This window comes from Halobaculum rarum, assembly GCF_040025155.1.
GTDB lineage: Archaea > Halobacteriota > Halobacteria > Halobacteriales > Haloferacaceae > Halobaculum > Halobaculum rarum.
On the sequence record NZ_CP157275.1, the window covers coordinates 890,482 to 945,340 of the forward strand.

Sequence of the window (54,859 nt, forward strand, 5' to 3'; positions counted from 1 at the left end):
CCTCCTCGAGGACCTCGGCGACGACCGCCTCGGGCCCGACGCCGTCGACCCGAGCGTCGGGCGTGAGGACGATCCGGTGGGACAGGACGGCGAGGGCCGTCGCCTTCACGTCGTCCGGCGTCGCGTATTCCCGTCCCCGGAGGACCGCGTGCGCCCGGACGGCCTCGAAGAACTTCTGGACGCCCCGCGGCGACACGCCGGTTCGGACGCGCTCGTCCCCCCGTGTCGCGCGAGCGACGTCGACGAGATACTCGCGGACGGTCCCCTCCACGCGGACCGACTCCGGCGCCTCGCGGAGGCCGTCGAGCGTCTCCGGGTCACAGACTCGCTCGACCGACGGCGACGCGGAGCGCCGGGAGGCCCGGCGGTCGATCAGTTCGAGTTCGCCCGAGCGGTCGGGGTACCCCAGGCTGGTCCGGATCATGAAGCGGTCGCGCTGGGCGACCGGGAGCTCGAAGGTCCCGTCCATCTCGACGGGGTTCTGCGTGGCGATGACGACGAAGGGGTCGGGCAGCGGGTGCGACTCCCCGTCGACGGTGACCTGTCCCTCCTCCATCGCCTCCAACAGGGCCGACTGTGTCTTCGGCGGCGCCCGGTTGATCTCGTCGGCGAGCATCACGTTCGCGAAGACGGGGCCGGGCTGGAACTCGAACGTCCGGGTCGACTCGTCGAAGACGTTCGAGCCGATCACGTCCGACGGGAGCAGATCGGGGGTGAACTGGACACGCGAGAACGACACGCCGAGCGCGTCGGCGAACGACCGCGCGGTCAGCGTCTTCCCGGTCCCCGGCACGTCCTCCAGGAGGACGTGACCGTCCGAGAGAATCCCCACGAGGATCGTCTCCAGCGTCGCCCGTTCGGTCACGACCGCTCCCGCGATCTGGTCGAGGATCTCGCCGCTCCGCGCCCGGACTGCCTCTGGGTTCATGACGGCCCGTGGTCGCTCGGCCGGATTGTTATGGCCGGAATACGCGCCGCCGCCCGGTCCGCTGGCGGTCGCGCCCGGCCGAGGGAGAGCGAAGGGCGGTCCGCCGCGATATCGGCCGTCGCGTGGTCGCTCGCCAGCTTACGACTCCTCCCACCCGAAGGGGCCGGCGAGCGGGTCGGTGCCCCGCCAGCCCGGTTCCCCCTCGAAGTCGGCCGTCGCCTCCGCGAGCAGTTCGAGGAACGGGGGGACCGACGCCCGGCCGTCGAGGCGGTAGGCGGCGACCGTTTCGACCGTCGCTCCCTCGTGGGCGACGTGAACGCCCGCGCCCTCGGGCTGGATCGTGGCGAAGGCGTCCTCGTCGGTCACGTCGTCGCCCACGTACATCGCCGGCCGGTCGTCGTGGACGACCGACGCGATCGATCGCATCGCCTCGCCCTTGTCCCATGCGACCGCCGGGCGGATCTCGCGGATGCAATCGCCCTCCGTGACCCGCACTCCCTCCGTATCGGCGACGGCCCGTTCGACGGCGTCGACGACAGTCGGGACGGCCTCCTCGGGGACGGTCCGAAAGTGGACGGTCGCGGTGACGCCCTTGTTCTCGATGCGACAGCCCGGCACGTCCGCGAGGCGGTCGGCCAGGTCCACACACAGGCGGTCGATCTCCTCTTGACGGTCGAGGGTGGCGGGGTGGACGGCCCGCTCGCCGCCGTAGCCGAGTTCGAGCCCGTGGTTGCCCGCGTAGACGACGCCGTCGATCCCGACCCGGTCTCTCAGGTCCGAGAGCGCCCGCCCGCTCACGACCGCGAGCGCGACGCCGGGTTGTGTCGCCAGCCGCTCCACCGTCGGGCGGACCTCCGGCGCGAGCGTCGCCGCCCCGGGATCGTCGACGATGGGCGCGAGCGTCCCGTCGAAGTCGAGCCCCAACAGCAGTCCCTCGGCGCCCGCGAGCAGGTCGCGGATACCCTCCGGCAGGGAGTCGGGCGAGGATAGCCGCCGGTCGGGGGCCGTCATCGACCGTCGTGCCCCTCCTCGCGCAGGCGCGCGACGCTGCCGAGCACGTCCTCGATCCACACCTCGGTGTCGAACGACCGGCAGGTCTCGACGAGCTCCGCCATGCGCTCGCGGCGCTGTTCCTCCGGCATCGTGAGCGCCTCGTGAAGGGCCTCGGCGAACTCGTCGGAGTCCTGGGGGGTGATCGACACCGCTTTCTCGCCGATCAGGTCGTGTGCGCCCGCCTGCCGGCTCAACACGAGGACCCCGTCGCCGTCGGCCTGGGCGGCGACGTACTCCAGTGCGACGAGGTTCATCCCGTCGCGGATCGGGCTGACGACGCCGACGTCGGCGTTGCGATACAGGGTGTACAGCTCCTGGTCGGAGAGACGATCGGTCGTGTACACGATCGGGCGCCAGTCGTCGGTGCGGAACCGCGCGTTGACGCGGTTGACCCCCTCGACGACCTCCGTCTGTACCTCGCGGTACGCCGGGATCCGCGAGCGCGACTCCGATCCGATCTGCATGAGGGTGAACGCCCCCCGCCACTCCGGGTGGTGCTCGAGCAGGCGCTCGACGGCGTCGATCCGCTGGGGGATCCCCTTGGTGTAGTCGAGGCGGTCGACCCCGACGGCGACCCGGACGTCCTCGCCGACGCCGTACTGCGAGCGGAGCCGACGCCAGCGCTCGTCGGCGTCGTCGTCGGTCGCGAGTTCGAGGATCCGCTCGGTGTCGACGCCGAGCGGGTACGCCTCGACGGTCGTGACGCCGTCCTCATGGAACACTCGGCCGGTAGCGCGGTCGACGACCGCGTCCGGGATCGCCGCCTCGACGCAGTTTAGGAAGTTCTGACGGTAGCGCTCGGTGTGCACGACGAAGAGGTCGTTGCCCAGGAGTCCCCGGATGATCTCCGGCCCGTGGGGGCACGCGCGGAACGTGTCCCAACCCGGCCACGGGATGTGCCAGAAGTGGGTGACGAGGACGTCCTCGGGGACGCGCGAGCGGAGCATCTGCGGGAGGAGTCCGAAGTGGTAGTCCTGGAGCCACACCACGTCGCCGCGGTCCACCCGCTCGCCGACGGCGTCGGCGAACCGTTCGTTCACCGCCAGATAGGCGTCCCAGTACTCTCCCTCGCTCCGGACGCGCGTCAACGCGCCGTGACAGATCGGCCACAGCACCCGGTTGCTGAAGCCGTAGTAGTAGCCGTCCACCTGGTCGTCGGTGAGCCACACGCGCCGGAGGGGGTAGCCGTCCTCGGCGTCCGGCGGGACCGACACGCGGTCGTGCTCGTCGACGACCTCGGCGTCGGCGTCGCCGTCGCCCCACGCGATCCAGGTGCCGTCGATCCGGCGGACGACGGCGTCGAGTCCCGCGGTCAGCCCGCCGGTCGGCCTGTCGACTTCGATCCCGTCGTCGCTCCACTGGTGCCGGTACGGCTGCCGGTTCGAGACGACGACAATCTCGACGTCCTCCCCGATCGACGGCCGCTCGGTTTCCCCCCCGCGTTGGTCGTGCTCGGCGGCCACTCCGCGGCCGCCTGCTGACTCCGCCATGCGGGATCACTGTCGGGTGTCACTTGTGAGCGTGCGCCTTTCGCCTCCATGGTACTTATCCGTGATCGCCGGACTGCGGCGCCGTCGAGATCCAACCCGGGGAGGGAGGTCGCGACCCCCGACCCGTCCCTCGATTTCACTTTCGCTCCGCATGGCTCGCGTACAAGTGGGGCCGGGTGGACGTAGGAGGTATGAGCACGACGCCGGTCGTCGCCATGCCGGAGCGCGTCGAGGTGGAGACGAGAACGCGCGCCAGGATCGACGTGACAGAGACGAGCGTTCGGGAGGTGGAGTCGTTCCTCCGCCGAAACGACTGCACGGTACACTTCGAGCGTCGCGGCGGGACCACGGACCTGGTCGTCCTCGCGGGGGAGTGAGTCGAGCGAGTCGGAAAGGAGATCGCGTTGGCCCCTACTCGTCCGCGAGTTCTTCGTAGATCTGGCGATACGCGTCTCGTTCGTTCCCGGCTGCACGTCGGAGGACAGCGCGACGAGCGACCTCAAGGAACTCTCCGGGCGGGTCTTCGACGTGTTCCTCGCGGTACTCCTCACGAACCCGCCGGAGAATCAACTCCATCACGTCTCGCGTGGGCCCCTCACCGGCATCGGAGGACATAATCCGAATACGGCACACCCGTGAATAATAATTCGAGTCCGCTCCTTGCGATGTTCCTCGAACAGTTCGAAGGCCCCTTCGCCGATAGCGCCGTTGAAACAATACTCGCCAGGTGAACCGCCTCGGGATCAAACCCCGGGTACTCGGCCTGTTTCGCCTGGAGATCCTAGTGTGAAACCGCCGATCGATGAAGACTGCAAACTGACTAGCAATCCTAGCCAAGAGTGAAATCGATCCTCGGTGCCCCCGCTAACGAGACGTTACATACATCAATATTCTTCATTCAGAAGACCGGGTCACTTCCGGCAACTACATTACATAAATATTTTGATGGGCCCTAATATTCAGACGGCAAGATAATCGGCAACCCGGTCTTCCTCCATGAGATCAGTTTTGCTTAGCTCAGCCTCCATTCGGCCGTTGTCGATAACGTAACACCGCTCGGATAACTCTCTGATAACCTGCAAATTCTGTTCAACGAATAGAACAGTCACCCCCAGATCTTCGTTCATTCGGCTAATGTCGTCTGTTATTTGCTGAACGATAGACGGTTGAACTCCCTCCGAAGGCTCATCCAGAAGTAGCAGATCCGGATTACCGGCGAGAGCGCGGCCGATCGCCAACATTTGCTGCTCACCCCCGCTCATAGTCCCTGCCTCCTGATCACGACGTTCGGCCAAGCGAGGGAAGTATTCGTATACTTGATCGACGAGATCCTCCGATTTGTGTTCACTTATTGATAAACCCATATTGATATTCTGCTCGACTGTGAGATCAGGAAATACATCGCGGCCTTGTGGGATATATCCCATTCCAAGCCGAGCTCGTTTGTCGGCTGAGAGCGCCGTGATATCCTCTCCGTTATACGAAATAGAACCGTCATCCGTCGCGAGGAGACCAATAATGGTTTTCATCAGCGTCGTCTTGCCAACTCCGTTTCGACCCATAACACCAACTCGTTCGCCTTTCTCAAGAGCGAGGCTGATATCACGAAGGATTGGGGTTTTCCCATACGAGGTGTGAACGTTTTCGAGCGAGAGAAGGAATTCACTCATTAGCGATCCTCCCCGAGGTAAATACGACGAACGTCTTCATTGGCTTGGATCTCATCGATAGTTCCCTCGGCGAATACCTCACCCTGATGCAACACTGTCACCGATTCTGAGACTTCACGAACGAAGTCCATGTCATGTTCAACTACAAGGAGAGTCATTTCCCGACTTTCATTCAGCCGATGAATGATATCTGCAGTTCGTTGCGCTTCGTTGACCGACATTCCAGCTGCAGGCTCATCGAGAAGTAACAGGTCGGGTTCCAGGGCAGCTGCCATCGCGATCTCGAGCCACTGCTGTTGGCCATGAGAGAGTTCGTCTGCAGTTGTTTGAGCCTCCTTGAGGAGATCGAACTCCTCCAGAGTCCGATCAATTGCTGTATCGATATCGGGGCGATTGACCATTCGTTGTGTAGGAATGTGCATATTCTGATGCACACTGAGGTCGTCGTAAACGGCCGGAACCTGGAACTTCATACTGAGTCCCCGTCTAGCGCGTTCGTGTTGGGAGAGCTCCGTGATATTTTCTCCCTGATAGAATATTTGTCCGGTAGTTGGGACATGTTGACCGACAATGAGCTTCAAGAGAGTACTCTTACCGGCGCCGTTGGGTCCGATGAGACATCTGATCTCTCCTTTTTCGATGGTGAAATCTACGTCATTGACCGCTATGAGCCCGCCGAATTTTTTGGTTAAACCCTTGGTTTCGAACAGGGAATCCGTTTCATCGTTCGTCCCACTACCTTGCGTTTTGTGTGTACTCATGATGACTCACCTCGGGATCGAATCCACTCGCGAACGAGTGGTAGACGAGCGTATATCTGGGGGACGAACCCCTCCGGAAGTGCAAGAATCACGATAACCAGGATACTGCCAAGGATAATAAATGAATATTGCCCTCCGATAAGAGACAGACGCTGTGAGATGGACGTGATCACGAAGGTACCGATGATCGCACCGCTGAGCCATTTCCGACCCCCGGCTGCAACCCAGATGATCGGCAGTGCGGCGAAGGTCAGGCCAAATACACTCGGATCAATATACCCACCCCACGTCGTATAGAGAACGCCGCCGAACCCGGCGAGTCCTCCACTTAGTGTAAACACGCCCAGCTTGAACCGTTGAGTATCGTACCCAAACAGTTCAGTTCGCTCTTCGTTTTCGCGAATACCGACCATGACGTATCCAGGATTACTGTTAACGAGGATTCGCAATCCCAGATAGGTTATAACCAGCGAGAGGACAACGAAGTAGTAGAAGGCGAGCCCGGATATTTCAATGGCCAACCCCTCGACGCCAATGGCAAGATTGGGGATCCCCGTCATTCCGTTGAACCCCCCAAGTGGTGCTTGGCCGATAGCCCACTCCTCACCAGCCGTTTGTCCCATGAATGTATTTAATACAAGTGTGACTGCGAGCGTGATGATTGCGACGTACACGTCGCTCACACCACCATAGAACATGAAGTAACCCACTACGAATGCGAACCCCGCAGCGATTGCTACTCCGGCTATTAATCCAGCTAGGGATCCGGCTGGACCAGTGATATTGATGCTGACTACTCCGAATGTATAGCCGGCTATCCCGTAAAAGGCGACTTGGCCGAAGCTAAATATTCCAGTGTACCCCCACACCAGACAAAGGCTAAGCCCGAGAAATGCGGAGACGAGGAGGTACGCCGTATTCGAAATGTAATATGAGGATCGGAGCAGTGGATACACCATTAGCAGACCGAACAGGACTCCGAATACGATCCAAAAGGATCGACCCTCTCCAAGGGTGTTCGGCCCTTCGAGTGCATCTTTCAGTCGCGTGATAGTTCCCTGTTGATTCGGGTTCTCAACAGTGGTGGAAGTTTCTCCAGCCATCTCAACTCACCCTCTTTAGACTTTCAATGAAGCCTGTAATCCCCTGAGGCAGGAGGCGAATGACCAGAATCGTGGTCAGAAGTAACGCCATCCGCCCAGCGAATGTGCCGAAGAGGTTCGAGAAGATAGCGTTGATGGCTCCAAGTACGAGTCCAGCCCCGGTCGTCCCGATGAGGACCGAGGTACCACCTACGACTACCGTGACGAACGCTTCAACTAAGAACGTTGAACCCATCCCCGGAACAATTGTCATTGTAGGCGCGTATAGTGCCCCAGTCAGGCCGGCAAGTGCCGATCCGATCCCGAACGTCAGGAGGTACATTCGATTCGTGTTCACCCCCAGTGCCCGACTCATCTCTTCGTTCTGGATCGTCGCACGGGCGTGAGTCCCGAACTTCGTTTTCGTGAACATCCAGTACAACACTGCCAGCAACAACAAGCTAACCCCCGCAAGCAGTAGTCGATATGACGAATATGAGTAGCCGGCGTATTGGATACTTCCTAGCGGTGTTCCAATACTTGGAAGCGAGGATCCGAATATGACTCGAAGCCCCTGGATGATGATGAGGCTAATTCCCCACGTAGCTACCATCGAATCGAGGAGCCGACCATAGAGTCTACGTATAATCGTGAACTCCAGGATCAGACCGAACACCGTCGTCACGGCCACACCAATAGCCATTGCGACCGGAAGGGGGACTCCAGCATTATAGCTCAACGCTGTGCCATACGCGCCGACTGTGATGAACTCACCGTGGGCTAGATTGATAACTCCCATCATGCCGAAAATAACGGCGAGTCCGATCGCTGCGAGGATTAAGAATCCGAAGCTATCCAGAAACTGCAGGAGGAGGTTGGTAACTTGGGGTATCAAAAGAACCATAGAGCTGATCTTACACGCCCTTGGGCTCGTATTGCGTTGTCGGCTCGTCCTCGCTCGCGCCTATCGTACTGGTCAGATCACAACCGGGGAACGGAGTTTGACGAAGCCAATACGGTTCGACTTCCTGTTGGTTACTGAATTCGATCGAGTGGTTCTCATCCGCCCGGGCTAATCGAATCTGGTGAGTCACGTGGTGTGTCTCTGGGTCGGTTGTCACCTTTCCTTCGGGAGCTTGAACTGAAATAGGCTCTTCATCGAGTACTTTGAGGACCTCGTCTTGATCTTTGGTTCCTGCCTTCTCAACAGCCTGCTTGTACAGATACGTTGTGAAGTACGCATTCTGAGCCATTTGGCCGACGTATTCGGCATCTGGCCACCTCTCGTAGAACCGATCGACGAAGTCCTGATTCTGCTGTGTCGGTATCTCCTCCATGTAGTTCACCCCAACGTGCATGTTTGCCAGCGCCGGCGGGTCGAATCGCTTGTGTTCGTAGCCCTGTGCCATATTTACCGTCGTGGACATTGGCACATCTAGACCAGCCGCATTCTTTTGATTGTAGAATGAGGCGTGGTTAGACCCGACAAGCAGCGTGACCAAGATATCAGGATCTGCCTCCTGAATCCGATTGATCGTTGACCCAAACTGGGAGACGTCAAGCGGGATGAACTCTTCTTCCATTATGTTCGCCCCCACCTCCTCTGCGATTTTCCGATACCATGCAGCAGTGATTTGTCCGAAGTTGTAATCAGCTGCGATAGTGTAGATGTTCTCCCCGAATTCGTTAACGAGGAAATCTAACGTCGTAGAGATTTGCTGTTCCGGTACTGCTCCTGTACACCATGTATATGTATCACAAACTCCGCCTTCGTACTGGTTAGTGTAGAAGTAGAGTTGTTGGTGTTCGTCGACGATCGGACGGATTGCCTCACGAGAACTGCTTGCAAACCCACCGAACAGGACGTCTACGTTGTCGCGCTCGATAAGTCGCCGAGCGAGTTCCTGGTACCGGGTGTTGTCCGACTGAGGGTCAGGATCAATAAGTTCTATCTCTTGACCATTTATTCCGCCTTCCTCATTGATCTCCTCCACCGCAAGTTTCTGTGCATGCCACTTTTGAATTCCCGTCAAGGAGAAGTTTCCTGACTGATCTTCCAGTAATCCCATTTTGAGGGTGTTCGATCCCCCACCAACGCCTCCGGTACACCCGGCAGTGAGCCCAGCTACGCCCGCAGCTCCAGACGCTTTGAGAAAACCCCTCCGAGCCAGCTTTGACGAACGATCGTTCATACCCAGGGACTGATTCTTGCTACCTTGTGTCATGGTGGCAGCTGCCAAATGAGAGTGCCACCATTTATAATTTGTTATGATACTGTTTCTTTCCGGGTTCACCCGTGTTGAGCCCCGCAAAAATATCCAGTAAAGTATTTTACACCAAACCTATAATTACTATAAATATAGTAACTGATTCCGTTCTATATCGTCGATAGTTTTAATTAGATCGTATGGTCTCCTGTTACCGTTACTCATGGCAACTCACAAACTGACCGAAGAAGACCAAGATGGATTTCACTACACGGTCGGACCGTATTTCGATCCGGTCCTAGAGATCGAACCCGGTGACACTGTTGAGGTCGAAACCGAGGACGCATTCGAGGGTGTGATCGAATCTGAAAACGATAAACCAAGCGAGGTATTGGGAGATAACCTCAATCCACAGAACGGCCCAATCTACGTTGAGGGGGCCGAGGAGGGAGACGCGTTGGCCGTTTCGATTGAAAGCATTGAACCGCGCGGACCCCAGCCTCGTGGGACTACCTGTATGATCGCAGAGTTCGGTGGCCTCACTGCGACGGACAGAACGGCGATGCTCAATGAGCCACTTCCAGAGAAAGTGAAGAAACTGGATGTAACGACTGATGGGACCATCTGGAACGACGATATCACAATTCCATACGAACCGTTCATCGGTACTATCAGTACTTCGCCCAAGATCGACTCCGTCAACGCACTCACCCCGTTCAAACACGGCGGGAATATGGATCTCCCAAATGTCCGTCCAGGGAATACAATTTACCTGCCGGTCAATATTGAGGGAGGATACGTGTATCTCGGTGACTGCCATGCAGCACAGGGTGACGGGGAACTACACGGCGTAGCGATCGAACACCCCACAAACACAACTATTACCGTTGATCTGATCAAAGACTGGGAGATTGAATGGCCACGACTGGAAGCAGATGATTACATCATGAGTATCGGGAGTGTCCGGCCCATGGAAGATTGCGCTCGTATCGCGTATAAAGATCTCATTGAATGGATGGTCGATGATTACGGGTACGACAAGTGGGAAGCTTATATGCTCCTCACGCAGGTCGGAAACGTCCGACTCGGCAATATGGTTGATCCGAACTACACGATCGGTGCCAGTATCGACAAAGAGTATCTTTGAGACTGACGGAGCAAGCGAAGAGTATCTCATACAGGTTACTCAATTTCTGTTATCCGATCGGTTCCATCACCACTAATTTTATTTCATATCTATCTTATATGTATGTAGTAGAAATATTACTAGAGTGGCCTTGTTGAAACTCTTGCTGACAAAACATGACTGGTGAGTACCTGGAGGAAGATGGATGCCCTCCCGAAGTCACGACTCCTTCGATTCGTTGAACGGGCTATGACGCTGGCTCGCCGTGCTGTAGCACGATTCTCGACACGCTATTCACGGAAGCGGTTCACGCTCCGCCAGCACGTTGTCTTGCTCTGTCTCAAAGTGAAAAAGACGACAACATACCGTGACCTCGTTGACGAACTTATCGAGATGCCTCGCATTCGCGATGCCCTCAATCTCGATTCGATCCCCGCACCCTCGACACTCTGCAAGGCGTTCGACCGCTTGGAGATGGCCGTCTGGCGAGTTGTACTGAATGTCTCGCTCGCGGACTTGCCACTGAACGGTGTCACCGGCATCGATGCGTCCGGGTTCGAGCGGGCGCATGCCTCAACTCACTACACGAAGCGAACGAACCTCACCATCCAGCAGCTGAAGACAACGCTGTTGGTCGATACAGCGACCAACGCCGTTCTCGATATTCACGTGACCACAACGCGGAAGCACGATACGCAGATCGCGCCACAGCTAGTGAAACGGAACGGACAGTCCATCGGGGTGTTGACCGGTGACAAGGGGTACGACGACCAAAAACTCCGGCGGCTCGCCCGCGACCACGGTATTCGGCCACTTATCAAGCACCGTGAGTTCACACCCCTCCACAAGGCGTGGAATGCACGGTTGGACAGCGATCTCTACCACAGGCGGAACATGAACGAGACAGTCAACGCGGCAATCAAACAGAAATTCGGTGCATTCGTCCGGTCACGTTTCTGGTGGAAGCAGTTCCGCGAACTCGTTATCAAGTGCATCGTTCACAATCTGGAGCGAAGCCTCGCTATTTCACACGAGGAGAGCGACTGTCCGTGATTTAGAGAGGAAGGGACTGTTGAATACAGAGAATGTATGCAGCAAAGCCATTTGCAAGGATCGGGACAAAAACCGTTCGCCTCGATTGTAGATTATTGGGGGACCCGGAGTGGTAGCTATTTAAGTGAGTTATTAATACGGTAGCAGAGGCACTGGATACGGATCCGTTAGAACTACCACCTTTGCGGAAGGTCGCCCCCTAGTTCATTCAATGAATTTTGCGGCAGGTCGTCCCCTAGTTCATCCAATAAAACAAACGCACGTTGGCGGCCGTCAGGAAGCACAATCCAGAGAAATAACATGTCTCCGTCATCAGTTTGGGCCCAGTACAGTCCGGCATCACCGGCCGCCTCGACAGCGATAAAGGGGAACTGTTCGCCGTTCGCCAGGGTCACGGCACCGAGGAACTCTCCACCAACCAATGCCAGCTTGACCTCACTATCCTCGTTGGCAGACAGTATATTGTCGGTAAGCGTTACACCGCCGTCGTCGTACTCACCGGTCATGTAAAAGCCGATCTCGGCGAAGGCGCCGACCTCACCGTCACACAAATACACCACCATCTCCGAGTGTTGCTCGGCTCCATTGCCCGGGAGTGACACGCCGATGAACAGGTCCCCGCTCCGACGACCGTTGACTTGTCCGACGTAGCTGGTACTTTCCGACCGCCAGTCCTCGTATGATTCTGCCTGCAGCGTCTCTCCCTGGACCTCCGCCTCCAAGGTATCGAGGTGAAGCTGCGGTATTCTGATGGATTCATCACCCTCGATCTGAGCAGATTCGTCGTTTTCCCGGGTTTCGTCGTCTCCCTGTGCCACGCCGGCGCTCAAGCAGCCACTGATAGCAAGGGTGACCCCTGTGACCCCGCCGGCTTTCAGAAGCGTTCTGCGTGAAAGAACGGAAATCGATTCGGTGATGGCCGCCGTCCCGCCACGCTGTTTTACGTCCTCATGCATGGATCTGTGTTCCAATGGTGATTTTTCTAATCGGACCTTACGCGAAGTATCAATATAAAATCATAGGCTCCACGGCTACAACGAATGATCATTGAGCAAGCGATGCGAAACGATCGCGTATGTAGGTAACAGCAATTTCCGCCTGACTTCCCGTGCAATACTCGCGCGTTGTATTCAGCTGGATTGTTGAAACCTATCACTGATTGAGGGTTTCAAGAAGGCCACTAGAGTCGTTATCACTAACCAGTAAGTTCAACGCGTCCGGATCGAATCAGCAAGAGATGGGTCTTCTGTCGGTTTGACCCCTTCTTCGCGCTGATCTCTCCTGGTTTGGATTCTAAATGCCCGGCGTGCTTTCTCGATCCTCCGAGACGGTGTCGTCAACGATCGGATACCAGAACTCGGCGTCGTCAGCGCGGGGCCTCTCAGGTAACACCGAGCCACCCCACAGTCCGTCCGGCCGGATCGTCATCCGATCCGACAAGGCCTCGTGTCACGCTTCTACTCGGGGACGGTATCTGGACGGTCGTACTGCGCGTCTTCGGGGTCGTCCATCACCTCGACGCCGCGGTTGTTCACCGCGTAGGAGTCGAGGCCGACCTCCTGCATGAACTGTTTGTACAGCCGTTCGGCGGTCTCGCCGTCTTTCTGCTTGTCGGAGGCGCTGTCGCACAGCTCGAGGAGGTTCTCGGGGACGTCGTTCTCGTGAACGATCCAGTGGTTGATCAGGTCCGAGAGCCGGCGGATCGGGCTCGTGAAGTGTCCGTAGATGTCGAAGTTGAGCGCGTGGTGGCCGCCGAAGGGGTCGTTCATGTACTTCGCGCGGGGCATCACCTTCAGCACGGCACGTTGGATCTTGTTGAGCTGGCGGTCGGGCGCCTCCTCCAGCGCGGCGTTGACGGCCATTCGGGGGTCGCCGCCCCACGCGTCGCCGGGGATCGAAACCCCGTCGAGTTCCTGGATCTCCTTGAGCGCCTCGTTCCACTGTTCGGGCGTCGGCTGCGGGTGAACGCGGTACATCGCCTCGACGCCGCGGTTCCACATCAGCTCGTGGGTGACCGCCTTGTTCGCCTTCAGCATGCACTCCTCGATGATGGTGTGCGCGCGGTCGCGGCTCGGGTTGAGCACGAGCGAGCCGTCCGCCTTGCGCTGCTCGTGGAGCTGGTCGGCCACATCGTACGCGAGCGTGCACTTCTCGTGCAGCGGGGCGTCGGGGTCCTCGAGGCGCTGCTCGCACTGTTTGTAAGTGAGGCGCTCGTCGGAGTTGATGACCGACTTGTAGATGTCCAGTTCCTCGAACGAGAGCGTCTCCTTGTCGAGGCGCATCTCGACGGTGTGTGCGAGTCGGTCCTCGTTGGGGACCAGCGAGCACACTGTCTCCGCCAGGATCGGCGGGAGCATGTGGATGGTGTAGCCGGGGAGATAGACGGTGTTGCCGCGCTCGACGGCCTCCTCCCACATGGCGGAGTCCGGGTGGACGTAGTGGCTCACGTCGGCGATGTGGACCCACAGGTGGTACTCGTCGGCCTCCTCCTCGATGGAGATGGCGTCGTCGAAGTCCTGCGCGTCGGCGGGGTCGGTCGTCCACGTGGTCAGCTCGCGGAGGTCGCGTCGCTCGTCCACCTCGTCCTGGATCTCCTGTTGGACGCCCTCGGTGCGGTCCTTCGCCTCCCGCTTCACCTTCGGCGGGAACTCGTCGCGGATCTCGAACTCCGCGAACAGCGACTCGCGTTTCTCGGCGAGCGCGTCCGCGAGGCCCTGCGTGATGGTGACCGGGCCCTGGTCCTCGGCGGTCCCCTGGGCCGGCTCCTCTTCCGACTGTGCGTCACTCATGGCGCGGGATACGGTAGTGTGGTACGTGAGGGTTTCGGGGAGTGCGTGGTCGACGGAGCGAACGAAGTGAGCGACCGAGACCACGTCAGTTCGGCGGCGCGCTCTCGGGGCGCGCCACCCACGAAGAGTGCGCGGTTCGAGGAGCGAACGAAGTGAGCGACGAGAACCGCGTGAGGACGGCGGAGCGGTCCGTGTGCCGCTCCGCCCACGGAACGTGCGTCGGCGAGCGAACGAAGTGAGCGACGAGAACCGCGTGAGGGCGGCGGCGACAGCAGTATCTTAGTCCCTGTGTTCCTCGGTATCCTCGGCGTCGGCTTTCGTCTCCCCGTAGCGACGAGTGACCTCGCGCTGGTACGCCTCGACGTACGCCTCCTGTGAGTCGCCGCCGGCGGCCGCCTCGACGTCGACGAGCAGCGCCTCCAGGTCGTCGCGCGGCTGATGGGAGAGGTCGCGGAAGCACTCCTTACAGAGGTACTCGAACTCCTTGTCGCGGCGGTCCCAGCGATTCCCCTGCTTGTCGTACTCGCGAGCGTCCTCGCGGGAGCGCGACTCGCCGCAGGCGATACAGACGACGGCGGACCGGTCCCGGTCCCGCCGGGATCCCCACATGAACCGTACTCCGGCGTCGGTCAACTTAGCGTTTATCGTGCGAACGGCACCCACGCCGCGGGTACTCGAAGCGACGAACCGGATCCTACCGCCGAGCGGGCGATTTATGCGCCGACGCGCGGAGGGACGAACATGGACATCAAGTCACGTCACCACCTCCGGAGCGACGCCGTCTCGGAGATCCGCGATGCGCTCGCCGATCGCCTCGGCGTCGACCTTGACGGCGAGTCCTTCGAGCTGGTCGAGCTGACCGACTCCCCGTTCGATCTGGTGCTCGTCGACGGCGACCCGGACGTGCTGTACTACGAGAGCGACGGCGACCGCGAGCCGTTCCTCACGGTCCGCGGCGCCAACGACCACCCGCCCGAACGCGGCGTCGTCACCGTCGATGCCGGCGCGGTGTCGTTCGTCTCCGACGGCGCGGACGTGATGCGCCCAGGCATCACCGAGGCCGACGACTCGATCGCCGATGGCGACCTCGTCGCGGTCGCCGAGGAGACCCACGGGAAGGTGCTCGGCGTCGGCCGCGCGCTCGTCGACGGGGCGGAGATGGCCGGCGATTCGGGCAAGGTCGTGAAGTCGCTGCACCACGTCGGCGACGACCTCTACGAGTTCTCGGTGTAGCGGGCGGCGACGGCACCGTCCTCGACCAGTCAGAGGCCAAACTCGACGACCGCGATGGCGACGGGGCTACACACCAACAGGCCGATCCCGTAGAAGAACAGCCGGACGTCCGAGGGAAGCGACTCGGGCACGTTGTCGGCGGCATCGCTAATGCTTCCGACGACGCCCATCGAATCCGCGTTGGAGATCGCCGTCGTCGTGCGGACGTTCCCGCTGCCCCCGGCCGCCCACAGCAGCGTCACGAGGCCGGCGATGAACGTCACGACCGCCGCGGCGGTGCCCGCGAACGCGACGAGGACGGCGACGGTCCCGCCGGCGGCAAGGAGGCTGTAGCGGAGCAGTCCGCGACGGAGGAGGGCCCAGTCCATGCGCCGACGTGACCGCGTGTCGGCAAAACTGGTTCGGCCGGGACGATCGCCGCCCGCGACCCCGGCGATCGGGCTCGCAGTCCTCGTAGATCACTCGGCAGTGGCCTCGGCGTCGCCGTTCGGTTCGCCGTCAGCGTCCTCGTCCGGTTCCTCCTCGTCGTCCTCCTCGAGTTCGTCGGCGTACTCCTCCATGAGGATCTCCCGGCCGCGCCGGGCCTCCTCGAACGTCTCCCGGAGATCGGCGATGGGCGTCTCCGTGGCGTCGACGCGCAGGTCGTCGTAGTAGGTGCCGACCTCGCGCTCCTCGGTCGTCTCCACCTTCAGCGCGGCCGACTGCACCGGGAGGTGCTCGCGCTTGTCGCCGCCCTCCGCGTGGCCGGCCTCCAGCGCGTCGATGAGGCGCTCCGCGAGGGGGGCGTCGCCGAAGGCGTCCGACTCGTAGGCGGTGGCGACCGCCTCGATCACCGCCTCGCCCGCGAGGAGGTTGCCGGCGACGGTGTAGTTCTCGCCGCCGGTGTGGCCGTACCAGTCGTTACACTCCTCGCCGGAGAACGTGAACGTCCCGTCGGCGTCGACGCCGTGGAGTTGGCGCTGTGGGGCGCCGTCGTCGGCGTTGAGCAGCGACTGGAGCGCGTCCTCGACCGCGAGCCCGTCGTCGATATACTCGATCCCCTTGCGTCCCAACTCGACGTTCACGAGCGACTGCGTGGCGACCGCGCCGTTCTCGGAGGCGAACGGGCACAGGGTTCCGACGCCGGGGAGGCGGGTCGTGACGGCGACGCCGAAGCGGGTCCGGCGTTCTCCCTCGTCGCCGGTGTACTCCTCGCGGACGCAGATGCTGAAGGTCATGTCGTGCGTCGCTGGGTGCGGTCGGAGCAAAAAGGCCGGGTTCCCGGAACGCGACGACGCGACGACGACCGGCGTACCGCGACGCGAGCGCGACGCGGCGATCCAACGTCCGAGTGTGACGCGCGTGTGCGTCGCGTCCGACGTACAGACTTATGGGTGGAGGGAGTTTGGTGGCGTACATGGGCATCATGAGTAAGATCCTCGGGAGCGGGGGGACCCACAGCGCCGAGGACTACGTCGAACTGGACCTCGACGACTTCGAGAACGCCCGGGGCGGCGCCGGGATGCAGGTCCACATCGCGGAGATATCCGACCAGCGAGACGTCATCGACATCAAGGACGCCGTCTACGACGGCGACTTCGTCATCGCGGACATCACCCGCCACTCGACGACCGACCAGACCGTGGAGCGCATCATCGACGAACTCCGGCAGGTCGTCGGCGAGGTCGACGGGGACATCGTCCAGAAGGGCGACGACCAGCTCATCATCACGCCCACCGGCGTGACGGTGAGCCGCGAGAAGCTCGGCGAGTAGGGCCGACGACCCGCTTCGGGTTCCGGGTTCGGGGTCAGCCGTCGAACTCGGTCAGCTCCGAGCGCTGTTCCTCCTCGACAGATCCGTCCCGGTCGTGAGCGGTGGCGTACGCCCTCCGGTACCGGTTGATCTTGCGCAGGAGGATCAGCGCGAACACCCCGTCGAACAGCGCGATGTAGACGAACGACGACGCCAGCGACGGCAGCCCGACGAACGCGTTCAACGCCGCGGTGCCGATCCCGACGGTCGAGTTGTACGTCGCGTGGATGAGCGCGGCGATGATCAGTCCTTTCACGATGATGGGGCCGCGGTTCTCGGGGTTGAACTTCGCCAGCCCGAGGTAGTAGCCGGCGAACGCGGAATAAATGACGTGCCCCGGCCCGGCGAGCGCGCGGGTAAAGGTGATCCCGCCACCGATCCCGATCAGCCCGAGCCCGAGGTCGAGGCCGGTCTGTTCGATGCCGCGAGAGATGTACAGCGCGTTCTCGATGAACGCGAAGCCGAGGCCCGCCATCGCGCCGTACACCGCGCCGTCGAGCACCGAGTCGAAGCTGTCGTGACCGTAGGCGTACAGCCGGACCGCGAGGAGCTTCACCGTCTCCTCGACGGGCCCGACGATCAGGAAGAAGAACAACACCGTGCCGAGGAAACCGATCGGCCGGAAGTACGGCTGGGCGACGGAGTTGAGGATCGCCGCGAAGTTCGCGGTGAGCACGCCGAGCAGGAACGTCGCGACGAGCAGCCCGAGCGGCGCGCTCGTGGTGATGTCCGAGCGATAGACGTATGCGGCGAGCGCGAGCGCGGGGATGGCAGACAGGAGCGTGAGCGCGCCGATCGCCGGGTTCGTCACCGCGGAGAACCCGCCGATCCCGACCAACAAAAGCCCCGCGACGAGGATCGTTCCCCACCGCGCCGATCCCGAGAGGAGCCGGTAAACCGCGACGGACAGCCCGTCGAGCGACGTTCGCTCCTCCCACGTCGCCACGTCGTACAGGTCCACCGAGGAGTCCGCCGCGCTCTCGACTGGATCAGTTCGCTCCTTCTTGGCCATCGTGTGTGAGTTGGAGACGCGCCGGAGACTTGTGTCTTGTTGCGGGTCAGATCTGTCGACCGCTCCGGCGGACCGGCGACCAGAAGGGTCCCGCTTTCCAGACCGGTACGTTTGACACGTGCCCCGCCGAAGCCGCGGTATGCACTTCGACCCGCGCGAACAGGCAGCGCTCCGCGAGGTCGGGCTCGACACCGACGACCTCGAAGCCGCCTCGGATCTGGTTGCGGACGCGGTCGACGAAGCGGCGGCCGACCTCGCCGGCTTCTTCGATGGCGGCGGACCCTACTACTCGGACATGGACACCGCCCACAGCGACGGCGGGCTCCGAGAGCACGACGTGGACCACCTCGACGTGTACACGCACGCGGCGGACCTCCGCGGCTACCTGAAATTCGACCGCTGGGGCGTCCCCGTCGAGGACGGCCGCGTGCTGAACGAGGAGACCGTCGAGCTCACGCTCGGCGACACCGTGAACGACCGCGTGCGCTTCGCAACCGACCCCGACGCGTTATGAGCGGGGACGGAAACGGGGGCGCGGGGGCGGCCGCCGGCGGCGACGCGGACGCGTCCCACCGCGTCCGCGTCAGGGGCATCTACGCGACGGCGCTCACCCGATCGCTGCTCGACGCCGACCACGACGTGGTGCAGGCGAGCCCCCCGATCCGTCGGCGCTTCGACGCCGACCTCCCCGCCGCCGACCACGACGCGAGCGTCGAGACCACCGACGACCGACAGGGCGTCGGCGTCGCCGGCGACCCGACCGCGGTGGCGACGCTGCGCGAGCACCTGCTCGATGTGGGGCTCGACGCGCTCGCGTGGGAGGATCCCACGCCGCTGGGGGCCGTGTTCGACGGCGTCGTCTCGGAGACGCTCGGCGGCGGGGCGGTGATCGACCTCGGCGAGTCGGGCGCGGAGGGATACCTCCCGTTCGACAACGCCGACGGCTACGTCGGCGAGGACGATATCCTCCGCGTACAGGTGCTCACATCGGCGGCGCCGTGGGCGGACGACCGCCCGGTCCTCGACACCCGCATCCGCGCGATGGCCGGGCTCGCGACGCTCGTCTCCGGCCGTGAGGGCGTCCGCGTCAGCGGTGCCGACGACGCGGCGGCGCGGGAGCTCGCGGGGATGACCGATCTCCTCTCGGTCGACGTGCCCGACGGCTGGGGGGTCGAGTGGAGCCGGGACGCCCGCGACGCGGACATGGACGCGCTCGGCGACGCGCTGGCGCGGGCGAGCGACCGCGCTCGGACGCTCGACGGCGCGCTGGAGGAGCCCCAGAACGAACCGGGGCTGCTGGCGGCGCCGACCGCGGGCGCGTGGGTGTGGTTCGGCCGGGAGTGTCGCTTCGCGCTGGACGACCTGCGCCGCGAGGTGACGACGACGATGCCCGGCCACCACCGGACGAAGGCCGCCTCGCGGTCCGCCTCCGCCGGCGTCGACCTGGCGGAGGCGCTCGTCGCGTCGGGCGAGTTCGCGCGCGACCCCGACGACGACACGGACTTCCCGTTCGGCGTCGTAGCGGACCAGTTCGGCCCACACGTGGGCGACCGCGTCGCCATCGGCCACGGCAAGCCCGACGGCCGGCTCATCGTCCTCGGGCGCGGGGAGGTGACGGACCTCGACCCGTCGGACGGGTCGGTGACGGTCGAGCGTCGGATGACCGCCGGCGGCAGCTACGACGCGCTCGACGCCCGGCGGGAGGCGGGCGACGTGGCGACGACGACGTTCCGCGAGGGCCGGTGGTGGTACCCGACGGTCTACCGCGGCGAGGACGGCGAACGGAAGGGCACCTACGTGAACGTCTGCACGCCCGTCGAGGCGTTTCCCGACGCGGTCCGCTACGTCGACCTCCACGTCGACGTGGTGAAACACGGCGACGGCCGCGTCGAGCGCGTCGACGACGACGAACTCGACGAGGCGGTCGAGCGCGGCGAACTCACCGAGGAACTGGCCGAGAAGGCGCGCAGCGTGGCGACGGCGCTTGAACGGGCGCTGTAAGTGGGAATCGTGCTCGTTCAGAAAGCCAGTATCATCACGATCTCGTAGAGGACGTATAGGAGAACGAGAAGGATCATCGCCCGGATGAGGTTCCCAGCAGCATTGTCCGGTAGATCGTCGTACATTTCCGCGATACCCGGCTCGTTGTTGAGGTTCGAAGTCGAAGTCGCCCCTCCGACAGACTGCGACGAACCCTGGAGAATGCCATCGCCGAACATCCGTTCGAGTTCACGATCCTGCCGATCGACCATCGCTTCCATCTCGTTGTACCCGTCGAATCGGTTCTTGACCTGACTCACGTAAGACGCCGAACAATTGCATACTTCGGCGATTTTAGCGTTTTTCGCGTTCGGGTTCTCATGCCAAGTGAGAAGGATCTCCCGTTGGAGATCTGTCTTTCCATCGGACATGTCGTGGTTTCCGGATGTAGAGATGGAATAAAAAGGTACGGAACGATAGGGAGGAGTCCGTTCGGACTGCCGTTATTCTAGCTCTCGGATCACCCGCGCGGGGTTACCGCCGACGACGGTGTCCGAAGGAACGTCGTCAGTGACGACCGCGCCCGAAGCGATCACGGCGCGGTCGCCGACGGTGACGCCGGGGTTGAGCACCGCTCGACCGCCGATCCAGACGTCATCGCCGACGGTCACCGGTTCGCCGAACTCCTTTCCCCGCCGCTCGTCCGCGTCGAGCGGGTGGGTGGCGGTGTAGACGTGAACGCCCGGCCCGAGTTGGCAGTGGTCGCCGAACTCCACCGGCGCCACGTCGAGGACGACGCAGTCGAAGTTGGCGAACAGGTCGTCGCCGGCGACGATGTTGTCGCCGTAGTCGCAGCGGAACGGCGGCTCGACGGCGACACCGTCTCCCACGTCACCAAGGAGATCGTCGAGGAGGTCCCTCCGGCGGTCGGGCTCGTCGGGCGCGGTGTCGTTGTACGCGGCGGTGAGGCGGCGGGCCCGCTCGCGAGCGGCGACGAGTTCGGGGTCGTCGGGGTCGTACGGCTCGCCGGCCACCATCCGCTCGCGTTCGCTCGGCACGCGTGAACCGGCGGCGGCCGGGGTGAAAGCGGTACCGCCGCGGCCGCCTCAGAAGTGGTCCGATGACTCCGTCGAGTACTGGAGGTCGCCGCCGCGCCCGCCCTCGACGGTGCTGGAGCCCATGTCGCCGGTGTCGGGGACCTTCACGTGGACCTCCTCGACCTCGTCGAAGTCCATGATCAGGTCGCGTTTGATGTTCTGTGCGGTGAGGTCGGAGATGCCGCAGCCCGAGCAGGTGCCGCCGAGCTCGACGACGACGACGCCCTCCTCGGCGTCGGCCTCGCGCACGACGCTCGTCCCGCCGTGCATCTGGATGATCGGCATCTGTCCGACCATCCACGTCTCGACGCGCTCCGCGAGGTCGCTCATTACCTCGAGTTGGTCGTCGGAGGATTGAAAGCTTGCGGTTGCACGGCTCCCGGAGCCGGCGGAAGAAACACCCTCACGGTCGTTGCGGACGGATTCGCGCAACGACGGCGCGCTCGCGGTCCGATCCGGGTCGGGCCGGACGCGGCTCAGTCGTCGTCCCTGTCGGGGTCGCCGCCACGTCCCCGCCGGGCCGCCAGCGCCACGGCGCCTCCGAGGGCCGCGAGCGCGCCGGCGACGTCGAACCCCGGGGCGGCGGCCTCCGACGGCGTGTCCGTCGGCGACGGGGACGCCGACGCAGTCGGCGTCTCCGGGGGCCGATCCGTCGCCGTCCGCGTTGGCCCGGTCGTCGGCGGCGGCGTCGTTCCGCTCCCGTCCTCGGCCACCTCGGTCAGCCGCGACCGGTCCCCGCCCTCGCCCGCAGCGTCGGGAAACGTCCACAGCCCCGCGGGGGCGCCGGCGCGCGTCCCCATCGAGGGCGCGAGGAAGAACTCCCCCGGAACCGCGAGAACGGCGCCCCAAAACCGGGTCGCGTCCGGGTCCGCCCACCACGTCTCCTCGACCGGCTCGGTCGGGTCGGACACGTCGTGGCGCTTCACGCCGCCCTGATACCACGAGGTGTACAGCGTGTCGTCGGTCAGGTCGAGGTTGTGCGCGGTCGTCCAGACTCCGTCGAACGTCGGGTCGGGCGACGGCGGCGGGTCGATGCTCGACAGGTGAACTGGGTCGTCGGGGTCGGACACGTCATACAGGTCGACGCCGCTGGGCCCGCCGATCAGGTCGCCATCGTACTCGACGGCCCAGCTCTCCCGGCCGACCGCGAGGGTGTCGCCGCCGGGCGCGAGTACCGCGACGTGGTGGTTTCCGGGCGGCACGGTCCCCGCGCGCTGCTGCGGGTCGCGCAACGCGGCCGGATCGCCGGGGTCCACGGCGCCAAGCAGGGTCGGGTCCGACGGCTCGGACACGTCGAGCAGGTACGTTCCGGCGTCCCAGTACGCGGCGGCGGCGACGCCCTCGCGGACGGTCACGTCGTGGATCGGCCGGACCGAGCGCGGCACGTCACGCCACGACTCGTCGGCCTCGAACAGCGACCAGCGGCCGACCTCGGAGCCGTCCTCGACGTCGACGACGACGAGGGGGTTTCCCTCCTCGCCGTTGCCCGTCAGATAGCAGTACCGGCCGTCGAGGTCGCAGTTGTGGATCGGGAACCGCGTCCGGTGAAAGACCACCTCCTCGGGTTCCTCGGGATCGGAGACGTCGACCACGAGGACGCCGTGGGGGCTCTCCTGGCCCGGGTGTGCGGGCCCGACGGCGACGAGGCGGTCCCCCGAGACCGTCACGTCGTTGACCTGTCTGAAGGGCCCGCCCTCGCGGTCGGCGAGGAGGTCGCGCCGCTCCGCCAGCACCGTCGGCTCGGCCGGGTGCGAGACGTCGACGACGGCGTAGCCGTCGCCGAGCGCGAGGTACGCCGTTCGACCGTCCGCCGAGACGACCCCCTCGCGGGTCCCAGCCACCTCGACGGAGCCCAGCGGACCGTACGCCCCGGCGGTCGAGTTGTCTCCGGAGTCACCGGAGTTCCCGGAATTGTCGCCGGCGGTACCGGTGCCGTCGCTGTCGGTCGTGGAGTGTGCGCTCGCGAGGGCAACGGGGGAGGACCGACCGGCTGAACTGGAGAGAACGCCCGTGCCGAGGGCCGCCCCGGCGGCGCGGAGGACGCGACGGCGTCGCATACCTGACTGTCGGGGCGGAGCCGGATAGGGCTAGCGGCGGCCCGCATCGGACGGAAAAGACGACGGACAGCGTCCAGGGGAACAAGCGATCGAATCCGGGGCTACGTCGTGCGCTCGCCGGTGCCGCCGGTGATGGCGGACGCGAGCGCGCCCTTGACGACCACGTCGTCGCCCATGTCGGTGAGGCGTACGTCGGGAACGTTGACAAAGGTAGTCTCCTCCAAGCGCTCGCGGACGGGATCGAGCACGAGGTCGGGATTGTTGAGCGCGACGGCGCCGCCGACGCGCACCATTAGGGGGGCGTACGCGTTCGCGAGGTTGGTGAACCCGATCACGTTCCAGTCCGCGACGCGGTCGATGACGCGGTCGGCGAGCGGGTCCGAGCCGTGGGCCTCGAACACGTCGACGGCGGAGAACTCGGGATCGTTCAACGGGAGGTCCGTACGAAGGGAGTCGGCGGTCGTCTCCGCGAGGTGTCGGGCGTACTTCGGGATGTTATTGCCCGAGCAGTACGCCTCCCAGTGCCCGTCGCGACCGCACCCACAGGTCATCGCGCCGTCGGGGTCGACGACCATGTGACCGACCTCGCCGGCGTTGCCGTCCCACCCCGAGAGGACGTGCCCGTCGACGCAGACGCCCGCGCCGAGCCCCGAGGAGATGGTGACGTACGCCATGTCGTCGGGGTTGCGGTCGCTGTGGAAGCGTTCGCCGATGACACCCGCGATCGTGTCGTTGTGGAGGTACACCTGCTTGGTGTCGAGCAACTCCGAGAGCGGTCCGACCAGCGGGACTTGACCGATTCCGGGGACGTTCGCGGGACCGTCGATGATGCCCTCGGCCAGATCGAGCGGGCCGATAGAGGCGATTCCCGCCGCCGCCGCGTCCGCGGGGTCGACGCCGACCTTCGCGCATGCCTCGCGGACGACGCGCAACACGGCCTCGGTGATCGCGATGCCGGAGGTTCGCGGAGTGGCGGTCTCTGCACGCGAGAGGATGTCCGCGCGGTCGTCGCCGACGACGGCGCGGAGGTTCGTGGCCCCCAGGTCCACGCCCACGTAGTAGGCCATCATCACGGTGGTTCGGGCGGCCGCACTTACGGATACCGCTTTCTTACACGAAGCCGAATGAACGACCGATCCGCGCCGGCGACGCGGCCGCCGCTGGCCGTGGTGCGGACGGTCGATCCCCAACGAATTGACGGTCGATCAGTCGCGAGCGTTACTCCTCGCGGACGAACGTCACCGGGCACGGCGCCGACAGCAGGATCTGCTGGGCGGCCGATCCGAACACCGCCTTCCCCGTCGGGGACCGCTTGCGACCGCCGACGAACACGCGGTCGGCGCCGACCCGCTCCGCCAGGCCGGCGATCGCCTCGCCGGGGTCGCCAATGACGCCCTCGACCTGAAACTCGACGCCCGCGGCTTCGATCGCCTTCGTCGCGCGTCGAACGCTCCCGAGCCGGCGGGCCACGTCCGTCGGCGTACCGTCGACGTCCTCCAACCGCGAGAGCGCCTCGTTCACGGCCGACTGGCTCTCGAACACGTGGGCGACGACGATGTCCGCCCCGGTCTGGGCGGCCAGATCGATCGCCTCCTGGGTCATGTAGTCGAGCCGGTCGCCGTCGTCTCGCTTCACCGTCAACACGATCGTCTCAATGCTCATACCCCCAATACTCCCCCCGAGGTGAAAAGTCTAGTGCTGATTTACTCAGATTCGAAGTAATGTTTATCGCGGTCTGAAGCGTCCGTTACCGCCGCTCTCGGCGCGTGCGATCACGGACCATGCAGGGCACTGGCCGCGAAACGAGAGATCGATCCGTTGTCGCAACCCCGGAGAAGGGCGTGGCTCGCGGACTCAGTAGTCGGGCGCGTCGTCTTCGACGTCGCGCTTCATGGAGTTGCGGCGCGACTTGGCGTCGCGGCCGGTGGCATCGAGCAGGAACGTGTTCTTCGCGTCGACCGCGTCGGCGGCGGCGTCGGCGTTGCCCTCGGCGATGACCTCCTCTGCGGGGCGCTCCTCGAAGTGGACGGCGAGCTTGTCCTTCTTGCCCGAGTACGACGCCGCGCCGGCGACGATGCGCTCGAACACGGGGTTGTCGGGGTCCTCGACGACGTACAGTTCGTGTCCCTCCCACTCCTCGGTCCCGGAGACGGGTCCGAACCGCTCTTCGATCTCGGCTTTCAGGTCGGACATTCGGTCCTCGAGATGCTCGCCGCGACGCATCTTGTACTGCTTCATGCCCGCCCGTTTGCCGGGGGACCGTAAACACGTTTCGTCAGCCGCCGCTGCGACGGGTCTGTCCGTCGTAGCCGTGCGATCCCGGGTGTCGACCGTCTCGGAACGCCCGACAGAACGCGATCGGTCGGACGTGTTCGAGGAACCGACCGGCTTACTGGATCTCGCGCTCCTCGATGTACCCGCGTTTGCACTCGGGACAGATGTCGCCGGCGCGCATCGAGGAGGCGCCGACGGGCTCGTTGTTGCCGCAGTCCGGGCAGACGTAGACGGTGTCGACGTTGTCGACGGTCGTCTGTAGCTCGACGTTGGGGGTCGAGCGTCCGGCGTCGGCTGCGTCCGTCGCACTCCCGTCGCCGCCGCCGATATCGCCGCGCCCGTCGTCAGCGGAAGCGGGAGCGGCGGGTTCCTCGTTCGCAGCCGCGTCGGCGTCGGCCTCGATGAACTCCACGTCCTCCTGGCGCGCGACCTCGGGGTCGACCTGCGGCGTGAGGTTGCCGTCGACCGAGACGCCCGCGTCGTCGTCGTCGAGTTCGGCGTCGTACCCCTCGTCCTCGACCGCCTGATCGGGCCAGTCGCCGGGGGCGTCGCCGTCGATGAACTCCGCGTCCTCGCCGGCCGGATCCGCGGCCGCGCCCGGTTCGTCGGCCCGCTTCGCGTCCGGGACCACGTCCGTTCGGGCGTCGTTGGCTGCGGCGTCCTCGGAGGACGGATCGGCGCTGTCTCCGATGAACTCCACGTCCTCGTCCTCACCCTCGGCCGGACTGTGCGGACCGTCGGCGTCGGGCCATTCCGCCGGCCCGTCGTCACCCTCCGGGGCGTTGGCGGCGTGGCGGTTCGCGTCGCCGTGGCGGTTCGCGTCGGCGTCGGGCCACTCGCCGTGGCCGCGCTCCTGCGGCTCGGACGGCTGCGCCGGCTCGCCGTCGTCGGCGTCGAGGATCTCCGCGTCCTCCTCGACATCGGCGTCGACGGCGCCGTCGGTCGGCTCCGCGGTCGGGTGGTCGAAGCCGTCCTCGGTCACCGCCGCGCCGTCGTCCGCGCTGTCGTCCGCATCGTCATCGTCCGACTCGTCGGCCGTGGCCGTCTCGTCAGCGGAGCGGTCCGACGTGGGGGCGTCCGTCGCGTCCGGTGTGTCGGTCGTGTCCGCCGTATCGGCGGTCGTCGCGTTGGCAGTCGTCGCGTTGGCAGTCGTCGCGTCAGCGGTCGTCGCGTCAGCGGTCGTTGAATCGGCTGCCGCTCCGGTGTCGTCGCCGGGCGGGTCGGATCCGGCAGCGTCGTCCCCGCCCAGTTCGGCCGACGTTACCTCCTTGTTCTCGGAGACGACGCGCGTCTCGCCGCACCGACTGCACTCTTTCACCTCCGTGATCGTGGTGATGACCTCGTCCCCCCGCACCTCGCGGTCCCGTTCCGTCCTCGGCTCCGAGAAGTCGTGGCCGAGGAGACATCTGAGTCCCATTGTGCCTACGAATCGCCCAAACCCATAAAAGGGTTCGCTCGCGTCGGACGCGCGGCACGCGCGCTGCGGCGCCGGTCGGGATCGCACCGCCGGTACACGTAAGCCGGTTCCGGTCGATCGCTCGACCATGAGGGTGCCGCCCGAGTTCCGCGACAGGGACGACACGCAGGTGGCGGTTCTCGACGCGCTCGTCGGCCGCGCCGACGACGGGATGACGGTACTGGAACTCCGTTCGGGCGTCGACGCGACGATCGACGAGGTCGAGGACGCGCTGTCGGCGCTGAAGGCGGCCGGGCTGATCGACGTCGAGCAGGCGGACGGACAGGTCCGGATCTACCCCGACGCCCGCGTCGTCCCCGACGCGGGCGAGCACGTCGACGAGGAGCCCGGGCTGCTCGATGCGATCCGACGCCGGCTCGGGCTGTGACCGCCGCGGTCGGGGGTTCGAACTCCCGGCCGACTGACGGCGGTTCCGGCCTCCGTTCTATCCAGTGTTCCGTCCAACGGCGGTTCCGGTCCCCTTTTGCCGGCCGCGGGCCTGCGTACGCGTATGAGTCTCGTCGCCGACGTACACGCCGACCACGGCGCCACCTTCACCGAGCGGGGCGGGCGCGAAGTCGTCGCCGACTACGGTCGTCCCGGTAGCGCCGCCCGCGCCGTCCGCAACGGCGTGGGCGTGATCGAGATGGGCTACGGCGTCGTCGTCGTCGAGGGCGACGACCGCGTCGAGTTCGTCGACAACGCCGTCTCCAACCGCGTCCCGGGCGCGGACGGCGATGGCTGTTACGCGCTTTTGCTCGACCCACAGGGCGCCATCGAGACGGAGCTGTTCGTCTACAACGCCGGCGAGCGCCTCCTGCTGTTCACGCCGCCGGACCGCGCGGGACCGCTCGTCGACGAGTGGGAGGACAAGATCTTCATCGATGACGTGCAACTGCGCGACGCCAGCGCCGAGTTCGGCGTCTTCGGCGTTCACGGGCCCACCTCGACCGAGAAGATCGCCTCAGTGCTCAACCACGCCGGATCCCCCGAGCCCGAGCTCACGTTCGTCCGCGGCCGGATGAACGACGTGGGCGTCACGGTGATCGCGAGCGACAACCCCACCGGCGAGGAGGGGTACGAGGTCGTCTGTGCCGCCGAGGAGGCCGAGGACGTGTTCGATACGCTCCTCACCCGCGGCCTCAACGCCGCGCCGTTCGGCTATACCACCTGGGACATGCTCACCGTCGAGGCAGGCACCCCGCTGTTCGACACGGAGCTACGCGGTCGGCTCCCGAACGTCGCCGGCGTCCGCTCGGCGGTCGACTTCGAGAAAGGCTGTTTCGTCGGGCAGGAGGTCGTCTCGAAGGTGGAAAATCGGGGGCGACCGAGCAAGCGGCTCGTCGGCCTTCTGCCCGCCGAGGTTCCCGAAGCAGGCGCCGCTCTCTTCGAAGGAGACGCCTCCGTCGGCGAGGTGACCCGTGCGGTCGACTCCCCGTCGCTTGACGCCCCGATCGCGCTCGCGTACCTGGACTTCGACGCCGAGACGGACGACCTGACGGTCCGGGTCGACGGCGACGAGGTCGCCGTCGAGCGCACCGACCTTCCGTTCGTGGAGGGGAACGTGCGATCGCTGCGCCTGCCGACGTACCCCGAGGCCGCCGAACAGGCGTAGCGCTTGACGACGGTCCTCCGACTCCCCACGGCAGCGCGGGCGGGAGTCCAGCGACGACGGTCGGCCCGTTCGGATCTCGGGTGGGACTGGAAGGGGCCGCGGGCTTCCGCGGTCGTCGTCACGCGAACCGAGAACCCGGACGAACCGACACACCCGGTGGCCGAGACTACGAGAACAGTTTCTTCAGGTGCTCCCGAGAGAAGAACGAGCTCGGCTCGTCCATGTGGACGCCGATCTCCCCGGAGAGCGCCCACAGTCCAGCTCGCTGCACCGGCTCCGGGAGCGAGTACGCGCGACGGATCCAGTGGCCGAGCCGGATCTCCTGGCTCAGCTCCTCGCGCCAGCCGTCCTCGTACCGGGGGAGCGTGTTCGGGTCCTGCGGGTCGATCACGTCGGCGGCAACGTCGGCCGCGCGCATCCCGTAGAGGATGCCCCCGCCGGTGAACGGCTTCGTCTGGGCCGCGGCGTCGCCGAGGAGGAATCCCCGTGTCGCCGTGGTTCGCTCGGGCGGCCCGATGGGGATCGCGCCCGAGCAGAAGCGGTCGGTCTCGACGCCGTACTCCGCGGTGAGCCGGTCGAACAGCTCGTTCACCTCGTGGCCCGGCGGCGCGGCGAGGCCGTACTCGACGCCGGCGTCGCCGCGGGGGATGCGCCACGCGAAGAAGCGCGGCGCGGTGAGGTGCACGTCGACGTAGTCGCCGTGGTCGTCCTCGTCGGTGAACGCGAGCACACCGTGAAGCGTCTCGTCGGGCTCCGGAAGGTCGAGCTGCTTGCGGACCCTGGAGACGGGGCCGTCGGCGCCGGCGACCATCCGCGCCTCGAACGTCTCCTCGTCGCCGCCGACGCTGGCGGTCACCTCGACGTAGCCCGGCCGCTCCTCGACCCGCGTGACGGTGTGTCCCTCGCGCACGTCGGCGCCGGCCTCCCGGGCGGCCGTCGCGAGCGTGCGATCGAGTTCGACGCGGTCGATGACGTTCGAGATCTCCTCGCGCTTGTAGAAGCGGTCGCCCGGCGATTCGGGCCCGCCGACGTGGAAGTCCGCGCCGTACACGCGGTTCTGGAGCAGTCGCTCCTTGGCGTCGGCGGGGACGTACTCCCAGATGTCGGTGGAGACGTGCCCCGAGCAGGCCAACGGCTCGCCGATCGTCCCCTTTTCGAGGGCGAGCACGTCGTAGTGAGCCTCCGCGGCCCGCCGGGCAAAGCGCGCGCCTGCCGGACCGACGCCGACCACGACGAAGTCGTACATGCCTCTCGATTCGTGCGAACGGAGATATATCTCGTGGGTCGGCTCCGTGAGTGCTGTCGGCCGACGCTCGCGTGATCTATGGGCTGACAGGCGGCCGAATCGACGGAGTCCGGCGGCTCCGTCGTCGCGCAGCGGATGGCCGCACGCTCGCGGCTCGCGCCGTTCGCATCGAGGCCGTCCGATGGCCGGCCTCGCACCCGCTCACCGCCGCGCGGCAGTCGTCAGGTCATGGGAGTGGTGGATCCGGCATTCGGTTTGAACCTACGGGAGCACGGCGAGCCCGCGGGCCGTCTGCTCGCTGGTTCGTTCGGGCCACTCAACGGCGACCGCGGACCACGACCCGCCCGCGTCGTCGCTCCTGAACAGCCCGCGATTCGACAGCGCGTAGAACTCGCCGGGGTCGCCTGCGGCGAGCACCGGCCGGGTGACGCCTTCGCCGAGCGGGAGGCCCCGGTCATCCAGCCGTTCCCAGCGTTCGCTTCCCTCCCGTCGGTAGACGTACGTCTCCGCACGCTCGGCCGTGTGCGCCTCGCGTGCCCCGCGCGCGGCCGAGACGAGCGCGCGGTCCGGATCGCCCGGGTCGACGGCGACGCTCCAACAGTAGGTGCGATCGAGTCCCTCCTGCGGGTGCGTCCACGTCTCGCCCCCATCGGCCGTCTCGGCGTAGCCGTCGCCCGCGGCGCACCACGCCCGGCCGGGGGCGTTGGAGTGGGTCGCCATCGAGTGCGTGTCGCGTCGGGAGTCCGCCACGCGGTCCGTCCACGTCTCGCCCCCGTCGTGAGTGGTCACGAGCGCGCCCGCCTCGACGGCGACGTACAGGTGATCGGGATCGTGCGGATCCGGCTCGATCCACCGGACGTGGTGGGTGTGTGGACGCGGCGGAAACGCCCACTCGTCGCTGGAGGGGAGGTCGACGAGGCCGTCGCGGTGCTCCCACGTGTCGCCGCCGTCGGTCGAGCGGTACACCCTGGAGGGCTCGGTCCCGACCCAGATCACGTCGGGGTCGTGCGGCGACACCGCCGTCGCCATCACCGCGTCCTGCTCGATGGCCTCGGCGCCGACGCGTTCGAACGTCTCGCCCCTGTCGATCGAGCGCCACAGTCCCGACTCGACGGTGCCGACGAACACGCGGTCGGGGGTGTCCGGATGGACCGCGACGCATTCGAGCGCGCGGTCGTCGAGGTCGTCGGCGACGCGTGCAGTCGCCGTCTCCGCCTCCGGGTCGAGCGCGAGAAATCGGTCCCGCATGGCGGCGTACACGGTGGTCATGACTCGACGTTCGCGTCGCCGCGACAAAAGCTCCGGCGGCGGCGGGAGATAGCGGGTCGCTCGCGTCGACTCAGTCGTCGGTCGCGGGCGCCTCGACGGCGTCCTCGGCGTCTCCGTCACCTCCGCTCGCGTCGTCAGCTTCCTCAGCCGCCAACGCGGGCATTCGTCGGTCGCTGCGTGGCCCCTCGACGTCGACGTTCGGGAGGTAGTCGCGGAGGTACCGACCCGTGTGCGACTCCTCGATTCGCGCGACCTCTTCGGGCGTTCCCTCGGCGACGACTTCGCCGCCGCCGTCGCCGCCCTCGGGGCCGAGGTCGACGATGTGGTCGGCGTTCTTCACGAGGTCGAGCTCGTGTTCGATGATGACGACCGTGTTCCCCTTGTCGGTGAGACGGTGGAGCACGTCGATGAGCTTCCGCTCGTCGGCCTTGTGCAGCCCCGTCGTCGGCTCGTCCAGCAGGTACAGCGTGTCGCCGGCGTCCTTCTTGCCCAGTTCCTCGGCGAGCTTCACGCGCTGAGCCTCGCCGCCCGAGAGCGTGGTCGAGGGTTGGCCGAGCTGCATGTAGTCGAGACCCACGTCCTTCAGCAGCCCGAGGCGACGTTCGAGGCCGGAGTGGGACTCGAAGAAGTCGTACGCCTCCTCGACGGTCATGTCGAGTACGTCGGCGATCGTCTTGCCCTTGTACGTCACGTCGAGCGTCTCGTCGTTGTAGCGGGCGCCGCCGCACTCCTCGCAGGGGACGTGCACGTCCGACAGGAAGTTCATCTCGATCTTGACGGTACCCTGCCCGCCGCACTCCTCACAGCGACCGCCCTTGACGTTGAACGAGAATCGACCCTTGTCGTAGCCGCGCTGGTTCGCCAGCTTCGTCTCCGCGAACAACTCACGGACGTAGTCGAACACGTCGGTGTAGGTCGCGGGGTTCGATCGCGGCGTCCGGCCGATGGGCGACTGGTCGATGAGACGCACGCCCTCGATGTTGTCCATCCCCGAGATCTGGTCGTGCTCGCCGGGGTCGACCTCCGTGTTGTCGTTCATTTCGCGGGCGAGGCCCTTGTACAGCACGTCGTGTATCAGGGTAGACTTCCCTGAGCCGGAGACGCCGGTGACGGCGGTGAACTGGCCGACCGGGATGTCCACGTCGACGTCCTTCAGGTTGTGCTGACGCGCGCCCTCGATCGTGAGCGCGGCGTCGCTGTCGCGACGGGTCCCGGGCACCTCGACCACCTCGCGACCGGCGAGGTAGTCGCCCGTCACCGACTCGTCGGTGTTCACGATGTCGTCGAAGTCGCCCTGCGCGACGATCTCGCCGCCGCGCTTGCCCGGTCCGGGGCCGATATCGATGACGTTGTCCGCCCGCCGCATCGTCGCCTCGTCGTGCTCGACGACCAGCAGCGTGTTGCCCAGGTCGCGCAGCCCCTCCAGCGTGTCGAGCAGGCGGTCGTTGTCGCGCTGGTGAAGACCGATACTCGGCTCGTCGAGGACGTACAGCACGCCCACGAGCCCGGAACCGACCTGTGTCGCGAGGCGGATGCGTTGGCTCTCGCCGCCCGAGAGGGTGGAGGCCTCGCGGTCGAGCGTGAGGTACTCCAGCCCGACCTCCTCCATGAAGCCGAGGCGCGCGCGGATCTCCTTGAGGATCTCCTCGGCGATGGTGCGCTCGCGCTCGCTCATCGTCTCCTCCATCCCCTCGAAGTGCGCCAGGGCGTCGCCGATCGACAGCTGATTCACCGCCGTGATCGACGTGCCGTCGACGTACACCGAGCGCGACTGGGGCTTCAGGCGCGTCCCCTCGCACTCGGGGCAGGTTGTGACGGCCATGAACTCCTCGATGTGCTCGCGCGTCCGGTCGGAGTCCGTCTCGACGTGACGCCGTTCCAAGTTCGGGATGACCCCTTCGAACCGCTGCGTCTTGCGACGAACGCCGTTCTTCGTCTGCTGTTCGAACTCGACCTCCGCGTCGGTGCCGTAGAGGAACTGACGCTGCTCGGACGCCGATAGGTCCTCGAACGGGGTCTCGACGCTCACGCCGAAGTGGTCGGCGACGTTGTCGAGGCGGGTCCGGTAGTACGACCGGTTGTAGCTCCAGGGCTCGAACACGTGCTTGATCGGCTGGCTCGGGTCGGTGACGACGAGGTCCTCGTCGACCTCCTTCGTCGAGCCGATCCCCTCGCACTCGGGGCAAGCCCCGTGCGGGGAGTTGAACGAGAACGAGCGCGTCTCGATCTCCGAGAAGTCGATGCCGCAGTGGGTACACGCCAGCTCCTCGGAGAACTCGACGACGAGGCGGTCGTCCCCGTCGCCCGCGAGGTCGCCCGTCGAGCGCGACTCGTTGCCGCCGAAGTCGAGGTCGTCGACCTCGGGCGGATCAGGGAGGATCAGCTTCAGGACGCCCTCGGCCTCGTCGAGGGCCGTCTCGACGGAGTCTGTGATACGCGAACGGTCCTCCTCGCGGATCTTCACGCGGTCGACGATCACGTCGATCGTGTGGTCGTAGTTCTCGTCCAACTCGGGACGCTCCAGCGAGAGGTCGAACTGCTCGCCGTCGACCTCGACGCGCGAGTAGCCGTCGGCGACGAGTTCGTCGAACAGGTCCTCGAAGGCGCCCTTCTGGTCGCGGACGACCGGCGCGGCGATCATCGCGCGGGTGCCCTCGGGCAGCTCGAACACGCGGCGGACCATCTGCTGGGCCGACTGCTCGCCGACTTCGCGGCCGCATTCTGGGCAGTGCGGGTGGCCGACGCGGGCGTACAGCAGGCGCAGGTAGTCGTGCAGTTCAGTGACCGTCCCCACTGTCGAGCGGGGGTTGTTGGCGGCGTTCTTCTGGTCGATGGAGATCGCCGGCGAGAGCCCCTCGACGCTCTCGACTTGCGGCTTGTCCATCTGTCCGAGGAAGTTCCGGGCGTACGCCGACAGCGACTCGATGTATCGGCGCTGCCCCTCGGCGTAGACGGTGTCGAACGCGAGCGACGACTTCCCCGACCCCGACAGGCCGGTGACGACGTTGAACTGCTCGCGGGGGATCTCCACGTCGAGGTCCTTGAGGTTGTTCTCCTCGGCGCCGCGGACCTCGATGAACTCCTTGGGCACTACGCGTCACCCCGCGATCGGGGGGTGAGTCGGTGACGCACGGCTCTACCGTTCATTACGAACGTTCTGGGGGTCGGAGCCACTTAACGGGCGCGTCATCCCACAGGCCGTCCTGAAGGTTCAAATACCGGAACGGGACCAGTCGTCGTGTGACGTGACCAGGGTCGTCGGGGACCCCGGGCGGGTGTGTGGTCCAGCCCCGACGATCACGCGGTGAGCCGACCGAGACCGCGACGCGAGGACCGCCTGTCAGCCCACCACGCCGCGAGCGAGGCCGCCGACGGCGCCCCCCACGACGGCGGCGCCGACGGCGACGCCGAGCGGCTGCGTCATCGCAAGCGCGGTGTCGAGTCCGCCAGCCAGCGACAGCGACGCCGCCGTCGCCGCGAGCGTGAGTACCCCAAACGCGACGCCCGCGGCGACGCCACGGGGCCACGTTCGCTGCGGGAGCGCGACGAGCGCCGCCCCCGCGACCAGACCGAGCCAGTGGACGGACGCGAGACCGAGGCCGGCGATCACCGCCAACGCCGTCGCGATCCACCGGATCCGGCGATCGCCGCCGGAAGTCACTCGCCGTCACCCCCGGCGAACCGCACCGCGAGGTCGCCGCGCATCGCGCGGTCCATCGGCTTGTACTCGCCGTTCGCCCAGCGACGCAGTTGGCCGTCGTAGTCGTCGCTGTAGACGTTCCCGTCGTTGCCGCCGGGGAGGATGCACTGCGAGGTCGTCTCGTCCATCGGACACACCTGTCGCCAGCTACTGCCGGCGCCCGACTCGACGCGGAAGTTGAACAGCGTCGCCGCCGAGCCGTCGGTTGGGTAGCGCGGGTAGTTGAGGAACGACTGGTCGAACGGATGGTCGATAGCCGTGCGGTTGTAGTCGCCGTACGTCTCCCAGCCGCCCGCGGCGACCTGCCCGCGCGCCTTCTCGAAGGCGTCTGCCGCCGCGCTCGCCCGCCCGCCGTCGAACCACTCGTCGCCGAGCGTCGCGAGCACCCACTGGTTCGGGGCGTACGCCGACGCGTCGCGCCGGCCGTCGAGCTCGCCGAGGGCGTCGGCGACGAACCGACCCTCGTAGGCGTCGAGGAAGTGGACGAACAGCAACGGCTCTCTGGCGTCGCGTTCGGCCTCCCCGTCCCACTCCAGAACGCTGTCGAGGTCGTCACGGGCGTCGCCGGAGAGCTCGGACCGGGCCTCCTCCAGCACCGGCCTGTAGTGTTCCAGTCGGCCGTCCCGTACGTCGCGCTGGAGGTCCCGCAGATCCGCCGGCCCCACGTCGCCGCGGTCGACGAGCGCGTCGAGGCGCTCCCACAGCCGGATCCCGCGGAACGGCTCGCTGTAGTCCTCCGCGAGGTAGTACGGGTAGTCATCGTCGTCGACGACCCGCTGGTTCGCGGTGCCGACGTAGTCGGGGTCGTCGTCGTGGGGCATCTCGTCGAACGGGATGAACCCCTCCCACGACGACTCGCCGTACGGCGTGTACCCGGCCCACTCCCCCTCGCGAGCGGAGCCGTCGAACACCCGCGTTCCCGGGACCATCTCGCCGTCGGTTCGTCGGATCGGGACACGTCCAGTGACGCGGTAGCGGACCGAGCCGTCGCGACCGGCGTAGACGAAACACTGCGTCGGCTCGCCGAACTCGCGCAGCGCCTCGTCGATGTCCTCGGCGCCGCGCGAGCGGTTGATCCCGAGGATGCCGTTCGTTGCGTTCGTCGCCGAGAGACCCGTCCACGCGATGCCGAGTTCGCTCCGGAACTCGTCGCCGCCGGCGCCCGCGCTCAGCACCGCGCCGTGGACGGACTTCTTCACGTCGACGTCTCGGTCGGCCGCCCCAGCGACCTCGATCGTCCGGGTCTCGACCTCGAACGATCGCCAGCGGTCGCCGTACCGGTACTCCGCCCCGTCAGCGCGGGTCTCGTACCCGTAGAAGTCGATCACGTCGCAGCCGGCGTTGGTGAACCCCCACGCGCCGCGGTCGTTCTCGCCGATGATCACGAACGGGACCCCGGGGAAGGTGACGCCACGGACCTGATAGTCGGGGTGGCGGAGCGCCTGCTCGTACCACACTGGCGGCGCCATCAGCGAGAGGTGCGGGTCGTTCGCCATGATGGGCTCGCCGCTGTCGGTGTGGTCGGCTCCCACCGCCCACGAGTTGGATCCCGCCCACGCGGGCGGCTCGACGCCCGCGAGCCACCCGTCGAACTCAGGGTCCGTTGCGACCGACGCGCGACTGCTCGTGTCGTCGTCCGGGTCCGACACCGGGACACGAAGCGCATCGCCGTCCGGAACAGGCCAGCCGTCGGTCGCGTTGGCGTGGCCGAGGATTGCCGCGTCGTGGTCCAGTCGGTGGGGCATGATCGTCTCGGCGGCGTCGGCGCCCAACTCCGCCCGGAGGGTCTCCCTGCGGAGCGTCCGGAAGCTCCCGGTGAGCGTCCACGCGATCTGCTTTTCCGCCAGCATCACGTCCGCCGGCGTCCACGGCGCCGGCTCGTAGTCGAGCAGTTCGAACTCGAGGGGCGTCGGGAGGTCCTCGCGGGCGCGATTCACACCCTCACAGTACGCCTCAACGAGCGGACCCGCCTCCGTGTCGCGAACGAGGTCCCAGGTCGCGTCGACGGCGGTCGCAAAGTCCATCCGAACGTGGAAGCGGTCGGAGTCGAGCGTCGCCTCCCCGACAACCGCCGAGAGCTGGCCTCGCATCTGTCGGCGTTGGAGGTCCATCTGGAACAGTCGGTCCGCGCCGTGCGCGTAGCCGGCGGCGAAACACAGCGCGGCCTCGTCGTCCGCCTCGATCCGAGGGACGGCCTCGTCGTCGTATCTGAGGGTCGCGTCGCCGGCGTCGCTCGGGACACGCACGGGCGGGTCGTCGCCGGCGGCATCCCACGCCCCGCCCGAAAGCGGCGCGAACGCCGAGAGGTAGCCGCGAACCGGCCCGAGAAAGCCACCGCCCACTGCGCCCCCGGCGACGGCCGCGAGCAGCGCCCGTCTCGTCGGGTGAACTGAACGTTCGGTCACGATCGACGAGACGCGCGATCAGTCATAAGTCCACAGGCACCTCGGCGGCGGAAAGATTCATAACCATGGGTGGTGTTGACACGGTTGTCAATGCCAGACACGAAGCGCGGACGCGAACGGCAGGGGCGCAAGAAGATCGAGCAGTTGGAGCAACACCTCGCCGAGCGAGAGGTCGAGACGCTCGACGCCGACGACGCGCTTCCGGAGTATCCGCCCGAGGACACCGGCTCCGAACTGCTGTCCGCGCCGCCACAGGAAGCGGAGTGACCGCCGGCCTACACGAAGAGCCGTCTTTTTGCCGCGCGGTCGCCAACTCCGGCCGATGACCGAACGTGCGACGTACGCCACCGTCTACCTCGGCGCACAGCTCTCGCCGTCGGAGCTTGATCTGGACCTCGACTGGGCCGACGACGCCGGCGATCGGACCGACGACCACGAGTTCGAGGTGTCGACCGACGATCCCCGCGAGGCGTACCTCGAGATCCAAGCGTTCGACGTCGCGGAGTACGGCCACGAGGTACTCGTGAACGGGGACCCCCTGTCGGGGTTCGACATCCCGCCGAACGAGGGGTGGCAGCTGTGGACCGACACCGTGAGCGGTGTCGACCTTCGCGAGGGGACGAACACGCTCGCGATCGCGCGCGACACGGACACCGACGACGCCTTCGCCGTCGGAACGGTCCGCGTGCACTGGAAGGAACCCGTCGACGGGTTCCGGTCGAAGGATCCGGTCGACGAGTAGCGACCGCGGATCGAACGTATATAAACTGGCATTCGTGTCGTCTCCGGCCAGTCGAAATGCCTGTGGATATTGTCACCAGTTAACACCCTCTATAGCGACACAGTACTGCGATTCTGGTGAGAAGTGCGATCGCGGCACCGATGAACCGCAACCACACGAGACGCAAGGTTTTATATAGAATCACAACCACAGTTACTCCTGTACATGAGCCAGCGACGTATGCAGGGTCAGCCCATGATCATTATGGGTGAGGACTCTCAGCGAGTGAAGGACAAGGACGCGCAAGAATACAACATCTCCGCGGCGCGTGCCGTAGCCGAGGCCGTTCGTTCGACGCTCGGCCCGAAGGGAATGGACAAGATGCTCGTCGATTCGATGGGCGAGGTAACCATCACGAACGACGGTGTCACCATCCTCCAGACGATGGACATCGACAACCCGACGGCCGAGATGATCGTCGAGGTCGCCCAGACCCAGGAGGACGAGGCGGGCGACGGGACGACGACGGCCGTCGCCATCGCGGGCGAGCTTCTCAAGAACGCCGAGGACCTCCTCGAACAGGAGATCCACCCGACGGCGATCATCAAGGGCTTCCATCTCGCCAGCGAGCAGGCCCGCGCCGAGGTCGACGAGATCGCCACCGACGTCGACCCCGACGACGAGGACCTGATCAGGAAGGTCGCCGAGACCTCCATGACCGGCAAGGGCGCGGAGCTGGAGAAGGAGGTCCTCGCGGACCTCATCTACCGCGCGGTCAAGCAGGTCACCGTCGAGGCGGACGACGGCTCCTACGTTGTCGATCTCGAGAACGTCGCGATGGAGACCCAGACCGGCCGCTCGGCCGGCGAGTCCGAGCTCCTGCAGGGCGCGGTCGTCGACAAGGACCCGCTCCACGACGACATGCCCTCGGCAGTCGAGGACGCAAACGTCCTCCTGCTGAACGATCCGATCGAGGTCGAGGAGGCCGACGTTGACACGCAGGTGTCCATCGACTCGCCCGACCAGCTTCAGCAGTTCCTCGATCAGGAGGAGGACCAGCTCAAGCGGAAGGTCCAGCAGATCAAGGAGACGGGCGCGAACGTCGTCTTCTGTCAGAAGGGCGTCGACGACCTCGCCCAGCACTACCTCGCGAAGGAGGGCATCCTCGCGGCCCGCCGCGTGAAGAAGTCCGACCTGAGCTTCCTCAAGAACATCCTCGGCGGGAACATCGTCTCGGATCTCGACTCCGCGACCGCGGCCGACCTCGGCCACGGTTCGGTGTCGCGTGACGACGCCGACGAGCTGTTCTACGTCGAGGGCGGCGACGACGCCCACGGCGTCACGCTGCTGCTGCGCGGCTCGACCGACCACGTGGTCGACGAGCTGGAGCGCGGTGTCCAGGACGCGCTGGACGTCGTCTCCACGGCCGTCTCCGACGGCCGCATCGTCGCCGGCGGCGGCGCCATCGAGGTCGAGCTCGCCTCGCGCCTCCGCGACTACGCCGACTCCGTCGAGGGCCGCGAGCAGCTCGCCGTTGAGGCGTTCGCTGACGCGCTGGAACTGGTCCCGCGCGTCCTCGCCGGGAACGCCGGGCTCGATTCCATCGACACGCTGGTCGACCTGCGCGCCGCTCACGAGGCGGGCGACGAGAACGCCGGCTTGAACGTCTTCTCCGGCGATGTCGAGGACACCTTCGAGTCGGGCGTCGTCGAGACGGCCCACGCCAAGGAGCAGGCGCTCTCCAGCGCCACCGAGGCCGCGAACCTCGTCCTCAAGATCGACGACATCATCGCCGCGGGCGACCTGTCCACCGGCGGCAACGACGACGAGGAGGGCGGCGCCCCCGGCGGCATGGGCGGCATGGGCGGCATGGGCGGTATGGGCGGCGCGATGTGAAGCTGGGTACAGCCTAACCACTCACACGCGCACCCGACCGTCGTCTCGCCTCCGACCGAACCTTCGACTTCTTTCGACGCCGCGTTCAACTCACGAGCGACAGCGTTGCTCGGAGACGGCGCCGCTCAGCAGATCGCGTAGTACGGATACAGCTCGCCGTCGGACGTGATCTCGACGTAGGCGTTCCCGTAGCACAGCGAGGTCTCGATCGTAACCGACTCGGTCGCGTTCACTGCGGTCGCCGTGATCGTGAACCGTTCGATCCCGTCGGGGTCCGCCTCAGCCGTGTCGTAGACGACCTGTTCCTCGCCGGCGTCGAGGTCGTGCGTCCCCTCGTAGACCGTCTCGTTCGTCGCTTCGCGGACGACAGTCACCCGGACCGTCACGCTCCGGTTCCAGTCGTTCGTCACCGTGACGGAGTGGGAGGCGTCCGGCTGTTCGGAGGCGTACTCCGTCCCCGGCGGCGTGTACGTCGGCGTCTCGCTCGGCGGCGTCGGCGATGACGTGGGGGTCGGCGACGAAGTGGGCGTCGGCGTGCCGTCGGTGACCGTCCCCGTTCCCGTCCCCGGCGCCGGGCTTCCGAGACAGCCGGCCGTGACGATCACGACGACGAGGAGGACAGCCAACGGCGTCGATCTGGAGGGCATGACGCTCCGTCGTACAACGCAGCACGGAAAGTGCCTTCCGGAGACACAAACGGTCGTCTGTGCGACCGAGTGTCCGAGAAATCGAGCCGATCCGCGTGAGGGCCGACAGCGTCAGCGGACGTGTAGCGCGTCAGCGGCCGGATGGCGTACGTTACGCGTCGGAGGTCTCGTCGGCGGCGTCGGTCGTGTCGCCGTCGGCGTCAGCCGAATCACCGCCAGCGTCGTCGCCGCCGGCGATCCCGGAGACGGCCTCGCCGAGGGTATCAACGCCGCCGTCGAGGAACGACCGGATCGTGTCGTGGATGTCGCCCACGAAGTCCGGCACCGGGCCGGGGAGGTCGGTCGGCGGGCCGGCCTGGCCGACCGTTCCGTCGTTCGCGCCGGCGTCCGCGGGGGCGTTCCCCGGGGCCGCGGCGGCGACACCGGTCACTACGAGCAGAGCCGCGAGTGCGATCGCGGCGAGTTTCGTTCGGGTCATGTTGCACTCGCCCGTGTGGCCTCCGGGGTAAAGAGGAGTGAAGACCCGAAAGCCGAATTCGGGCGTTTCGACGCTTGATAAGCCCAATTAAGCTGACTTAATCCGGGGCTGTGCCGTCGCCGACACGGTTCGACCCCGCATCGACCGATCCTGCCTACGGTCCGACTCCCGCGCGGTGTCCCGCCGACCGCGACGCCGTACCGGTGGGTTCTAATCGGCCCGCGCAATTCTTGCGATCATGAAGACGCTGCTGCTCAACAGCGACGACGTGCACGAGAACGCCGAGATGGACGAACTCGTGCCCGCGATCGAGGAGGCGTTCGCCGCCTATCAGCGCGGCGACGCCCAGATGCCGCCCAAGAGCTACATCGATCTCCCGTCGTACAACGGCGACTTCCGGTCGATGCCCGCCTACCTCGACGCCGGCGACTGGGACGCGGCGGGCGTCAAGTGGGTTAACGTCCACACGGACAACGAGGAGCAGTACGACCTCCCGACGGTGATGGGGACGATGATCTACTCGGACCCGAAGAACGCGTTCCCGTTGGCGATCCTCGACGGCACGGAGCTGACGATGAAGCGCACGGGCGCCGCCGCCGCCGTCGCCACCGACCACCTCGCCGTCTCGGACGCCTCCTCGCTGGGGATCGTCGGCGCCGGCGTCCAGTCGTACACCCAACTCGAGGCGATCTCGTCCGTCCGCGACATCGAGGAGGTCGTGATCTCCGATCTCTCGGAGGAGCGCGTCGCCCGCTTCATCGACGCCTTCGAGGGCCGCTTCGACGTGCGCGCCGGCTCCATCGAGGAGGCCGCCGGCTGTGACGTGCTCTCGACGGTGACGCCCGTCGAGGAGCCGATCGTCCCCCGCGACGCCGTCGGCGACCACACCCACATCAACGCGATGGGCGCCGACGCCGAGGGAAAACACGAACTCGGGGACGAGGTGCTACTCGACGCGAAGCTCGTCATCGACGACTACGAGCAGACGACCCACTCCGGGGAGATCAACGTCCCCTACGCGGCGGGCGTCCTCGGCGACGACGACATCTACGGCCAGATCGGCGAGATCGTCGTCGGCGAGAAGGACGGCCGCACCGACGCGGACGGCATCACCGTGTTCGACTCCACGGGCCTGGCGATCCAGGACGTGGCCGCCGCTCACGTCGTGTACGAGCACGCGAACGAGCGCGACAACGGCTACGAGTTCGACCTGCTGGGCCTCGCGGAGTAGGTCCGCCGACTGTCCACGGGAGCGTACTACTTCCGCGGCGGCGTACTACTCGGCGTCGCCGGTGATCGCCTCGATCACCTTGGTCACGCCCCAGACGACGGCGACGAACGGAAGCAGCGGGAACAGGATCACGAGCAGCCCGAGGAAGATCGTCCACCCGACCGCGTTCATCTCGTCGTCCGAGTGCGACGTGTACCCGGGCGTGACAGTCCGGTAGGCCGTCTTCAGGAGTCCGGCGTCGTCGGCCGCATCGCGGGTGTCGATATCGGCACTCATGCCTACGGATAGATCGGATAACAGCATATCGCTTGTGTCGGTTGGCGGGCTCCGAAACCGTGCTCCGTGTTGGCAACTACCGCTGTGTTCGATGGAAAGGTATAGGGGTGGAAGCGGCCGAACGAGCACATAAGAAATGTCCGAGGAGGGTTACGACCACACGGCGGTCGAACGACGCTGGCAGGAGGCGTGGGCGGAGGCCGACGCCTACCGGACGCCGGACGACGCCGAGGATCCGACGTACGTGCTGGGGATGTTCCCGTACCCGTCGGGGAAGCTCCACATGGGCCACGTCCGCAACTACACGATCACGGACGCGTACGCCCGCTACCGGCGGATGCGCGGCGACGACGTGCTCCACCCGATGGGGTGGGACTCGTTCGGGCTGCCCGCCGAGAACGCCGCCAAGGAACGCGACTCGAACCCGCGCGACTGGACGATGGACTGCATCGACACCATGCGCGGGCAGATGGAGGCGATGGGCTTCGGCTACGACTGGGACCGCGAGATCACCACCTGTGAGCCGGAGTACTACCGCTGGAACCAGTGGCTGTTCCAACAGTTCCACGAGGAGGGGCTGGTCGAGCGCCGCGCCGCCGAGGTGAACTGGTGTCCCTCCTGTGAGACCGTCCTGGCGGACGAGCAGGTCGAAGGAGAGGACGAACACTGCTGGCGCTGTGACACGCTGGTCGAGCAGCGCGAGTTGGACCAGTGGACGCTGGGGATCACCGCGTACGCCGACGAACTGCGGTCGGCCATCGACGACCTGGAGGGGTGGCCCGACAGCGTCCGCGAGATGCAGCGCAACTGGATCGGCAAGCAGGAGGGCTCCAGGGTGGAGTTCCGTGTCGAGAACCACGGTCCAGTCGAGGCGTTCACCACCCGACTGGACACCATCTACGGCGCGACGTTCTTCGCGCTGGCGCCGGATCACCCCATCTCGGAGGAGCTGGCCGCCGAGGACGACGATATCCGCCACTTCGTCGAGGAGGTCGCCGACCCCGACGGCGACGAGCCGAACGGCATCGAGACGGGGCTGACCGCGACCAACCCCGCAACCGGCGAGGAGGTGCCCGTGTTCGTCGCCGACTTCGTCCTCTCGGACGTGGGGACGGGCGCGCTGATGGGCGTCCCGGGCCACGACGAGCGCGACCACGCCTTCGCCGAGCGCATGGGCGTCGACATCGTCCCCGTCGTCGCGCCCGAATCCGACGGCGATGCCGAGCCGGAGATCCCCGACGTGAGCGAGGGCGCCTCCACCGAGGACGGCGTCGTCGTCAACAGCGGCGAGTACGACGGTCTGTCGAGCGCGGAGGCGCGCGAGGCGCTGACCACCGACATCGACTCCGCCGCGTTCCACACGCAGTACCGCCTGCGCGACTGGCTGATCTCCCGCCAGCGCTACTGGGGGACCCCGATCCCGGTGATCCACTGCGACGACTGCGGTCCCGTCATGGTTCCCGAGGAGGACCTGCCGGTCGAGCTGCCGGAGTTCGTCAACACGACCGGGAACCCGCTGGACGCCGCCACTGAGTGGAAACACACCACCTGTCCCGACTGCGGCGCCGACGCGGTGCGCGAAACGGACACGATGGACACGTTCGTCGACTCCTCGTGGTACTTCCTGCGGTACGTCTCGCCGGACCTGGACGACGCGCCGTTCGACGTGGAGCGCGCGAACGACTGGATGCCGGTCGACCAGTACGTCGGCGGGCTGGAGCACGCGGTGATGCACCTGCTGTACGCGCGGTTCGCCACGAAGGCCATCGCGGACATGGACATGCTGGAACACCGCGAGCCGTTCACGAACCTGCTGGGACAGGGCATGGTGCAGTTGGAGGGCGAGAAGATGTCCAAGTCGAAGGGCAACACCGTCTCCCCCCAGCGCATCGTCGACGAGTACGGCGCCGACACCGCGCGCCTGTTCATGATGCAGGCTGCCCGCCCGGACACCGCCTTTGATTGGTCCGAGGAGGGCGTCAAGTCGACCCACCGGTTCCTGGGTCGGCTGGCCGAGACCGTGCGCTCGTTCGCCGGGAACGACGCCGGCGCCGGGGCGGATCCGGACGACGCCGATCCGGCCGCCCGGTACGTCCGCTCGGAGGTCGACGCCGCGGTCGCCGTCGCCACCGAGAACTTCGACGACCTGGGCTTCGATCTGGCGACGCGCGAGGCACAGCAGCTGGTCGGAACGCTGCGAAGCTACCGCGCGTACGTCGACGAGGTGCACGCGCCCACGTTCGAGCGCGGGCTGGAGGCGGCGATCAAACTGCTGGCGCCGGTCGCGCCGCACCTGACCGAGGAACTGTACGCGGAGCTGACCGCCGGCGACGGACTGCTGGTCGACGCCGACTGGCAGACTGCCGACGCCGACCTGGAGGAAGTCGACAAGCGCCGCCAACTGGTCGAGAACACCCGCGAGGACGTGCGCAACATCGTCGACGTGGCGGGGATCGAGGACCCCGAGCGCGTCGACGTGGTCGTCGCGCCCGAGTGGAAACACGAGGCGCTGGCGATCGCCGTCGACAGCGACGCGCCGAACCTGGTCGGCGAGCTGATGCAGAAGCCCGAGATCCAGCGGCACGGCTCGGCCGCCTCCGACTACGCGAAGGATCTGCAGGCCGAGCGCGAGGCGCTGCGTCTCACGCTGGCGCCCGAGCGCGAGCGGGAGGCGCTGGAGGCGGCGGCGTGGCTCATCGAACGTGAGTTCGAGGCGCCGGTTCGGGTGCTGTCGGCCGAGGAGGCCGACGACGCGGTCGCGAACAAGGCCGAGCCGGGTCGCCCGGCGATCGACATCGCGGAGTAGCGGGCGCGACTGCTCCTCACACGCTCACCCCCACACTCTCACTCTCGTTCGTTCCAGTCGAGATCCACGTCGCGCCGCGCGTCGGGGCCGACCGCGAACGGACCGAAGCCGTACACGACGACGAGCACCGCCAACGCCGGCAGGAGGTTACCGACGAGCGGAAGCAGGACGAACGGGAGATCGACGAACACCGTTCGCGGGACGAACGCCGCGAGCAGCGCCACCCACGCGCCCGGCAGGACGATCAGGCCGCCGGCGACCTCGACCCGGCGAGCACGGGTCGTCGCGCTTGCCGCCGCGCCGCCGCGCCACGCGCCCGCGAGGGCCGCGAGCGCGACGACGCCCGCGAGAAGGCCGCCATCGAGTGGCCCCGCGATCCCGCCGGACCATCCCGGCACGTCGAGGAAGGCGAGGACGCCCGACAGCGATACACCGAGGTGGACCGCGGCGAGCCCCGACGCGGCGGCGGCGACCGCGCGGTCGCGGGGCGTTCCGGGGATCGGCTCCGTCGACGCCGTGGGATCGGACACGGACGATAGAACACGAGCGGTGCTCAAGTCGGCGTCGACTCCGGCGAGTCGGATGGCCATCGAACGGGGATGCTCGCCGGGCGTCGCCGTCGCCGGGTTCAAGCTCGGCCCACGTGACAGCCGTCCATGGGCGAGACCGCGACCATGGTCCAACGTCGCCTGCGCGAGCGCCTCGCATGCGCCCTCCCCGAGTACGAGTGGCACGAGGAGTACGCTGTCGGCGACACGCCGGTCGACGTGGCGGGCGTGGGTGGCGCGCTCGTCCTCGTCGAACTGGAGTGGCGCCGTGCCGATCCCGCGAACAACACGGTGAAACTGTTCCGCGAACTCGCGGAGACGGATCTGGCGTCGTCGTTCGAGGCCGTCCACGTCGTCCAACTGTTCAGCCGCTACTACGATCTCGCGTCGGGCGGCGTGAGCACGAAGCGGCGTAACGCCGCCTTCGTCGGCGAGCGCGTCGCCGAGACGGTGCCGGCGGCGACGTTCACGGCGGTCACGCTCGGGATCGACCCTCCGAAACGAGGCGGCGACCTCCCGGAGAAGTGGCGGGAGTCGGTCGAGGTCGCAGTCGATCGGGTCAGTCGAGAAGTGACGAAGGAGCGCTAACGGGGACGAAAGCGGACGAGAATGGTAGAGGAGATAGACGAAGAGATCAGAAGAAAGCGGGAGTCAGGTCCACCCTCGGATCAGTTCACGTCGATGTGGTGGCCCTCGTCGCCCTCCTCGTCCGCGTGGACCTTGGGGAGAGTAACGGAGAGCACGCCGTTCGAGTAGGTCGCACTCGCGTCGTCCTCGCGGACCTCTGCGGGAAGGGTGATCGAGCGGCGCAGCGACTCGGCGCGGCGCTCGCGGCGCAGGTACGCGCCCGAATCGTCGCCCTCGTCGTGGCTGACCTCGTGCTCGGCGCGAATCGAGAGGACGCCGTCGCGGACGGTCAGGTCCATGTCCTCCGTCTCGAAGCCGGGGAGGTCGGCCATCACCGTGATCTCGTCGTCGTACTCGGCCATGTCGACGTCGATGCCCGAGCGTCGCATCCCGTCGAGGTCGCCCCAGTCCAGCCGCCCGACGTTGCGGGACATGCGGTCGAACATCCGGTTCATCTCGTCGAAGGGAGTCATATTACTCATGGAATGTCACCGATACAGAGAACGTCTCGTCAGCTATTAAACACCGCTGGACGCGTGGTAGCCCGCTTCACGGCCCGAGAAACGGTCTCTCCGACGCCGACGCCCCGCGGACGCGGGCACCGACGGGTAACCGTTTTCACCGCCCGTCCCGCAGGTCGGATATGAACGTCACCGTCATCGACTACGGCGTGGGCAACCTCCGGAGCCTCCGCCGCGGACTCGAACGGGCCGGCGCGGACGTGACGGTTTCCGACGATCCCGACGCGATCCGCGACGCGGATGCGCTCGTGCTCCCGGGCGTCGGCGCGTTTCAGGAGTGCGTGAACAACTCCGAGCCGTTCCACGACGTGCTGATCGAGAAGGCCGAAGACACGCCGATACTCGGCGTCTGCGTCGGACTCCAGCTCATGTACGAGGAGAGCACCGAGGGCGTGCCCGAGGGCGAGACCGTCGAGGGGCTCGGTCTCATCCCGGGACGCGTCGAGCGACTTCCCGACTCCGTGAAGGTCCCGCACATGGGCTGGAACGAACTCGTGCCCGAGCGCGATCACCCGATCACGGACGGGATCGAGGCCGGCGACTACGCGTACTTCGTCCACTCGTACTGCGCGGACGTGACCGATCGCACCATCGCCTCCTGCGAGTACGGCCGCCGATTCGCGGCCGTCGCAGCCAACGAGGCGGGAAACGTGATCGGCACGCAGTTCCACCCGGAGAAGAGCGGGGAGACCGGACTGAAGGTCCTGAGCAACTTCGTCGAGTACGCCGAGGCGTACCACGCCGGCGAGGTCGCCGCCGCCGAGTGACGGGCCGCGCGGTCCGCCATCGGGTCGCCACCGGTCCACCGGTGATCCGCTCCGACCCACTGACGTGCCGGCGACAACGACGGACTCTCCCCTTCCTTCTCGCGAACGTTGAAGTCGGAAGCCGTGACCAGAGCCCCCGTGCGGTGAGCACGGTCCCCGACGGGAAGCGGGTGCGCGACGCCGGCGTCGGGGTGCTGTCGCGAGGTGTCGCCTGTTCGCCACCCGGTCCAGCAGCTATCGGTTCGGGTCGCGGACCGGCTCAGTACACCACGTGCTCGGTGTCGTACGAACCGAGGACGCGGACCCATCCGTTGCCGACGAGGTCCTCCACGTCGGCGAGCGCCGCCTGTGCCCGCTCCTCGTACAGGCCGGCCTCGAAGTCGATGTGGAACAGGTAGTCGCCGAGGCGCTCGCCGCTCGGGCGCGACTCGATCCGCGAGAGGTTCACGTCGCGGTCGGCGAACGCCTCGAGCAACTCCAGCAGCAGCCCGGGGTAGTTCGCGCTGGGGTAGACGACGACCGAGGTCTTGCCGCCGGCCTCGGTTCGTTCGTCGTCGCCGGCGATGACGAGAAACCGCGTCGCGTTCGACGACTGGTCCTGAATGTCCTCCGCGAGGACACGGAGGTCGACGCCGCCGTCGTCGGCCGTGGCGTTCGCGGGGTGGCCGATGCCGGCGACCGTCGAGTCCTCGCGGGCCCGCTCGACGCCGCGGGCCGTGGAGGCGACGGCCTCTCGCCGGGCGTCGGGGTACTCGCGCTCCAGGTAGTCGCGACACTGCGCGAGCGCCTGCGAGTGCGAGGCAACCACGTCGAACGTCTCCGCTTGCGCCAACAGCGCGTGGCGGATCGGCGTGACGATCTCGCGGACGACCGCCACGTCCGCCTCGGTGAGCGCGTCGAGACTCTCGGTGACGCTGCCCTCGATGCTGTTCTCGACGGGGACGACCCCGCGGTCGTACTCGCCGTCGGCCACCGCCTCGACGATGGCCGTGACCGACTCGCGGAAGGCGACGTCGTCGGCGACGGCTCGCGCGGCGCGATGGGAGTACGTGCCGGCGGGACCGAGTGTGACTGCCTGCATACCCCGCCGTGCGCCGGCGACCCCGATAAGGACACCGGGTCCGTCAGAATTTCCACACGACGACGACCCGGGCCGAGCGGGACCCGGATCTCAGAAGCGATCGCGCAGCTCCGCCTGCAGGTCCGCCACGTCGAGGTCCTTCCGCGCGAACAACACGAGCAGGTGGTAGACGAGGTCGGCCGCCTCCGCGGTCAGCTCATCGGCGTCGTCGTCTTTCGCCGCGAGGATCGTCTCGGTCGCCTCCTCCCCGATCTTCTCGAGCACCGCGTTCTCGCCCTTCTCGTGGGTGAACAGCGAGGCGGTGTAGGAACCCTCGGGGAGGCGCTCCTTTCGGTCCTCGATCGTCGCGAACAGCGCGTCGAGCACCTCCTCGTCGGCGACTGTGTCCGACTCGGGGACGGAGTCGCCGTCGGAGACATCAGGGTCTGTGTCGGCCGCGGCGTCGTCGCTCACGCGTCGGCCTCCGCGTCCGCGTCGGTGTCCGCCGGGAGCGCCGCGTGTTCCTGCCCGAAGAACGCCAGATCGTGGATCCGGGAGTCGGGCGTCAACTCGGGGTGGAACGAGGTAGCGATCACCGAGCCCTGCTTGACGGCGACCGGGTCGCCGTCCCACTCGGCGAGTATCTCGACCCCCTCATCGACCTCGTCTATGACGGGCGCGCGGATGAACACCGCCGGGAACGGCTCGTCGAGCCCGGTCACGGCCAGCGGCGCCTCGAAGGAGTCCGCCTGCCGACCGAACGCGTTGCGGTCGACACTCACGTCGAGCACGTCCAGCGTCGCCACCCGGTCGTCCTTGGCGTCGCGGGAGGCGACGATGAGCCCCGCGCACGTCGCGAGCAGCGGCTTATCCGCGGCGACGTGCGCGCGTATCTCTTCGTCGATGCCCTCCTCGCGCAGCAGCCGGGAGATCGTCGTCGACTCCCCGCCGGGCATGAGCAACACGTCACACTCCGGGACGACGCCGGCGTCGCGGATCTCGACGACCTCCACGTCGACGCCGTGGCTCGCGGCCGCGCGGCGAACCGTGTCGGCGTGCTCCGAGACGTCGCCCTGGACGGCGATAACGCCCGCTTTCATGGAGGAGAATCGACGGGCTGCGAGTGAAAAGCTGTCGTTCGGACGGAGTCAGAACGCGAACCCAAGGATCAACACGAGGATGCCGAAGAGGAGCCCGAAGGCGACGACGGTCTTCGGGTCGATCCGGATCGCGTTGCGGTCCTCCGCGTCGAAATAGCGGACGAGCCCCGCGCTGGACATCAGGCCGCCGCTGTTTTGGCCGCTGCTCATACATCGACGAACGTCGGTCCCCTGCGTAAGCCTTTCGACCGGCGGTCAAGCGCGGCCGGCACCCGGTGGCGGCCGGCCCGCAAGAACGGCCAGTGAGTAATCCTTATGCGCGCCCCGTCGCAACGGGCGGTCGGTATGAGCGTCCGACTCAAGGACTTCTACGCGGACTGGTGTGGCCCCTGTAAGACCCAGGACCCGATCCTCGACGAACTCGAGGAAGACTACCCCGACGTGAGCTTCGAGAAGGTCGACGTCGAGGAGGAGCAGGAGATCGCGAACCAGTATCAGGTTCGCTCGCTCCCGACCCTCATCGTCGAGAACGACGACGGCGTCGTCGACCGCTTCGTCGGCGTCACCCAGCGCGAGGACCTCGAGGAGGCCCTCGCGCAGGCCGGCGCGTAACGCCGGGTAGCCGTCGATCCAGTCGCAGCCGAGCGATTCTCCGTCGGGCTTGCGTACCGACAACCAGCGCCGTGCGGGTTCCGATCCGACTCGCAACCGTTAACACGGGCGCGGCCGCTTCACACACGTATGGCATCTTTCGAGGCGGCCGAGCGCCGTACGCTCGATAAACTCATCTGCATGCGATGCAACGCCCGGAACCCGAAGCGCGCGGACAACTGTCGCAAGTGCGGCTACGGGAACCTCCGCCCCAAGGCGAAGGAGCCCCGGACCGCCTAACGGCGCCGACCGGGCGTCGCGCCCGGACATCTCGCCCGTTCCTTCGGCCCACAGCGTCGCTAGCGATGGTTCCGCCGTTCTCCCTGCGGAGGGCGTCGAGCGGCCCCTACTCCTCCGGGTACTTCGGCTCACGACGTTCGGCGCGCGCGAGCGCCCGCTCGATCACGTCGCGAACGGAATCGCCATCGGCATCGGCGTGGAACGTGTCGCCGTGTCCGGCGTATAGCGACTCGACGGAGTCTGGAAGCCGGTCGAGCAGCTCTCGAAGGCTCTCGATGAGTCGCTCCCGTGACTGGCCGGCCATGTCGGTTCGGCCGAACGACCCGTCGTCGAAGGCGCCGTCGTTGTACACGACTACGTCTCCGGAGAACAGCGCGGTCTCCGTGACCAGCGAGACGTGGTCCGACGCGTGGCCCGGCGTGTACACGACTTCCGCCGTCTCGTCGCCGATCCCGACCTCGTCGCCGGCAGCGAGCGCGTGGTCGCGCCGCGGGTGGTCGCCGTAGGCGTACAGTTCCGCGTCGAACGCGTCGAGCACCGCGTCCAACTCGCCCACGTGGTCGTGGTGTTGATGCGTGAGAACCACCCGGTCGAGGTCGTCGGTGTGCTCGGTCAGCACGTCGACGACGCCCGGCATCGTTCCGGCGTCGACGAGCGTCGGTACCGCGCCGTCGACGAAGTAGGCGTTGCAGGTGAACTCCTCGGCCTCGCTCGTGACGTTGACCGCGTCCATATCCGAGCAGTGGGGTGCCGCGTGTAAAAGCCGACCTGCCGCGGCAGCGACGCGGTTGCGCGCTCGTCGCTCGGCCGGACAGCCCCCCAAATATTTCTGTCGGTACTGGCTAGGTACAACTGGTATGGGCTTCGGGAGCTACGACGAATCCGAACAGGAGAACCAGACGCTCGATTCGGATCTCGACGAGGACACCGTCGACGGCGGCGGCGACGTCGACCACGACGGCGACATCGAGTTCGAGTTCGAAGCCTCGAACGACGAGCTCCTCGACAAACTCGAGGAGATCAAAGACTGACGATCCCCCACTCGCCGGACGGAACCCAACCGCCGCACCACACCGCACTGTGAAGTCCGGCACTCGCGCGCTCGGCGTCGCCGTCTCGGCCGACGGCCGATCCGACGCCGACCCGCCGGCGCGCGCGACGGTCGCGGCGGCGGCGGTCCGCGCCGACCGCGTGGTGGACGGACTCTCGTTTTCGACGTGTACCGTCGGCGGAAGCGACGCGACCGCCGCGGTTGTCGACTGCATCGACCGGCTCGGGCGCCCGGACGTGCGCCACGTTCTGCTCGCCGGCGTCGCTCCGGCGTGGTTCAACCTGATCGACTGTCGCCGCGTGCACGAGGCGGCCGAGCGCCCGGTCATCGCGGTCTCGTTCGAGGCAAGCTCCGGCCTTGAACCGCACCTGCGCGAGCACTTCACCGGCGAGGCGCTCGACCGACGGCTGGCCGTCTACGAGTCGCTTCCCGAGCGCGAGCCGGTCACCCTCGCCGGCGAGGCGACTCGCGGCGGCGGAGCCGTCGACGAACCGGGGGATGAGCCCGACTTGTGGGTCCGCCCGGTCGGCGCTGATGCCGCCGCTGCTCGCCGGATCGTCGCTGCCCACACGCCCGAGGGCCAGGGTCGTCCCGAACCGCTACGGGTGGCGAGGCTCGCGGCGCGCGCCGGCCGGTCGTACGCCGAGCGTCGGGCGGGAACTGCGTCGAATGCCGAACCGACCTCGGGGTCGGAGGGCGCCCGAGACGGGTAGGTTTACCTCCGCGGCGGGTCGCGTTCGCGTATGAGCGAGCAGTCGCTGGACGCGGATCTGTGCGTGTCCGACTGCGAGCGCTGTCCGGCGCTCGCGGAGTCCCGATCGCGGATCGTCAACGGGACCGGGCCGACCGACGCCGACCTCGTGTTCGTCGGCGAGGCGCCGGGTGCAAACGAGGACGAGCAGGGCGAGCCGTTCGTCGGCCGCTCGGGGACGGTGCTGGACGACGCGCTGCGGGACGCCGGACTCGCACGCGCCGACGTGCGCATCACCAACTGCGTGCGCTGCCGCCCGCCGGACAACCGCGACCCCCACAGCGACGAACTGGACAACTGCCGCGGGTACCTCGCCGAGGAACTCGCGCGCATCGATCCCGAACTCGTCGTTACGCTCGGAAAGGTCCCCTCACAGCACCTCCTCGATCGCTCGGTCGCGGTAACGAACGAGGCGGGCGAGGTATTCGACGCCCGCGTCGGCGACGCGGCGGTTCGCCTGCTGGTGTGTCTCCACCCGGCGGCGACGCTGTACGACCGGAGCCAGGCCGACGCGTTCGAGGAGACGATCCGGACGGCCGCGGAGCTTGCGGGGCTCACGGACGGGGGCGCGGGCGGGCAGTCGTCGCTGGGGGACTACTGAGCGTCGTCCGCGGTCGATTCCGTTCCCCCGGCGCACCACAGCGCCCCGACCGCGAGCCCGAGGACGAGCCCGGACAGGTGGCCGCCGTTGACTTCGACGGGTGCGTGCGGGAGGCTCGCCAGGAGGTTGCCGGCCACCGCGACGACGGACGAGAGCCCCACGAGCGCGGCGACGACGTCCAGCTCCGTGAGCCGCCCCCGGAAGCGGATCCCGCGGACCAGCGCGAACCCGCCGAGCGCGTAGCCGAGGCCGCTGATCCCGTAGAACGCGACGTTCGACTCCGGACTGTACGCGAGCAGCACCGCGTAGCCGACCCCGAGCGTGAGGACGGCGCCGATCGCCACGAACGCCCAGTAGCCCCGCGGCGAGAAGTGGCGCTCCTGCGGGGCCAAAACCAGTAACACGAGGACGTTCGAGAGGAAGTGTGGAACCCCGCGGTGGAGGAACAGCGAGAGGAGGTACACCGAGTCGTCGCCGTGGAGGTAGAGGAACGCCGTCAGCGCCCGCACCGACGACGCGTCCGTGAGGTACGTCCCGACGACCTGCAGCAGGAACACGCCGGCGGTGAGCAGCACCAGCGTCAGCGTCGTCCCGGTACGGGTCGACCGGTACTGGCGGACCAGCGACGAGACGAACGCGTACCAGTCGTCGCGTGACTCCGGGAGACCGTTCGTCTCCATCACCCTCGACTCCACTCTAAACGCTCTTAGCACTTTCTCGAACCAGTAGGCCTGAGTGGAAGATTCGAACGACTCCGTAACTGTCTATCCCATCATCTGACAACACCTATGACGAGTAGCCTCAGTTGGGAAATCCCGGAGGTTCGCGCAGTTGAACATATTATCGAGCGTTTACAAATCTTAAGTCGATTTCCGCAGATTCATCAATTCCAGTGTTCCAATTTGAGATGATAAATTGATACGATCCGCCAGAGAGTCGTACATGTTTATCTGTGCTCTTTGTCTCAAAATCTGAGCCTTCTGTATAGTAGCTGTATTCGTCTCCATTTTCAAAAGACTCGAATTCTGATTGGTCTATTAGTATTGCATCGATATGTGATCCGGAAGTAATCTCAAGTTCTAAACTGAATGTGGCACTGGACTCCAGACTCCATGTCCACCATCGATAGTACCCCGGATCGATGATCTCAGTTGCGGATTGTTCGTTGATCTTTTCAGTAAAACGGGGGTCGTTTGGGTAGTCATCATAATAGTCGATTACGCCGTCCCCGTCCGAGTCCGGTCGAGGGGTGTCCGTTGGCGTACTGGTTGGCGTTGCGGTTGGCGTGTCAGTTGGTGTCGCGGTTGGCCGAGGGGTTGGGGTAGGGGTTTGTGATGGTGAGGTTTGTACGTCAGACTTCTCTTGTACGTCAGGGTCGTTCGGTGCGTAGTCCTTACTGTCGATCATACCATCCCCATCAGAATCTTCCACATCGTTACCACCCCCAGTGCATCCTGCAATGGTTCCCATCCCAATGGTCAATATACCACTGAGCAATTTTCGTCGATCTGCATAATGGTCATCCATCGTACCTATTTTGCTGTGATCTGATTACATCAAAGTGCGGATTTAAGAATCACATATGATATGCA

61 protein-coding genes (1 of these 61 cut by a window edge) are annotated in these 54,859 nt (G+C 66.2%); 21 read left to right on the plus strand and 40 right to left on the minus strand.

Going from position 1 to position 54,859, the window contains the following annotated elements; genetic code table 11:
• The 3 genes from ABJD39_RS04665 to ABJD39_RS04675 all read right to left on the minus strand — a co-directional run.
• Nucleotides 1-928 carry the 5' portion of an AAA family ATPase gene (locus ABJD39_RS04665; protein WP_348612595.1) on the minus strand. It extends 26 nt beyond the left edge of the window, so the window shows 928 of its 954 coding nt (coding positions 1-928); its start codon is at nt 926-928; the stop codon falls past the left edge of the window.
• Between the two features lie 138 nt (nt 929-1,066).
• On the minus strand, nt 1,067-1,939 hold the full coding sequence (gene otsB / locus ABJD39_RS04670) for a trehalose-phosphatase (protein WP_348612597.1): 873 nt from the start codon (nt 1,937-1,939) through the stop codon (nt 1,067-1,069).
• Nucleotides 1,936-3,471 (minus strand): alpha,alpha-trehalose-phosphate synthase (UDP-forming), encoded by a 1,536-nt coding sequence (locus tag ABJD39_RS04675; RefSeq protein ID WP_348612599.1) that lies wholly within the window; start codon nt 3,469-3,471, stop codon nt 1,936-1,938. Before ABJD39_RS04675 ends, otsB begins: the two co-directional genes overlap by 4 nt.
• 191 nt (nt 3,472-3,662) lie before the next feature.
• Between ABJD39_RS04675 and ABJD39_RS04680 the strand changes: the two genes are divergently transcribed.
• Nucleotides 3,663-3,848 (plus strand): hypothetical protein, encoded by a 186-nt coding sequence (locus tag ABJD39_RS04680; RefSeq protein ID WP_348612600.1) that lies wholly within the window; start codon nt 3,663-3,665, stop codon nt 3,846-3,848.
• A gap of 34 nt (nt 3,849-3,882) precedes the next feature.
• On the opposite strand, the gene ABJD39_RS04685 is transcribed toward ABJD39_RS04680, so the two are convergent.
• The 6 genes from ABJD39_RS04685 to ABJD39_RS04710 form a co-directional block, all read right to left on the minus strand.
• Nucleotides 3,883-4,086: a hypothetical protein gene (locus tag ABJD39_RS04685; protein ID WP_348612601.1), complete on the minus strand. Its 204-nt coding sequence runs from the start codon at nt 4,084-4,086 to the stop codon at nt 3,883-3,885.
• A 344-nt stretch (nt 4,087-4,430) separates the two neighbouring features.
• Nucleotides 4,431-5,141: an ABC transporter ATP-binding protein gene (locus ABJD39_RS04690; RefSeq protein WP_348612602.1), complete on the minus strand. Its 711-nt coding sequence runs from the start codon at nt 5,139-5,141 to the stop codon at nt 4,431-4,433.
• The gene (locus ABJD39_RS04695; RefSeq protein WP_348612604.1) at nt 5,141-5,902 is read right to left on the minus strand and encodes an ATP-binding cassette domain-containing protein; all 762 of its coding nucleotides are present in this window, start codon (nt 5,900-5,902) and stop codon (nt 5,141-5,143) included. Before ABJD39_RS04695 ends, ABJD39_RS04690 begins: the two co-directional genes overlap by 1 nt.
• A complete protein-coding gene (locus ABJD39_RS04700; RefSeq protein ID WP_348612606.1) occupies nt 5,899-7,005 on the minus strand; it encodes an ABC transporter permease subunit in 1,107 nt (368 codons plus the stop codon). Before ABJD39_RS04700 ends, ABJD39_RS04695 begins: the two co-directional genes overlap by 4 nt.
• Nucleotide 7,006: 1 nt before the next feature.
• Nucleotides 7,007-7,888, minus strand: a complete 882-nt coding sequence (gene urtB / locus ABJD39_RS04705; protein WP_348612608.1) for an urea ABC transporter, permease protein UrtB — start codon at nt 7,886-7,888, stop codon at nt 7,007-7,009.
• A gap of 10 nt (nt 7,889-7,898) precedes the next feature.
• Complete coding sequence (locus ABJD39_RS04710) at nt 7,899-9,176, minus strand: urea ABC transporter substrate-binding protein (protein WP_348612610.1); 1,278 nt, start codon at nt 9,174-9,176, stop codon at nt 7,899-7,901.
• A gap of 238 nt (nt 9,177-9,414) precedes the next feature.
• On the opposite strand from ABJD39_RS04710, the gene ABJD39_RS04715 reads away from it, so the two are divergent.
• Nucleotides 9,415-10,338 (plus strand): acetamidase/formamidase family protein, encoded by a 924-nt coding sequence (locus ABJD39_RS04715; protein WP_348612612.1) that lies wholly within the window; start codon nt 9,415-9,417, stop codon nt 10,336-10,338.
• 180 nt (nt 10,339-10,518) lie between these two features.
• Nucleotides 10,519-11,370: an IS5 family transposase gene (locus ABJD39_RS04720; protein WP_348613699.1), complete on the plus strand. Its 852-nt coding sequence runs from the start codon at nt 10,519-10,521 to the stop codon at nt 11,368-11,370.
• 173 nt (nt 11,371-11,543) lie between these two features.
• Here ABJD39_RS04720 and ABJD39_RS04725 read toward each other — a convergent pair whose 3' ends face one another.
• From ABJD39_RS04725 to ABJD39_RS04735, 3 genes are all read right to left on the minus strand, one after another.
• Entirely contained in the window at nt 11,544-12,326 is a 783-nt protein-coding gene (locus tag ABJD39_RS04725) for a twin-arginine translocation signal domain-containing protein (protein ID WP_348612614.1), read from the minus strand.
• A 501-nt stretch (nt 12,327-12,827) separates the two neighbouring features.
• Nucleotides 12,828-14,159, minus strand: a complete 1,332-nt coding sequence (locus ABJD39_RS04730; RefSeq protein WP_348612616.1) for a ribonuclease catalytic domain-containing protein — start codon at nt 14,157-14,159, stop codon at nt 12,828-12,830.
• Between the two features lie 279 nt (nt 14,160-14,438).
• On the minus strand, nt 14,439-14,768 hold the full coding sequence (locus ABJD39_RS04735; protein ID WP_348612618.1) for a DUF7562 family protein: 330 nt from the start codon (nt 14,766-14,768) through the stop codon (nt 14,439-14,441).
• A gap of 132 nt (nt 14,769-14,900) precedes the next feature.
• Between ABJD39_RS04735 and ABJD39_RS04740 the strand changes: the two genes are divergently transcribed.
• Nucleotides 14,901-15,392: an RNA-binding protein gene (locus ABJD39_RS04740; protein WP_348612620.1), complete on the plus strand. Its 492-nt coding sequence runs from the start codon at nt 14,901-14,903 to the stop codon at nt 15,390-15,392.
• Between the two features lie 29 nt (nt 15,393-15,421).
• On the opposite strand, the gene ABJD39_RS04745 is transcribed toward ABJD39_RS04740, so the two are convergent.
• Nucleotides 15,422-15,760 carry a hypothetical protein gene (locus ABJD39_RS04745; RefSeq protein WP_348612622.1) on the minus strand — a complete coding sequence of 113 codons (339 nt, stop codon included), beginning with the start codon at nt 15,758-15,760 and terminating at the stop codon, nt 15,422-15,424.
• 90 nt (nt 15,761-15,850) lie between these two features.
• Nucleotides 15,851-16,609 (minus strand): DUF1028 domain-containing protein, encoded by a 759-nt coding sequence (locus ABJD39_RS04750; RefSeq protein WP_348612624.1) that lies wholly within the window; start codon nt 16,607-16,609, stop codon nt 15,851-15,853.
• Nucleotides 16,610-16,788: 179 nt separating this feature from the next.
• Here ABJD39_RS04750 and ABJD39_RS04755 point away from each other — a divergent pair, with 179 nt between their 5' ends.
• Nucleotides 16,789-17,145: a cell division protein SepF gene (locus ABJD39_RS04755; protein ID WP_348612625.1), complete on the plus strand. Its 357-nt coding sequence runs from the start codon at nt 16,789-16,791 to the stop codon at nt 17,143-17,145.
• 34 nt (nt 17,146-17,179) lie between these two features.
• Here the strand turns inward: ABJD39_RS04755 and ABJD39_RS04760 are convergent, their stop codons facing one another.
• Nucleotides 17,180-18,196, minus strand: a complete 1,017-nt coding sequence (locus tag ABJD39_RS04760; RefSeq protein ID WP_348612627.1) for a PrsW family intramembrane metalloprotease — start codon at nt 18,194-18,196, stop codon at nt 17,180-17,182.
• A gap of 139 nt (nt 18,197-18,335) precedes the next feature.
• Here ABJD39_RS04760 and ABJD39_RS04765 point away from each other — a divergent pair, with 139 nt between their 5' ends.
• Both ABJD39_RS04765 and ABJD39_RS04770 read left to right on the plus strand, forming a co-directional pair.
• A complete protein-coding gene (locus tag ABJD39_RS04765; protein ID WP_348612629.1) occupies nt 18,336-18,710 on the plus strand; it encodes a DUF7532 family protein in 375 nt (124 codons plus the stop codon).
• A complete protein-coding gene (locus tag ABJD39_RS04770; RefSeq protein ID WP_348612631.1) occupies nt 18,707-20,197 on the plus strand; it encodes a DUF402 domain-containing protein in 1,491 nt (496 codons plus the stop codon). The genes ABJD39_RS04765 and ABJD39_RS04770 overlap by 4 nt, the downstream gene beginning before the upstream one ends.
• A gap of 17 nt (nt 20,198-20,214) precedes the next feature.
• Here the strand turns inward: ABJD39_RS04770 and ABJD39_RS04775 are convergent, their stop codons facing one another.
• The 8 genes from ABJD39_RS04775 to ABJD39_RS04810 all read right to left on the minus strand — a co-directional run bounded on the left by ABJD39_RS04775 (nt 20,215) and on the right by ABJD39_RS04810 (nt 27,021).
• A complete protein-coding gene (locus ABJD39_RS04775) occupies nt 20,215-20,607 on the minus strand; it encodes a MarR family transcriptional regulator (protein WP_348612633.1) in 393 nt (130 codons plus the stop codon).
• A gap of 72 nt (nt 20,608-20,679) precedes the next feature.
• A complete protein-coding gene (locus ABJD39_RS04780) occupies nt 20,680-21,234 on the minus strand; it encodes a maltose acetyltransferase domain-containing protein (protein WP_348612635.1) in 555 nt (184 codons plus the stop codon).
• 48 nt (nt 21,235-21,282) lie between these two features.
• Complete coding sequence (locus tag ABJD39_RS04785; RefSeq protein WP_222916778.1) at nt 21,283-21,603, minus strand: NifU family protein; 321 nt, start codon at nt 21,601-21,603, stop codon at nt 21,283-21,285.
• A gap of 146 nt (nt 21,604-21,749) precedes the next feature.
• On the minus strand, nt 21,750-23,330 hold the full coding sequence (locus tag ABJD39_RS04790; RefSeq protein WP_348612638.1) for an LVIVD repeat-containing protein: 1,581 nt from the start codon (nt 23,328-23,330) through the stop codon (nt 21,750-21,752).
• Between the two features lie 101 nt (nt 23,331-23,431).
• Nucleotides 23,432-24,397 carry an ROK family protein gene (locus tag ABJD39_RS04795; protein ID WP_348613700.1) on the minus strand — a complete coding sequence of 322 codons (966 nt, stop codon included), beginning with the start codon at nt 24,395-24,397 and terminating at the stop codon, nt 23,432-23,434.
• 151 nt (nt 24,398-24,548) lie between these two features.
• Nucleotides 24,549-24,992, minus strand: coding sequence for a universal stress protein (locus ABJD39_RS04800; protein WP_348612640.1), 444 nt, complete (start codon nt 24,990-24,992; stop codon nt 24,549-24,551).
• Between the two features lie 192 nt (nt 24,993-25,184).
• The gene (locus tag ABJD39_RS04805) at nt 25,185-25,568 is read right to left on the minus strand and encodes a DUF5611 family protein (RefSeq protein ID WP_348612642.1); all 384 of its coding nucleotides are present in this window, start codon (nt 25,566-25,568) and stop codon (nt 25,185-25,187) included.
• A gap of 151 nt (nt 25,569-25,719) precedes the next feature.
• Nucleotides 25,720-27,021 carry a DUF7093 family protein gene (locus ABJD39_RS04810; protein WP_348612644.1) on the minus strand — a complete coding sequence of 434 codons (1,302 nt, stop codon included), beginning with the start codon at nt 27,019-27,021 and terminating at the stop codon, nt 25,720-25,722.
• Between the two features lie 127 nt (nt 27,022-27,148).
• Between ABJD39_RS04810 and ABJD39_RS04815 the strand changes: the two genes are divergently transcribed.
• Nucleotides 27,149-27,448, plus strand: coding sequence for a DUF6432 family protein (locus tag ABJD39_RS04815; RefSeq protein ID WP_348612646.1), 300 nt, complete (start codon nt 27,149-27,151; stop codon nt 27,446-27,448).
• Nucleotides 27,449-27,571: 123 nt separating this feature from the next.
• Nucleotides 27,572-28,675, plus strand: a complete 1,104-nt coding sequence (locus tag ABJD39_RS04820; RefSeq protein ID WP_348612648.1) for an aminomethyltransferase family protein — start codon at nt 27,572-27,574, stop codon at nt 28,673-28,675.
• Between the two features lie 166 nt (nt 28,676-28,841).
• Here the strand turns inward: ABJD39_RS04820 and ABJD39_RS04825 are convergent, their stop codons facing one another.
• From ABJD39_RS04825 to ABJD39_RS04845, 5 genes are all read right to left on the minus strand, one after another.
• On the minus strand, nt 28,842-29,921 hold the full coding sequence (locus ABJD39_RS04825) for a geranylgeranyl reductase family protein (protein ID WP_348612650.1): 1,080 nt from the start codon (nt 29,919-29,921) through the stop codon (nt 28,842-28,844).
• A 261-nt stretch (nt 29,922-30,182) separates the two neighbouring features.
• The gene (locus ABJD39_RS04830; RefSeq protein WP_348612653.1) at nt 30,183-31,190 is read right to left on the minus strand and encodes a WD40/YVTN/BNR-like repeat-containing protein; all 1,008 of its coding nucleotides are present in this window, start codon (nt 31,188-31,190) and stop codon (nt 30,183-30,185) included.
• A gap of 70 nt (nt 31,191-31,260) precedes the next feature.
• Nucleotides 31,261-34,281, minus strand: a complete 3,021-nt coding sequence (gene uvrA, locus ABJD39_RS04835) for an excinuclease ABC subunit UvrA (RefSeq protein ID WP_348612655.1) — start codon at nt 34,279-34,281, stop codon at nt 31,261-31,263.
• 249 nt (nt 34,282-34,530) lie between these two features.
• On the minus strand, nt 34,531-34,851 hold the full coding sequence (locus tag ABJD39_RS04840; protein WP_348612657.1) for a hypothetical protein: 321 nt from the start codon (nt 34,849-34,851) through the stop codon (nt 34,531-34,533).
• Nucleotides 34,848-37,295: a penicillin acylase family protein gene (locus tag ABJD39_RS04845; protein ID WP_348612659.1), complete on the minus strand. Its 2,448-nt coding sequence runs from the start codon at nt 37,293-37,295 to the stop codon at nt 34,848-34,850. Before ABJD39_RS04845 ends, ABJD39_RS04840 begins: the two co-directional genes overlap by 4 nt.
• A gap of 90 nt (nt 37,296-37,385) precedes the next feature.
• Between ABJD39_RS04845 and ABJD39_RS04850 the strand changes: the two genes are divergently transcribed.
• The 3 genes from ABJD39_RS04850 (at nt 37,386) to thsB (ending at nt 39,912) form a co-directional block, all read left to right on the plus strand.
• Nucleotides 37,386-37,562, plus strand: a complete 177-nt coding sequence (locus ABJD39_RS04850) for a hypothetical protein (protein WP_348612661.1) — start codon at nt 37,386-37,388, stop codon at nt 37,560-37,562.
• Nucleotides 37,563-37,617: 55 nt separating this feature from the next.
• On the plus strand, nt 37,618-38,037 hold the full coding sequence (locus ABJD39_RS04855) for a DUF7383 domain-containing protein (RefSeq protein WP_348612663.1): 420 nt from the start codon (nt 37,618-37,620) through the stop codon (nt 38,035-38,037).
• 234 nt (nt 38,038-38,271) lie between these two features.
• Nucleotides 38,272-39,912: a thermosome subunit beta gene (gene thsB / locus ABJD39_RS04860; RefSeq protein WP_348613701.1), complete on the plus strand. Its 1,641-nt coding sequence runs from the start codon at nt 38,272-38,274 to the stop codon at nt 39,910-39,912.
• Nucleotides 39,913-40,037: 125 nt separating this feature from the next.
• Here the strand turns inward: thsB and ABJD39_RS04865 are convergent, their stop codons facing one another.
• Nucleotides 40,038-40,559, minus strand: a complete 522-nt coding sequence (locus ABJD39_RS04865) for a hypothetical protein (RefSeq protein WP_348612665.1) — start codon at nt 40,557-40,559, stop codon at nt 40,038-40,040.
• Between the two features lie 151 nt (nt 40,560-40,710).
• A complete protein-coding gene (locus tag ABJD39_RS04870) occupies nt 40,711-41,037 on the minus strand; it encodes a hypothetical protein (RefSeq protein WP_348612667.1) in 327 nt (108 codons plus the stop codon).
• A gap of 235 nt (nt 41,038-41,272) precedes the next feature.
• Between ABJD39_RS04870 and ABJD39_RS04875 the strand changes: the two genes are divergently transcribed.
• A complete protein-coding gene (locus ABJD39_RS04875) occupies nt 41,273-42,268 on the plus strand; it encodes an ornithine cyclodeaminase family protein (RefSeq protein ID WP_348613702.1) in 996 nt (331 codons plus the stop codon).
• 45 nt (nt 42,269-42,313) lie between these two features.
• Here ABJD39_RS04875 and ABJD39_RS04880 read toward each other — a convergent pair whose 3' ends face one another.
• Complete coding sequence (locus ABJD39_RS04880; RefSeq protein WP_348612669.1) at nt 42,314-42,544, minus strand: DUF7535 family protein; 231 nt, start codon at nt 42,542-42,544, stop codon at nt 42,314-42,316.
• Between the two features lie 136 nt (nt 42,545-42,680).
• Between ABJD39_RS04880 and leuS the strand changes: the two genes are divergently transcribed.
• Complete coding sequence (gene leuS, locus ABJD39_RS04885) at nt 42,681-45,350, plus strand: leucine--tRNA ligase (protein ID WP_348612671.1); 2,670 nt, start codon at nt 42,681-42,683, stop codon at nt 45,348-45,350.
• A 38-nt stretch (nt 45,351-45,388) separates the two neighbouring features.
• Here the strand turns inward: leuS and ABJD39_RS04890 are convergent, their stop codons facing one another.
• Complete coding sequence (locus ABJD39_RS04890; protein WP_348612673.1) at nt 45,389-45,880, minus strand: hypothetical protein; 492 nt, start codon at nt 45,878-45,880, stop codon at nt 45,389-45,391.
• Between the two features lie 126 nt (nt 45,881-46,006).
• Between ABJD39_RS04890 and ABJD39_RS04895 the strand changes: the two genes are divergently transcribed.
• On the plus strand, nt 46,007-46,486 hold the full coding sequence (locus ABJD39_RS04895; RefSeq protein WP_348612675.1) for a hypothetical protein: 480 nt from the start codon (nt 46,007-46,009) through the stop codon (nt 46,484-46,486).
• An 80-nt stretch (nt 46,487-46,566) separates the two neighbouring features.
• On the opposite strand, the gene ABJD39_RS04900 is transcribed toward ABJD39_RS04895, so the two are convergent.
• A complete protein-coding gene (locus ABJD39_RS04900; protein ID WP_348612677.1) occupies nt 46,567-46,998 on the minus strand; it encodes an Hsp20/alpha crystallin family protein in 432 nt (143 codons plus the stop codon).
• Between the two features lie 170 nt (nt 46,999-47,168).
• On the opposite strand from ABJD39_RS04900, the gene hisH reads away from it, so the two are divergent.
• Nucleotides 47,169-47,813 (plus strand): imidazole glycerol phosphate synthase subunit HisH, encoded by a 645-nt coding sequence (gene hisH / locus ABJD39_RS04905; RefSeq protein ID WP_348612679.1) that lies wholly within the window; start codon nt 47,169-47,171, stop codon nt 47,811-47,813.
• A gap of 259 nt (nt 47,814-48,072) precedes the next feature.
• Here the strand turns inward: hisH and pheA are convergent, their stop codons facing one another.
• The 4 genes from pheA to ABJD39_RS04925 all read right to left on the minus strand — a co-directional run bounded on the left by pheA (nt 48,073) and on the right by ABJD39_RS04925 (nt 50,183).
• On the minus strand, nt 48,073-48,894 hold the full coding sequence (gene pheA, locus ABJD39_RS04910; RefSeq protein ID WP_348612681.1) for a prephenate dehydratase: 822 nt from the start codon (nt 48,892-48,894) through the stop codon (nt 48,073-48,075).
• 90 nt (nt 48,895-48,984) lie between these two features.
• Nucleotides 48,985-49,260, minus strand: coding sequence for a phosphoribosyl-ATP diphosphatase (gene hisE, locus ABJD39_RS04915; protein WP_348613703.1), 276 nt, complete (start codon nt 49,258-49,260; stop codon nt 48,985-48,987).
• A gap of 83 nt (nt 49,261-49,343) precedes the next feature.
• Nucleotides 49,344-49,973 (minus strand): pyridoxal 5'-phosphate synthase glutaminase subunit PdxT, encoded by a 630-nt coding sequence (gene pdxT / locus ABJD39_RS04920; RefSeq protein WP_348612683.1) that lies wholly within the window; start codon nt 49,971-49,973, stop codon nt 49,344-49,346.
• A 48-nt stretch (nt 49,974-50,021) separates the two neighbouring features.
• Complete coding sequence (locus ABJD39_RS04925) at nt 50,022-50,183, minus strand: preprotein translocase subunit Sec61beta (protein ID WP_073306607.1); 162 nt, start codon at nt 50,181-50,183, stop codon at nt 50,022-50,024.
• Between the two features lie 135 nt (nt 50,184-50,318).
• On the opposite strand from ABJD39_RS04925, the gene ABJD39_RS04930 reads away from it, so the two are divergent.
• Together ABJD39_RS04930 and ABJD39_RS04935 are read left to right on the plus strand one after the other, a co-directional pair.
• A complete protein-coding gene (locus ABJD39_RS04930; protein ID WP_159668971.1) occupies nt 50,319-50,585 on the plus strand; it encodes a thioredoxin family protein in 267 nt (88 codons plus the stop codon).
• 129 nt (nt 50,586-50,714) lie between these two features.
• Complete coding sequence (locus ABJD39_RS04935) at nt 50,715-50,864, plus strand: 50S ribosomal protein L40e (protein ID WP_222916830.1); 150 nt, start codon at nt 50,715-50,717, stop codon at nt 50,862-50,864.
• 106 nt (nt 50,865-50,970) lie between these two features.
• Here the strand turns inward: ABJD39_RS04935 and ABJD39_RS04940 are convergent, their stop codons facing one another.
• A complete protein-coding gene (locus ABJD39_RS04940; RefSeq protein WP_348612686.1) occupies nt 50,971-51,597 on the minus strand; it encodes an MBL fold metallo-hydrolase in 627 nt (208 codons plus the stop codon).
• Between the two features lie 124 nt (nt 51,598-51,721).
• On the opposite strand from ABJD39_RS04940, the gene ABJD39_RS04945 reads away from it, so the two are divergent.
• The 3 genes from ABJD39_RS04945 to ABJD39_RS04955 are packed head-to-tail and all read left to right on the plus strand — an operon-like array spanning nt 51,722 to nt 53,267.
• Complete coding sequence (locus ABJD39_RS04945) at nt 51,722-51,895, plus strand: DUF5786 family protein (RefSeq protein WP_348612688.1); 174 nt, start codon at nt 51,722-51,724, stop codon at nt 51,893-51,895.
• A gap of 49 nt (nt 51,896-51,944) precedes the next feature.
• Nucleotides 51,945-52,628, plus strand: a complete 684-nt coding sequence (locus tag ABJD39_RS04950; protein ID WP_348612690.1) for a DUF99 family protein — start codon at nt 51,945-51,947, stop codon at nt 52,626-52,628.
• 30 nt (nt 52,629-52,658) lie between these two features.
• On the plus strand, nt 52,659-53,267 hold the full coding sequence (locus tag ABJD39_RS04955) for a uracil-DNA glycosylase (RefSeq protein WP_348612692.1): 609 nt from the start codon (nt 52,659-52,661) through the stop codon (nt 53,265-53,267).
• Here ABJD39_RS04955 and ABJD39_RS04960 read toward each other — a convergent pair.
• A complete protein-coding gene (locus ABJD39_RS04960; protein ID WP_348612694.1) occupies nt 53,261-53,947 on the minus strand; it encodes a rhomboid family intramembrane serine protease in 687 nt (228 codons plus the stop codon). The genes ABJD39_RS04955 and ABJD39_RS04960 overlap by 7 nt on opposite strands.
• A gap of 160 nt (nt 53,948-54,107) precedes the next feature.
• Nucleotides 54,108-54,698, minus strand: coding sequence for a hypothetical protein (locus tag ABJD39_RS04965; protein ID WP_348612696.1), 591 nt, complete (start codon nt 54,696-54,698; stop codon nt 54,108-54,110).
• Nucleotides 54,699-54,859: the final 161 nt, after the last annotated feature.

Coding starts and splice junctions, on each gene's coding strand:
- ABJD39_RS04750 (WP_348612624.1), bottom strand. CDS start 16,609: ATGACCTTCAGCATCTGCGTCCGCGAGGAGTACACCGGCGACGAGGGA.
- ABJD39_RS04935 (WP_222916830.1), top strand. CDS start 50,715: ATGGCATCTTTCGAGGCGGCCGAGCGCCGTACGCTCGATAAACTCATC.
- ABJD39_RS04735 (WP_348612618.1), bottom strand. CDS start 14,768: ATGTGGGGATCCCGGCGGGACCGGGACCGGTCCGCCGTCGTCTGTATC.
- ABJD39_RS04755 (WP_348612625.1), top strand. CDS start 16,789: ATGGGCATCATGAGTAAGATCCTCGGGAGCGGGGGGACCCACAGCGCC.
- thsB (WP_348613701.1), top strand. CDS start 38,272: ATGATCATTATGGGTGAGGACTCTCAGCGAGTGAAGGACAAGGACGCG.
- ABJD39_RS04790 (WP_348612638.1), bottom strand. CDS start 23,330: ATGCGACGCCGTCGCGTCCTCCGCGCCGCCGGGGCGGCCCTCGGCACG.
- ABJD39_RS04815 (WP_348612646.1), top strand. CDS start 27,149: ATGAGGGTGCCGCCCGAGTTCCGCGACAGGGACGACACGCAGGTGGCG.
- ABJD39_RS04760 (WP_348612627.1), bottom strand. CDS start 18,196: ATGGCCAAGAAGGAGCGAACTGATCCAGTCGAGAGCGCGGCGGACTCC.
- leuS (WP_348612671.1), top strand. CDS start 42,681: ATGTCCGAGGAGGGTTACGACCACACGGCGGTCGAACGACGCTGGCAG.
- ABJD39_RS04940 (WP_348612686.1), bottom strand. CDS start 51,597: ATGGACGCGGTCAACGTCACGAGCGAGGCCGAGGAGTTCACCTGCAAC.
- ABJD39_RS04900 (WP_348612677.1), bottom strand. CDS start 46,998: ATGACTCCCTTCGACGAGATGAACCGGATGTTCGACCGCATGTCCCGC.
- ABJD39_RS04820 (WP_348612648.1), top strand. CDS start 27,572: ATGAGTCTCGTCGCCGACGTACACGCCGACCACGGCGCCACCTTCACC.
- urtB (WP_348612608.1), bottom strand. CDS start 7,888: ATGGTTCTTTTGATACCCCAAGTTACCAACCTCCTCCTGCAGTTTCTG.
- ABJD39_RS04775 (WP_348612633.1), bottom strand. CDS start 20,607: ATGTCCGATGGAAAGACAGATCTCCAACGGGAGATCCTTCTCACTTGG.
- otsB (WP_348612597.1), bottom strand. CDS start 1,939: ATGACGGCCCCCGACCGGCGGCTATCCTCGCCCGACTCCCTGCCGGAG.
- ABJD39_RS04895 (WP_348612675.1), top strand. CDS start 46,007: ATGGGCGAGACCGCGACCATGGTCCAACGTCGCCTGCGCGAGCGCCTC.
- ABJD39_RS04725 (WP_348612614.1), bottom strand. CDS start 12,326: ATGCATGAGGACGTAAAACAGCGTGGCGGGACGGCGGCCATCACCGAA.
- ABJD39_RS04830 (WP_348612653.1), bottom strand. CDS start 31,190: ATGACCACCGTGTACGCCGCCATGCGGGACCGATTTCTCGCGCTCGAC.
- ABJD39_RS04960 (WP_348612694.1), bottom strand. CDS start 53,947: ATGGAGACGAACGGTCTCCCGGAGTCACGCGACGACTGGTACGCGTTC.
- ABJD39_RS04865 (WP_348612665.1), bottom strand. CDS start 40,559: ATGCCCTCCAGATCGACGCCGTTGGCTGTCCTCCTCGTCGTCGTGATC.
- ABJD39_RS04675 (WP_348612599.1), bottom strand. CDS start 3,471: ATGGCGGAGTCAGCAGGCGGCCGCGGAGTGGCCGCCGAGCACGACCAA.
- ABJD39_RS04720 (WP_348613699.1), top strand. CDS start 10,519: ATGGATGCCCTCCCGAAGTCACGACTCCTTCGATTCGTTGAACGGGCT.
- ABJD39_RS04880 (WP_348612669.1), bottom strand. CDS start 42,544: ATGAGTGCCGATATCGACACCCGCGATGCGGCCGACGACGCCGGACTC.
- ABJD39_RS04930 (WP_159668971.1), top strand. CDS start 50,319: ATGAGCGTCCGACTCAAGGACTTCTACGCGGACTGGTGTGGCCCCTGT.
- ABJD39_RS04690 (WP_348612602.1), bottom strand. CDS start 5,141: ATGAGTGAATTCCTTCTCTCGCTCGAAAACGTTCACACCTCGTATGGG.
- ABJD39_RS04700 (WP_348612606.1), bottom strand. CDS start 7,005: ATGGCTGGAGAAACTTCCACCACTGTTGAGAACCCGAATCAACAGGGA.
- ABJD39_RS04955 (WP_348612692.1), top strand. CDS start 52,659: ATGAGCGAGCAGTCGCTGGACGCGGATCTGTGCGTGTCCGACTGCGAG.
- ABJD39_RS04745 (WP_348612622.1), bottom strand. CDS start 15,760: ATGGACTGGGCCCTCCTCCGTCGCGGACTGCTCCGCTACAGCCTCCTT.
- ABJD39_RS04730 (WP_348612616.1), bottom strand. CDS start 14,159: ATGAGTGACGCACAGTCGGAAGAGGAGCCGGCCCAGGGGACCGCCGAG.
- ABJD39_RS04770 (WP_348612631.1), top strand. CDS start 18,707: ATGAGCGGGGACGGAAACGGGGGCGCGGGGGCGGCCGCCGGCGGCGAC.
- ABJD39_RS04800 (WP_348612640.1), bottom strand. CDS start 24,992: ATGAGCATTGAGACGATCGTGTTGACGGTGAAGCGAGACGACGGCGAC.
- ABJD39_RS04795 (WP_348613700.1), bottom strand. CDS start 24,397: ATGGCCTACTACGTGGGCGTGGACCTGGGGGCCACGAACCTCCGCGCC.
- ABJD39_RS04945 (WP_348612688.1), top strand. CDS start 51,722: ATGGGCTTCGGGAGCTACGACGAATCCGAACAGGAGAACCAGACGCTC.
- ABJD39_RS04870 (WP_348612667.1), bottom strand. CDS start 41,037: ATGACCCGAACGAAACTCGCCGCGATCGCACTCGCGGCTCTGCTCGTA.
- ABJD39_RS04740 (WP_348612620.1), top strand. CDS start 14,901: ATGGACATCAAGTCACGTCACCACCTCCGGAGCGACGCCGTCTCGGAG.
- ABJD39_RS04805 (WP_348612642.1), bottom strand. CDS start 25,568: ATGAAGCAGTACAAGATGCGTCGCGGCGAGCATCTCGAGGACCGAATG.
- ABJD39_RS04715 (WP_348612612.1), top strand. CDS start 9,415: ATGGCAACTCACAAACTGACCGAAGAAGACCAAGATGGATTTCACTAC.
- ABJD39_RS04695 (WP_348612604.1), bottom strand. CDS start 5,902: ATGAGTACACACAAAACGCAAGGTAGTGGGACGAACGATGAAACGGAT.
- ABJD39_RS04710 (WP_348612610.1), bottom strand. CDS start 9,176: ATGAACGATCGTTCGTCAAAGCTGGCTCGGAGGGGTTTTCTCAAAGCG.
- ABJD39_RS04685 (WP_348612601.1), bottom strand. CDS start 4,086: ATGTCCTCCGATGCCGGTGAGGGGCCCACGCGAGACGTGATGGAGTTG.
- ABJD39_RS04680 (WP_348612600.1), top strand. CDS start 3,663: ATGAGCACGACGCCGGTCGTCGCCATGCCGGAGCGCGTCGAGGTGGAG.
- ABJD39_RS04850 (WP_348612661.1), top strand. CDS start 37,386: ATGCCAGACACGAAGCGCGGACGCGAACGGCAGGGGCGCAAGAAGATC.
- ABJD39_RS04925 (WP_073306607.1), bottom strand. CDS start 50,183: ATGAGCAGCGGCCAAAACAGCGGCGGCCTGATGTCCAGCGCGGGGCTC.
- ABJD39_RS04765 (WP_348612629.1), top strand. CDS start 18,336: ATGCACTTCGACCCGCGCGAACAGGCAGCGCTCCGCGAGGTCGGGCTC.
- hisH (WP_348612679.1), top strand. CDS start 47,169: ATGAACGTCACCGTCATCGACTACGGCGTGGGCAACCTCCGGAGCCTC.
- ABJD39_RS04785 (WP_222916778.1), bottom strand. CDS start 21,603: ATGAGCGACCTCGCGGAGCGCGTCGAGACGTGGATGGTCGGACAGATG.
- pdxT (WP_348612683.1), bottom strand. CDS start 49,973: ATGAAAGCGGGCGTTATCGCCGTCCAGGGCGACGTCTCGGAGCACGCC.
- ABJD39_RS04810 (WP_348612644.1), bottom strand. CDS start 27,021: ATGGGACTCAGATGTCTCCTCGGCCACGACTTCTCGGAGCCGAGGACG.
- pheA (WP_348612681.1), bottom strand. CDS start 48,894: ATGCAGGCAGTCACACTCGGTCCCGCCGGCACGTACTCCCATCGCGCC.
- ABJD39_RS04825 (WP_348612650.1), bottom strand. CDS start 29,921: ATGTACGACTTCGTCGTGGTCGGCGTCGGTCCGGCAGGCGCGCGCTTT.
- ABJD39_RS04855 (WP_348612663.1), top strand. CDS start 37,618: ATGACCGAACGTGCGACGTACGCCACCGTCTACCTCGGCGCACAGCTC.